Annotated in this window: 47 protein-coding genes (1 of these 47 running past the window's edge); 24 read left to right on the top strand and 23 right to left on the bottom strand. The window is 61.5% G+C overall.

From position 1 onward, the window contains the following. A protein-coding gene (locus AB0O97_RS09860) for a sulfatase-like hydrolase/transferase (RefSeq protein WP_363882085.1) crosses the window boundary here: on the top strand, positions 1-1126 show its 3' portion. It extends 464 nt beyond the left edge of the window; 1126 of the gene's 1590 nt are visible here — the last part of the coding sequence; its start codon lies off the left edge, out of view; its stop codon occupies positions 1124-1126. 55 nt (positions 1127-1181) lie between these two features. Here the strand turns inward: AB0O97_RS09860 and AB0O97_RS09855 are convergent, their stop codons facing one another. After that, positions 1182-4358 (bottom strand): chondroitinase family polysaccharide lyase, encoded by a 3177-nt coding sequence (locus AB0O97_RS09855; RefSeq protein WP_363882083.1) that lies wholly within the window; start codon positions 4356-4358, stop codon positions 1182-1184. Between the two features lie 281 nt (positions 4359-4639). Between AB0O97_RS09855 and AB0O97_RS09850 the strand changes: the two genes are divergently transcribed. Then, positions 4640-7012 (top strand): polysaccharide lyase 8 family protein, encoded by a 2373-nt coding sequence (locus AB0O97_RS09850; RefSeq protein ID WP_363882081.1) that lies wholly within the window; start codon positions 4640-4642, stop codon positions 7010-7012. A 77-nt stretch (positions 7013-7089) separates the two neighbouring features. Here the strand turns inward: AB0O97_RS09850 and AB0O97_RS09845 are convergent, their stop codons facing one another. Next, positions 7090-8082: a Gfo/Idh/MocA family oxidoreductase gene (locus tag AB0O97_RS09845; RefSeq protein WP_363882079.1), complete on the bottom strand. Its 993-nt coding sequence runs from the start codon at positions 8080-8082 to the stop codon at positions 7090-7092. Between the two features lie 7 nt (positions 8083-8089). After that, positions 8090-9310, bottom strand: a complete 1221-nt coding sequence (locus AB0O97_RS09840) for a substrate-binding domain-containing protein (protein ID WP_363837598.1) — start codon at positions 9308-9310, stop codon at positions 8090-8092. A 270-nt stretch (positions 9311-9580) separates the two neighbouring features. On the opposite strand from AB0O97_RS09840, the gene AB0O97_RS09835 reads away from it, so the two are divergent. From AB0O97_RS09835 to AB0O97_RS09795, 9 genes are all read left to right on the top strand, one after another. After that, complete coding sequence (locus AB0O97_RS09835; protein ID WP_363882077.1) at positions 9581-10891, top strand: extracellular solute-binding protein; 1311 nt, start codon at positions 9581-9583, stop codon at positions 10889-10891. Then, positions 10891-11847: a sugar ABC transporter permease gene (locus tag AB0O97_RS09830; protein WP_363837604.1), complete on the top strand. Its 957-nt coding sequence runs from the start codon at positions 10891-10893 to the stop codon at positions 11845-11847. The genes AB0O97_RS09835 and AB0O97_RS09830 overlap by 1 nt, the downstream gene beginning before the upstream one ends. 10 nt (positions 11848-11857) lie before the next feature. Beyond that, complete coding sequence (locus AB0O97_RS09825; protein ID WP_363837607.1) at positions 11858-12814, top strand: carbohydrate ABC transporter permease; 957 nt, start codon at positions 11858-11860, stop codon at positions 12812-12814. Further along, on the top strand, positions 12814-14289 hold the full coding sequence (locus AB0O97_RS09820; protein ID WP_363882075.1) for a sulfatase: 1476 nt from the start codon (positions 12814-12816) through the stop codon (positions 14287-14289). The genes AB0O97_RS09825 and AB0O97_RS09820 overlap by 1 nt, the downstream gene beginning before the upstream one ends. Then, entirely contained in the window at positions 14286-15647 is a 1362-nt protein-coding gene (locus tag AB0O97_RS09815) for a sulfatase-like hydrolase/transferase (protein WP_363882073.1), read from the top strand. The genes AB0O97_RS09820 and AB0O97_RS09815 overlap by 4 nt, the downstream gene beginning before the upstream one ends. Before the next feature lie 87 nt (positions 15648-15734). Further along, complete coding sequence (locus tag AB0O97_RS09810; RefSeq protein ID WP_062294031.1) at positions 15735-16445, top strand: response regulator transcription factor; 711 nt, start codon at positions 15735-15737, stop codon at positions 16443-16445. A gap of 24 nt (positions 16446-16469) precedes the next feature. Then, positions 16470-18008, top strand: a complete 1539-nt coding sequence (locus AB0O97_RS09805; RefSeq protein ID WP_363882071.1) for a HAMP domain-containing sensor histidine kinase — start codon at positions 16470-16472, stop codon at positions 18006-18008. Between the two features lie 120 nt (positions 18009-18128). Beyond that, on the top strand, positions 18129-18422 hold the full coding sequence (locus tag AB0O97_RS09800; protein WP_363837619.1) for a WXG100 family type VII secretion target: 294 nt from the start codon (positions 18129-18131) through the stop codon (positions 18420-18422). 273 nt (positions 18423-18695) lie between these two features. Next, on the top strand, positions 18696-20294 hold the full coding sequence (locus AB0O97_RS09795; RefSeq protein WP_363882069.1) for a DUF222 domain-containing protein: 1599 nt from the start codon (positions 18696-18698) through the stop codon (positions 20292-20294). Between the two features lie 128 nt (positions 20295-20422). Here AB0O97_RS09795 and AB0O97_RS09790 read toward each other — a convergent pair whose 3' ends face one another. The 4 genes from AB0O97_RS09790 to AB0O97_RS09775 all read right to left on the bottom strand — a co-directional run bounded on the left by AB0O97_RS09790 (position 20423) and on the right by AB0O97_RS09775 (position 24595). Then, entirely contained in the window at positions 20423-21490 is a 1068-nt protein-coding gene (locus tag AB0O97_RS09790; RefSeq protein WP_363882067.1) for a ribonuclease HI family protein, read from the bottom strand. 219 nt (positions 21491-21709) lie between these two features. Then, the gene (gene groL / locus AB0O97_RS09785) at positions 21710-23335 is read right to left on the bottom strand and encodes a chaperonin GroEL (protein ID WP_363837626.1); all 1626 of its coding nucleotides are present in this window, start codon (positions 23333-23335) and stop codon (positions 21710-21712) included. 303 nt (positions 23336-23638) lie between these two features. Further along, positions 23639-24241 (bottom strand): LytR C-terminal domain-containing protein, encoded by a 603-nt coding sequence (locus tag AB0O97_RS09780; RefSeq protein ID WP_363837629.1) that lies wholly within the window; start codon positions 24239-24241, stop codon positions 23639-23641. Between the two features lie 87 nt (positions 24242-24328). After that, positions 24329-24595 (bottom strand): DUF3263 domain-containing protein, encoded by a 267-nt coding sequence (locus AB0O97_RS09775; RefSeq protein WP_363882173.1) that lies wholly within the window; start codon positions 24593-24595, stop codon positions 24329-24331. Positions 24596-24963: 368 nt separating this feature from the next. On the opposite strand from AB0O97_RS09775, the gene AB0O97_RS09770 reads away from it, so the two are divergent. Beyond that, a complete protein-coding gene (locus AB0O97_RS09770; protein WP_363882171.1) occupies positions 24964-25617 on the top strand; it encodes a uracil-DNA glycosylase in 654 nt (217 codons plus the stop codon). Positions 25618-25699: 82 nt separating this feature from the next. Then, complete coding sequence (locus AB0O97_RS09765) at positions 25700-26554, top strand: siderophore-interacting protein (protein WP_363882065.1); 855 nt, start codon at positions 25700-25702, stop codon at positions 26552-26554. Between the two features lie 142 nt (positions 26555-26696). Here the strand turns inward: AB0O97_RS09765 and AB0O97_RS09760 are convergent, their stop codons facing one another. The 4 genes from AB0O97_RS09760 to AB0O97_RS09745 form a co-directional block, all read right to left on the bottom strand. Further along, positions 26697-28136, bottom strand: coding sequence for a threonine/serine exporter family protein (locus tag AB0O97_RS09760; RefSeq protein WP_363837635.1), 1440 nt, complete (start codon positions 28134-28136; stop codon positions 26697-26699). Positions 28137-28267: 131 nt separating this feature from the next. Next, positions 28268-29341 (bottom strand): peptidoglycan bridge formation glycyltransferase FemA/FemB family protein, encoded by a 1074-nt coding sequence (locus AB0O97_RS09755; RefSeq protein WP_363882063.1) that lies wholly within the window; start codon positions 29339-29341, stop codon positions 28268-28270. A 283-nt stretch (positions 29342-29624) separates the two neighbouring features. After that, the gene (locus AB0O97_RS09750; protein WP_363837641.1) at positions 29625-31289 is read right to left on the bottom strand and encodes an MDR family MFS transporter; all 1665 of its coding nucleotides are present in this window, start codon (positions 31287-31289) and stop codon (positions 29625-29627) included. Then, positions 31286-31918, bottom strand: coding sequence for a helix-turn-helix domain-containing protein (locus AB0O97_RS09745; protein WP_363882061.1), 633 nt, complete (start codon positions 31916-31918; stop codon positions 31286-31288). The genes AB0O97_RS09750 and AB0O97_RS09745 overlap by 4 nt, the downstream gene beginning before the upstream one ends. Before the next feature lie 209 nt (positions 31919-32127). Here AB0O97_RS09745 and AB0O97_RS09740 point away from each other — a divergent pair, with 209 nt between their 5' ends. Genes AB0O97_RS09740 through AB0O97_RS09725 form a run of 4 tightly spaced genes read left to right on the top strand, consistent with a single transcriptional unit; the run spans position 32128 to position 36201 of the window. Continuing rightward, the gene (locus AB0O97_RS09740) at positions 32128-32919 is read left to right on the top strand and encodes an IclR family transcriptional regulator (protein WP_363882059.1); all 792 of its coding nucleotides are present in this window, start codon (positions 32128-32130) and stop codon (positions 32917-32919) included. Next, the gene (hutG, locus tag AB0O97_RS09735; protein ID WP_363882057.1) at positions 32916-33938 is read left to right on the top strand and encodes a formimidoylglutamase; all 1023 of its coding nucleotides are present in this window, start codon (positions 32916-32918) and stop codon (positions 33936-33938) included. Before AB0O97_RS09740 ends, hutG begins: the two co-directional genes overlap by 4 nt. Then, positions 33935-35470, top strand: coding sequence for an ABC transporter substrate-binding protein/permease (locus AB0O97_RS09730; protein WP_363882055.1), 1536 nt, complete (start codon positions 33935-33937; stop codon positions 35468-35470). Before hutG ends, AB0O97_RS09730 begins: the two co-directional genes overlap by 4 nt. Next, positions 35470-36201, top strand: a complete 732-nt coding sequence (locus tag AB0O97_RS09725; protein WP_363882053.1) for an amino acid ABC transporter ATP-binding protein — start codon at positions 35470-35472, stop codon at positions 36199-36201. Before AB0O97_RS09730 ends, AB0O97_RS09725 begins: the two co-directional genes overlap by 1 nt. 116 nt (positions 36202-36317) lie before the next feature. Here AB0O97_RS09725 and AB0O97_RS09720 read toward each other — a convergent pair whose 3' ends face one another. The 4 genes from AB0O97_RS09720 to AB0O97_RS09705 all read right to left on the bottom strand — a co-directional run bounded on the left by AB0O97_RS09720 (position 36318) and on the right by AB0O97_RS09705 (position 40406). Continuing rightward, positions 36318-37130, bottom strand: coding sequence for an enoyl-CoA hydratase-related protein (locus tag AB0O97_RS09720; RefSeq protein WP_363882051.1), 813 nt, complete (start codon positions 37128-37130; stop codon positions 36318-36320). Then, positions 37123-38385 (bottom strand): CaiB/BaiF CoA-transferase family protein, encoded by a 1263-nt coding sequence (locus AB0O97_RS09715; protein ID WP_363882049.1) that lies wholly within the window; start codon positions 38383-38385, stop codon positions 37123-37125. The genes AB0O97_RS09720 and AB0O97_RS09715 overlap by 8 nt, the downstream gene beginning before the upstream one ends. Then, positions 38378-39952 carry an aldehyde dehydrogenase family protein gene (locus AB0O97_RS09710; protein ID WP_363882047.1) on the bottom strand — a complete coding sequence of 525 codons (1575 nt, stop codon included), beginning with the start codon at positions 39950-39952 and terminating at the stop codon, positions 38378-38380. The genes AB0O97_RS09715 and AB0O97_RS09710 overlap by 8 nt, the downstream gene beginning before the upstream one ends. A 154-nt stretch (positions 39953-40106) precedes the next feature. Next, positions 40107-40406, bottom strand: coding sequence for a hypothetical protein (locus tag AB0O97_RS09705; RefSeq protein WP_363882045.1), 300 nt, complete (start codon positions 40404-40406; stop codon positions 40107-40109). Between AB0O97_RS09705 and AB0O97_RS09700 the strand changes: the two genes are divergently transcribed. Then, the gene (locus tag AB0O97_RS09700) at positions 40405-41715 is read left to right on the top strand and encodes a CAP domain-containing protein (protein WP_363882043.1); all 1311 of its coding nucleotides are present in this window, start codon (positions 40405-40407) and stop codon (positions 41713-41715) included. The genes AB0O97_RS09705 and AB0O97_RS09700 overlap by 2 nt on opposite strands. On the opposite strand, the gene AB0O97_RS09695 is transcribed toward AB0O97_RS09700, so the two are convergent. After that, positions 41712-43454: an FAD-dependent oxidoreductase gene (locus tag AB0O97_RS09695; RefSeq protein WP_363882169.1), complete on the bottom strand. Its 1743-nt coding sequence runs from the start codon at positions 43452-43454 to the stop codon at positions 41712-41714. The two genes, AB0O97_RS09700 and AB0O97_RS09695, sit on opposite strands and share 4 nt — an antisense overlap. Before the next feature lie 306 nt (positions 43455-43760). On the opposite strand from AB0O97_RS09695, the gene AB0O97_RS09690 reads away from it, so the two are divergent. After that, positions 43761-44021 carry a metal-sensitive transcriptional regulator gene (locus tag AB0O97_RS09690; RefSeq protein WP_363882041.1) on the top strand — a complete coding sequence of 87 codons (261 nt, stop codon included), beginning with the start codon at positions 43761-43763 and terminating at the stop codon, positions 44019-44021. 147 nt (positions 44022-44168) lie between these two features. On the opposite strand, the gene AB0O97_RS09685 is transcribed toward AB0O97_RS09690, so the two are convergent. The 3 genes from AB0O97_RS09685 to AB0O97_RS09675 form a co-directional block, all read right to left on the bottom strand. Further along, on the bottom strand, positions 44169-44882 hold the full coding sequence (locus tag AB0O97_RS09685; RefSeq protein WP_363882039.1) for an SRPBCC domain-containing protein: 714 nt from the start codon (positions 44880-44882) through the stop codon (positions 44169-44171). Between the two features lie 229 nt (positions 44883-45111). Continuing rightward, positions 45112-45390 carry an HPr family phosphocarrier protein gene (locus AB0O97_RS09680; RefSeq protein WP_363882037.1) on the bottom strand — a complete coding sequence of 93 codons (279 nt, stop codon included), beginning with the start codon at positions 45388-45390 and terminating at the stop codon, positions 45112-45114. Positions 45391-45424: 34 nt separating this feature from the next. Beyond that, a complete protein-coding gene (locus AB0O97_RS09675; protein WP_363882035.1) occupies positions 45425-47170 on the bottom strand; it encodes a putative PEP-binding protein in 1746 nt (581 codons plus the stop codon). A gap of 285 nt (positions 47171-47455) precedes the next feature. Here AB0O97_RS09675 and AB0O97_RS09670 point away from each other — a divergent pair, with 285 nt between their 5' ends. Together AB0O97_RS09670 and AB0O97_RS09665 are read left to right on the top strand one after the other, a co-directional pair. After that, the gene (locus AB0O97_RS09670) at positions 47456-48310 is read left to right on the top strand and encodes an HAD-IIB family hydrolase (protein ID WP_363882033.1); all 855 of its coding nucleotides are present in this window, start codon (positions 47456-47458) and stop codon (positions 48308-48310) included. A 383-nt stretch (positions 48311-48693) separates the two neighbouring features. Then, a complete protein-coding gene (locus tag AB0O97_RS09665; RefSeq protein ID WP_363882167.1) occupies positions 48694-48921 on the top strand; it encodes a PRD domain-containing protein in 228 nt (75 codons plus the stop codon). Here AB0O97_RS09665 and AB0O97_RS09660 read toward each other — a convergent pair. Beyond that, positions 48899-51175, bottom strand: coding sequence for an MMPL family transporter (locus AB0O97_RS09660; RefSeq protein WP_363882031.1), 2277 nt, complete (start codon positions 51173-51175; stop codon positions 48899-48901). The genes AB0O97_RS09665 and AB0O97_RS09660 overlap by 23 nt on opposite strands. A gap of 108 nt (positions 51176-51283) precedes the next feature. On the opposite strand from AB0O97_RS09660, the gene AB0O97_RS09655 reads away from it, so the two are divergent. Then, on the top strand, positions 51284-51868 hold the full coding sequence (locus AB0O97_RS09655; RefSeq protein WP_363882029.1) for a MarR family transcriptional regulator: 585 nt from the start codon (positions 51284-51286) through the stop codon (positions 51866-51868). Positions 51869-51885: 17 nt separating this feature from the next. Here AB0O97_RS09655 and AB0O97_RS09650 read toward each other — a convergent pair whose 3' ends face one another. Next, positions 51886-53106: a PAS domain S-box protein gene (locus tag AB0O97_RS09650; protein ID WP_363882027.1), complete on the bottom strand. Its 1221-nt coding sequence runs from the start codon at positions 53104-53106 to the stop codon at positions 51886-51888. Between the two features lie 247 nt (positions 53107-53353). On the opposite strand from AB0O97_RS09650, the gene AB0O97_RS09645 reads away from it, so the two are divergent. After that, positions 53354-53767 (top strand): hypothetical protein, encoded by a 414-nt coding sequence (locus AB0O97_RS09645; RefSeq protein ID WP_363882025.1) that lies wholly within the window; start codon positions 53354-53356, stop codon positions 53765-53767. A gap of 18 nt (positions 53768-53785) precedes the next feature. Here the strand turns inward: AB0O97_RS09645 and AB0O97_RS09640 are convergent, their stop codons facing one another. Next, positions 53786-55078, bottom strand: a complete 1293-nt coding sequence (locus AB0O97_RS09640; RefSeq protein ID WP_363882023.1) for a D-arabinono-1,4-lactone oxidase — start codon at positions 55076-55078, stop codon at positions 53786-53788. A gap of 233 nt (positions 55079-55311) precedes the next feature. After that, a complete protein-coding gene (locus AB0O97_RS09635) occupies positions 55312-56754 on the bottom strand; it encodes an MFS transporter (protein WP_363882021.1) in 1443 nt (480 codons plus the stop codon). Between the two features lie 116 nt (positions 56755-56870). Here AB0O97_RS09635 and AB0O97_RS09630 point away from each other — a divergent pair, with 116 nt between their 5' ends. Beyond that, a complete protein-coding gene (locus AB0O97_RS09630) occupies positions 56871-57350 on the top strand; it encodes a MarR family transcriptional regulator (protein WP_363882019.1) in 480 nt (159 codons plus the stop codon). Positions 57351-57671: the final 321 nt, after the last annotated feature.

The following is a 57671-nucleotide window of genomic DNA, read 5'->3' as shown; positions in this document are numbered from 1 at the left end:
CACGGGGGCCACCATGTACCGCAACGGCGAGCGCGAGGAAACCACCACCTACCTGACCGACGCCATCACCGAAGATGCCCACGCCTTCCTGGACAGGGAGTCGGCTCGGCAGGTCTCGGTGTCACAGGCAACCGGGATCGGCTCGGCGACTGGCGCTGCGACGGCGCCGGAGCCGTTCTTTCTGGCCGTCAACTACACCGCTCCGCACAAGCCCTGGAAGGGCCAGCACCCCAAGGAATTCGAGGACCTTTACGCAGACTGCGCCTTTGAGAGCTGCCCACAGGAGGAGCCGCACCCCTGGCAGCCAACCGTTGACGGGGTCGCGATTGGCGGCGAGCCGGACGTACGGGCAGCACTGGTGGGCTACTTTGCGGCTGTCAGCGCCATGGATGCCGCGATCGGGCGCATCATGGAGCAACTTGAACGCCTGGGCCTGCGGGAGAACACGCTGGTCATCTTCAGCAGCGACAACGGCTTCAACGCCGGCCACCACGGCGTGTGGGGCAAGGGCAACGGCACGTTCCCGCAGAACATGTATGACTCCTCCGTCAAGGTCCCCGCCATCTTCCACTGGCCAGGGCGAATCACCGGCGGCCAGGTCCGCCACGAGCTGCTCTCCGCCTACGACATCGCCGCCACCATCCTGGACCTCACCGGCCTGGACCCCGCCCCGTTCGAGACCGGCCCCGGAACCTCCTTTGCCCCGCTGCTGCGCCCGGACGCCACCACAGCTGACGGCGGGGCTGCACAGGAAAGGGCGGGAGGCGCCGTCGTGGTTTATGACGAATACGGGCCCGTCCGCATGATCCGCACGCAGGAGCTCAAATACGTCCACCGGCACCCGCACGGCCCGCACGAACTCTACGACCTGGCGGCGGATCCCGGTGAGCGCATGAATTTGATGCACGACGCCGCCCCGCACCCCGCGTTGCCGGGTCTCCGTGCGCAGCTGGCCGGCTGGTTCGCGCAACACGGCGGGCCGGAATTTGACGGTGCCGCGCTCCCTGTTGCGGGGGCCGGGCAGCACCGGCCGCTGTATGCGGCCGGGCCCGGGCCGTCGGGGGAAACCGGCAGCAGCCCCGACCCGCTGGGAGCGTTTACGGGGCCGAACTGGGACGGTGCGTAGGCGGGGCAACCGGGCGCCCGGAGGCCGGCGCCGCAGCTCCTGCTCCGTCGCCGTTCTAGAGCCGCGTCAGCCGCAATTCATTCGTCAGGCCGTCCGCGCAGGACACCAGGATCTTTGTGGTTCGGCGCCCGGCAAGCACTGAGGCTCCCGGCGTGGTGGAGGCCCACCGTCCTTCCATTTCCACTGTGATCAGGCTTGCTTGGCTGGGCAGTTGACGCCACGGCGCCGCATACGGGGATAGCAGCGGTTCGGACTTGGCCTTGCCATTGTAGAAGCGCAGGTCGGGGTCGGTCACCGAGAGGACCAGCTCCTCACCATCTGGCTGGATTAACACCACTGAGGGGGTGTCAACTGCCTTCACCACACCGTCGCTGAGCTTCTTGGTGGCTTCGAACACGGCGTGCGCAGTGATACCGGTGGCCCGGTCCTGCACCACATGGGCCGTGTCGTCGTGCCGGAGCACCTTGTAGGGCGCCTTGTCCGGCCGGTTCATCTCGTCGGCGAAGGACGTCATGGATTCCGCCGTAGCTCCCACCACCATGGCGTACTCGTATTTCCCGCGCTTCGGTTTGGTCCCGTGATCAAGAACGGCGCTCGCATATGGCAGCGTCCCCTCAGTCTTGCCGCTCTGATCCGGGGCTGTTTGCACTGACCGGGACACCTCCAAGCGCTGGCCCCTAGGCACGTAGTAGCCCACATTTTGGGGGTCAAGGAGCCACGCCGGATCATGCAGCTGTCCGGCAAAGCTGTAGGGAAGTGCAGTGATCGCGCCTTGCCGCGAATCCTGCGTCGGCACGGACGTATCGGCAAGGTGGCATTGGAATAGCGTTGTTTGTGTGCTGTTGGTGCGGTCACGGTTCTCGATCCCGCTACCCAGAGCCACCACCCTGTTATCGAAAAGGAACACTGACTTGCGGGCATAAAACGTACCGTCATAAACAGCACTTTCATGCAGGCTCATCAGGAACGCGCCATTCTTGCCACCAATCACGCCGCCACCGCCCAAACGTTGGTCGGTCAGCAGCATCTCCTCACCCAAGGGGTGGATGTCAGCTGCCAACTGCTCAAAGGGCAGCTGGATCGCGGTGGTCCCTGGGAACCTGTTCCAATTCCAGCCGGGCTGGACAAAGCCCGAGCCGGCATTACTCACCGGGTCCCCACCACTGAGCACCTGCACCTGGCCATAGGTGAGGTAGCGACCGTACTCGTTGGAACCACCATAGATCTCCGTGGACCACAGGTGTCGGTTGTGCCCTCGCACGGAGACCAGCCAGCCATCCCGCCGCTGTGAAACCAGCGCGGCATGGTTCATCACCTGGCACCCACTCGGGGCCGGTTCCGCGACCACACCTGCACCCGCCAGCTGCTCCGCCAATTCACGTTGCGCCGAAGAAGGCTTTACCGGCAGCAGCCGCAGGAACGCCGCACCCATAACCGGGTCTAGCGCCTGCTTGCCATCCGGACTACCGGCCAATGTCATCACCCGGTAGCCCTCCAGACTTAGCGATTCGCTACCCTTGGGATGCCTGTTGGACAGACTGATCGGAAAGTTGTTCTTGTTGGAATAGAAGCGCATCGCCAGCAGGGCCTGGTTCCAGCGCTCGTGCGATTCCGGGGAGATCGCAAAGCTGGTACCCGAGAGCACAGCCAACGCCGGCGCCCCATTACTGAGCCCATCTCGGGCGTATGCCGGATAGTGGCCCATGTGGTGAAAGGTTGCGGAATCGGGCTTAAAGCCGGTTTGGGTCCCCGCCGAAGGACTGATGGCGCGGTTGAGCCACTGCTGCAACAACCCCAGATGCGCCACCTGGGCTGATTCACCGTCGGCCATTAAGGCACCACCCAGCAAGCCCAGCAGCGTGGTGTTGAGGATGTCGAAAATACCGTTGTAGAAAACATCGGCATGCCCGGTCCCCATCCGGAGCCTGCCCATACCCACCATCCAGTGCAGGGTTCCGCGAACATTCTCGAGCCTGTCACGTGAGGCCAGCAGCTCCCGCATCAGCCACACCGAGTCGTAGAACCCCCGGTTCTGGTAGCCGAGGTGGTGAATGGTCCCTTGGACGCTGCCTTCACTCCATCCTTGATCATCGAAGTAGTCGAGCAACCGGATATACAGATCCGCCAGCCTGCCCCTCAGCTCCGAATCCTTCGTCGAGTCGTAGGCCGAGGCCACCTCAAACATGTGGTTGGTGAAGGCCTTCAACCCAATGGTCGGAGCGAGTCGCTTGAGGTCAGCGGCAATGACCGGCGGGTAGATGGCGACCTGATACCCGTTGATTGCACGTCCGCCACCAAGGACACCTGCCTGAGGCACACCCAGCTCGTCGATCTTCGCCACCATGGCATCGACAGAAGCCGCCGTGACTTTCACTTGTTTGCGGACCGTCTGATAGTAGGCTTCCTTGACAGCGTCGAGGTCTGCCAGTTGCCCGGCAGTGGGAGCCGGGGTTGGCAGTGGTTCCCCGGCCAGCTGGGAGAACCAGAGCAGGTCCTGCCAGTGCTGGTTCGCATTCGCGTGGATCTCGGGGTTGACGAACGGCGCCTGCCGGTCAGGGCTCGGGAAGTTCGAGCGCAGCGGCCGGTTGACGATCAACTCGTCGAGATGGACGGTGCCGGCATCGGCTGGGGCAATGAAACGCAGCGTGTCCATGTCTGCCTTGGCCTCCCCCTCCATGTCCTGGTACCGGATCCACGCAGTCCGCCACCCGGTGAAATTCAGGTTCATCTCACACCATGCATCCGTTCGCTGACCGCGTCCGGCCTCAATGCGCAGCTTCCCGGATGACGCCGTCGACTGGTACACCCAGAAGGCCAGCGTGTTGACGTCCAAACCAATATCAACGCCGTTACCTCCCGAGGCAGCCGAGGGAGCGACAATTCCCAAGGGTGCCTGCACAGTGAGTATGGAGTGGGACTCATAGTCCCAGCGCAGGCTGGAATTGCCGGTGTGGTGTACCTCGGAGACAATGCTCAACAGTGATTTGTCGGAGGTGCTGAACTGTGCCGGAACTACGGTTTCCAACAGGAACACCGGTGGCCTAAGTGCCATCGCAGTGGCTTCCAGCTCGGCCAGCGTTGCTGGTGGCACGGCTGCGACTAGAGGGGTTTGGACCGCCGTAGGGGTATCGGCGCTGGCTGGAGACAACGGCACAGCGGCCACTGTGGCCGCACCGGCGGCTGCAACAACAAGCAGGCCGCGACGGCTGATATTCGTGATTGGACCGGGCATTAGGATCGTCCTCCTGAGGAACACTGCGGAAAAACAAATGTGACCCACAGTACATATGCCTCTAGAGCAACGAATCAAGAAGGACTTCACTGCCACACGAACAATGACCTTGGCCGCATCGAAATTCCCAGCATTCTGTGGCTCCTGCGGACTATATGCCTGTCCAAAAAGTCATAAAGCAAAGTAGTCCTTTATTCCTACCCCTCGATCACCCTTGACTGCTTGGTACCGCAGGGTCCCGGCGCCAAGTGCCGGAACCCGTGAAGCAAGGGAATTATGCAATGATGCATGGACTGACTCGCCGGCACATCCTCAAGGGCGCCGGTGCACTGACATTCGCCGGGCTGCTCTCGGCCGGCTTTGCCCCGCTGGCCCAGGCTGCGGAGACCGCCACGGACGCGGACCTTGATGCCTTGCGCGAACGCTGGGCCGACCAGGTCACCGGCCGGAAACTGATTACGGCAGGGGACGCGGACTTCGCAGCCTCCCTGGCCAAGCTCGACGCCGCCGTGAGCAATTCGACGGCCAGGCTGCTGCCGGAGGGAAACCGGGCACAGGTGTTCGCGGATGCCCCGTTCACCTCCGATGTACAGGTGGTCACCACCTACAAGCGGCTGGCCCAAATGGCCGCGGCGTGGACCACGCCCGGCTCCATCCATGAAGGCAGTGCCACCTTGCTGGCCCACATGCTGGCTGCCTTGGATGACGGCAGCCGCCTCATTTACAACAAGGACCAGAAGGAGTTCGGCAACTGGTGGAACTGGGAAATTGGGGTTCCCCGGCCGCTGGGCGAAACCCTGGCCATCCTCGGCAGCCATGTGCCGGCGGAGCTGCGCGGACGGTACATGGCCGCCGTCGACCATTTCATCCCGGACCCCACCATGCAGTTCCCCGCTGAGCGCGGCCCGATCCTCTCCGAGGGTGCGAACCGGGTGGACATCTGCCAGGGCATCATCATCCGGTCAATAATTGGCAATGATCCCGTCCGGCTTGCTGCAGCCATCAATGCCCTGAGCCCCGTGTGGCAGTACGTCACCAGCGGTAACGGCTTCTTCTCCGACGGCTCGTTCGTCCAGCACTCCACCATCGCCTACACGGGAACATACGGGCTCGTGCTGCTCTCGGGCCTGGCCAAGCTGTTCTCCCTGCTCGGCGAGTCGGAACACGCCGTTGCCGACCCCAGCCGCAAGATCCTGTTCAAGACTGTGGAGGATTCCTTTGCACCGTTCCTGCACAACGGCCAGATGATGGATGCCGTGCGCGGCCGCGCCATTTCCCGCGCCAACGAGCGCAGCTACTACAACGGAAACATGGCGATTGAGGCGATCCTGCTGCTGGCCAGGGCGGCGGACCCGGCCACGGCGACACGCTGGCGCGGCCTGTGCCAGGGCTGGATCTCACGGAACAGCTTTGAGAGCCCGATGGCGGGAGCCTCAATCCCTCGCACCGCCTTGTTGAAGGAACTGGCAGCCTCCGGCACCGCACCCATCGCCGAAACACCTGGCCACAGCTTCTTCGCCGGAATGGACCGTTCCGTGTACCGCGGCAACGGCTGGACCATGGCCCTTGGCCTGTGCAGCAACCGCATTGCCTGGTACGAATGCGGCAACGGCGAAAATGACCTCGGTGCCCAGACGGGCTCTGGCATGACCTACTTGTACACGGGCAAGGCCGACCACTTTGACGATGAGTTCTGGCCCACCGCCAACCTCGCCAAGCTACCGGGCACCACCGTGGACACCACGCCCCTGCCGCGCCGCGTCGAAGGGCAATGGGGCGCCATCACCCCCAAGAACGAGTGGACAGGCGGGGCCACCCTGGGCCGGAACGGCGCTGTAGGCATGCACCTGATTGCACCCGGCGGCACCGGCATGCGTGCCCGCAAGTCCTGGTTCCACACCCCCGACATGGTGGTGGCACTGGGTGCGGACATCCACACCGACAGCGGCGCATCCGTGGAAACCATCGTCGAGCACAGGAACCTCGGTGCCGCCGGTGGCCACACCATGACGGTCGACGGCGCAACCCACACCGCGGCCATCGGCACCCCTGCAGTGCACAGCAATGCGACGTGGGCTCATGTGGAAGGGACCGGCGGCTATCTCATGCTTGGCATGGAACCGCTGACGGTGCTCCGGGAACAGCGCGGGGGAAGTTGGAAAAACATCCACACCAGCGGCCCGGCCGCGGCCATCCAGCGCGAATACGCCACGCTGCTCATTGACCACGGAACCAGCCCGGACGCGGCCGGCTACGCATACGCGCTGCTGCCCGGGGCCACACCGAAGGACACGGAAAAAGCTGCCCGCAAGGCGCCCCGGGTGCTGCGCAACGACGCCGTGGCCCAAGGGGTTTCCTTCGGCGTCAAGCAGGAAGCCGCCATTTTCTGGCAGCCCGGGACGGTGGGATCCATCTCCGCCACTGGCCCCGCCTGCGTGCTCTACGAGGGCAACCCGGGCCAGGGGCAGCTGGCCGTGTCCGACCCGACACAGGCTGCCGAGTCGGTTTCAGTGACCATCGCCGGCACAAAGTACCGGCGCATCACCTCCGGCAGCGGGGCCACACTGTCCCTGGACGCCGCCGGCAACACAGTCGTCACGGTGCACACCGCCGGACTCATGGGCGCCACGGTGGCAATCGGGCTGCACCGCTAATCACCCCTCCCGGAGCACCCTGAACCGAAAAGGGGCGGATCGTAAGATCCGCCCCTCACGTTGCCGCCCCAGTTTGCTCAGCGGGCCAGCACCGGGGAAAGCTCCACCGGGGCCCCTCGCTCGGCGGATTCATAGGCTGCCAGAACAAGTTCCACCACATGCTTTGCGTGTTCGCCGCTGACGGCTGGCACTGCCCCGCCCTCCAGCACGGCAAGGAAGTCGGCCAGCTGCGCCGTGAACGCGTCTTGGATGTCGTGCTCCGAGCGGGTGTGCAGCATGGTGCGGACTCCGTCGATCTTCATGAAGGTGCCGCGGCGCGGATCCACCGTGACGGTGCCGCGTTCACACACCACGAGCATTTCATCGATGTGGTCCGGGGTGTCCGAGGCGATCGTGATGCGCAGCTGAACACCGTTGGCCAGCAGCAGCTCCATGGTCCCGTCGGTCTCCACGGGTGCCCCGAAGCGGTTCAGGGTGCTCGAGGAGATCCGCACGGCGGGCGCCCCGCCAATCCACAGGCTCCGGTCCAGGCAGTGCGCACCAATGTTGATGAACGCGCCGCCGCCAGACACCGCCTTGTCAAAGAACCAGTCGGGGCGGGAGCCGGGGCGGTAATCGGTGCTGCGGTAGTCGTGGATCATGAGCACCCGGCCCAGCCCCCCGCTCGCCAACGCGGACTTGAGTGCCAGTTTTTCGGCCATGAAGTGCTGGATCATCCCCACCACCATGACCACCCCGGCCGCCTCGCAGGCTTCCTCCATGATCCTGGCGTCCTCAAGTGTGGTGGCCATGGGCTTTTCCACCAGCACGTGCACGCCGTGCGAGGCGGCAGCCACCACCATTTCCTTGTGCAGGCTGTGCGGGGTGTTGATGACGACGGCGTCCACCACTCCCGCTTCCAGCATCTGCACGTAGTCGGTGAAGACTGCGGCTCCCCAAGGCGCGGCAACCCGCTGCGCTGTCTTGGCATTCAGGTCGCACACCGCTCCCAGTGCAATCCCGGCAAGGTCCGCGGCCCCCTGTGCATGAAGTCCGGCGACAGCCCCTGCCCCAATGATTCCCAAGCGCATGTTTAGCTCATTTCCCTAATGGTTGTTGTAGTTTTCGTGCACCGTCGCCGGCGTTGTTCTTTGCCCCGCAGGAGTCACGGACCACCAACCGCGGCCGCAGCCGGACCTGGTGGACAGGGCAGTCATCGCCCTCCACGAGGCGGCGCAGCAGGATTTCTGCCGCCATCTTTCCCATGCGGTGCTTGGCCGGGGACACCGCTGTCAGCGGCACTTCCGCCAGGTCGGCCAGCTCGTCGTCATAGGAAACCAGTGCCAGGTCCGCGGGAATGTTCACCCCGGCCCGCCGGGCTGCGGCTTCCAGAAGGGCAGCCTCCCTGTCGCCAAACACCAGGGCGGCGCTCGCCCCGGCAGCCAGGACGTCCTGCAGCAGTCGTTCGGCAGCCCCGGCCTCCCACTCGACCTTCAGCGCCCTCAGCACCAGTGGTGCGAAACCAAGATCGGCGGCGGCCCGCTCATACCCGGCCACAATCGCTGGTTCAGTGGGGGTGTTGGATCGTGTGAGGAGGGCGACGTTGCGGTGGCCCAGCCCGCGCAGGTGGGAGACGGCGTCGTACGCGCCACCCTGGTGGTCCGAACACACGTGCTCCGTCCGGTCCCCCGGCCCCAGATCCATGAGGCTGCGTTCCAGCAATACCACCGGAACGTTCAGCGAGGTCAGCTCCCGCACCCGCTGCTGCGGATCGGCGATCCCGGAGAGCGTGGGCACCAGGATCAACCCGTCCACACCGGCATCGATGAGAAACTGGATGCTTGAATCCTCACGCTCCGGGATGTAGTTGTAGGTCGCCAGGCGCAGGCTGACGCCCTGCGCCGAAAGGGTTTCCTCGATGCCCTGCAGCACGCGCGGGTAGTAGAGCTGGGTGTCGGGCAGCAGCACCCCAACAGTGAACCGGGAACGCCGACGGGCAGGCTGGCGCTCAGCCACGAAGCTGCCGGCGCCCTGGCGGCGCACCACCAGCTCAGTCTGCTCCAACTCTTCATAGGCGCGGCGCACCGTGGTCAGGGACAACCCGGTCTCGGCGGCCAACTGTGCCTCGGTGGGCAGCTTGGCGCCCACAGCCCAGGTGCCGGCCAGGATGCCGCGGCGCAATTCCCCGGCCAGGGCCTGGAATTTCAGCTCCCTGGAGTCTGCGTCACGGATCTTCCCCGCCAGCGGCTTTCCCGCCTGTGTTGTTCCCGCTTGCGTTGTTCCTGCCTGCGTCTTTTCCGCCAGTGGTTTCTTCTTCAAGGCTCCCTTTCATGCTGTCGCATGGCTTGAGTGTGCCAAATGACTAAGAGAGGAATCCACAAGGACTTGGAAAATTCATCTTTTAACCTAGGCAGCATTCTGCGCATTCACTCGGACTCAACGGGCTTGAACGCCAGTTATGTTGAGGGTAGCCGAAAGCGCCTCACAAAGATACTCCCAAATACTCCTTGAATCATCTCTTTCCTCGCTGCTTGAGTGTTCTCACTGACCGTGACACACAGCACAACTATTTGAAACTAGGAGTATTCCATGACAACGAAATTCCGTTTGGCCCGGACACTCGCCGTGATGGCCGGTGCAGCATTGGCGCTGTCCGCCTGTGGCGGCGGAACCGGCAACTCTTCAGGCAGCGACACAGAGGGCGGTACGGTGTCGTACTGGTCCATGTGGAAAGAGGGCGAGCAGCAGCAACTTATCATCGCTGGGGCCATCAAGGACTTCGAAGCTGAAACGGGCGCAACTGTCAACGTCCAATGGCAGGGCCGGTCCAACGTCCAAAAGCTCGTCCCGGCACTGAACACCAACAATGTCCCTGACATTGTTGACGGCTCCTATGCCAAGCTGGCCCCCGTTCTGGGCGACACCGGACAGGCCCTTCCCCTGACGGATGCTTACGACACTGAGGTTGAGGGCACCAAAGTTTCGGAACTGATTCCAAAAAAGTACCTGAACGCGAACAACATTCTGGATGCGGACGGAACGCCCTGGATGCTGCCCTACAGCCTCACATCGGATGGCTTCTGGTTTAACGCCACCGCCAACCCCGAGCTGGAAACCGCTCCGCCAGCCTCCTGGGATGACTTCATCGCACTGCTGGACAAGTACAAGGCGGAGGGCAAAGTGCCTCTCGCTGCGGATGGCGACATTGGCGGCTACAACTCCATGTGGTTCACCACCGCACTGGTGCGCACCGACGGAGCAGGCTCCTTCGCGAAGGTGGTCCAGGACAAAACAGGCGCCGCCTGGGATGCCCCGAGCGTCCTTGCAGCCGCAAAGAAGGTTGAGCAGATCGTCCAGGGTGACTACCTGATCAAGGGCTACAACGCCAGCAAGTGGCCTGCCCAGCAGCAGGTTTGGGCGACAGGCGGCGCCGAGCTCATGCTCAACGGTTCCTGGATCCCGACGGAAACAGGAACCTACGCCTCCGAAGACTTCAAGTTCTCCTCCTTTCCGTTCCCTGCCGTCGCTGGACAGCCAGCATCTGTACGCGCAGACTTTGGCGGTTGGGCCATCCCCAAAAAGGCGAAGAACCCGCAGCTGGCACAGGAACTTGCCACCTTCCTGCTGAGGAAGGAGTACCAGGACGCCTACGGTGTTGAGGCCAAGGTGTTGCCCATTCGCCAGGATGCAGCCACTTCCCCGGAGATGGCGTCCGTGAAGAAGTCCATTGACAGCGCCGAGGAGATCTACCTCCAAAATGATGGCGTCACATACCCCGGCTACGTTGAGAAGGTCTTCTGGCCCATCAATGATGAGCTGTTCCTGGGCAAGATCAACGCTGCCGAATTCGTCCAAAAGATGAAAACCTCAACGGTTAAGTACTGGAAGGACAACAGCTGATGTCGGCCACAACAGCCCGTCGTCCCCGCGCCTCGGCAGCAGCCGCCGCGCGGGGGCAGGGCGGCAGCAGCATTGACCGCCAGCGGCGCAAGCTCCTTGTACCCTTCGTCGGCCCCGCCTTTATCGTCTACACGCTTCTGTTCATTATTCCCGCCATCGGTGCGGCCTGGATCAGCTTGCACGAATGGGCCGGCGCAGGTCCCATGAAATTTGTAGGCGTCAAGAACTACATCAGAGTGTTCCAAGACGATCTGTTTATGAAATCTTTCGGCAACACTCTCCTGCTGTTGTTCGTGGTTGGTGCAGCCATCTTCATCCTGGCCTTCGCCATGACCCTGGTGCTGCGCGACATGGCAGGCAAGAAGATTGTCCGCAACGTCATCTTCTTCCCGCACCTGATCAACGCCCTGGTCTTCGGTGTGCTGGCCGGGTTCATCTTCAACCCCGGCGGCATGGTCAACACCCTGCTCAAGCCCTTTGGTGTCACCGAACCACCAGCCTGGCTGGCCCAGGAAAACATCTTCCCGCTGATCATGGCAACACTGGTGGCCACCACCACCGGTTACTTCACCACCATCTTGATGGCCGGCGTCGACCGCATTCCCCCCTACTACTACGAGGACTGCGCCTTGGCCGGTGCCAACGCATGGCAGCGCCTGCGCTACGTGATCCTGCCCCTGACCTGGGACGTGTTCGGCACCTGCGCGGTACTGTGGACCATCTCCTCCGTCAAGATCTTTGAGATCATCTGGGTCTTCGGCGGCAGCAGCGGTGCCGGCATTCCGCCCACACAGAGCTGGACCACCGCCGTATACACCTACGTCACGGCCTTCTCTGGCCAGTCCACACCTGCCTACGGCGCGGCTACCGCCTCCGCCATCATCTCCCTGGCCCTGGTATCCGTCCTCGTGGTGTTCCTGCGCCGCGCCATGCGCCGTGACGCCGTTGAATTCTAAGGATCTGTCCATGTCTATTCTCACCGCCCCCGAAGAGACTTCCGCGGGCACTCCACAGGGCCCCGGCTCCAGCGGCCCCGGCAAGAACAGCACCAAGCGCAGCAAGAACCACCGCGGCGTCAGCCCTGCCCTCCGCGCGGAAAGCAACATCATCCGCAGCATTGGCGTGGTCCTGCTGTGGGCTGTTGTCGCCATCAGCGTCGGCATGCTGTTGTGGATGGTGTTGCAGGCGTTCCGCGACACCCGCTCCATCCTCGCCAGCCCCTGGGGCATGCCGGAAACCCTTGACTTCTCCAACTTTGTCAACGCCTGGACCGTCAGCGACTTTGCCACGGCAACCTGGAACTCGGTCATCACCACGGGCGTTTCATCGTTCCTGACAGTGGCCTTCGCCGCACCAGCTGCGTACTATCTCGCTCGGGTGGAAAGCCGTTTCACCAACGGGCTGAGCCTGTACTTCATCCTGGGCCTGGGCATCCCGGCACAGGTCATCTTGATCCCGTTGTTCGTCATGTTGAACAAGGTGTATTTGACGGACAGCCTTGTCGGTTTGAACCTTGTCTACATTGCCAGTTCCATGCCGTTCACGGTGTTCTTGCTGACCGCGTTCTTCCGCAGCCTGCCCATGGAGATGGAGGAGGCCGCCGCGCTCGACGGCGCCTCCGCCTTGCGCACCTTCGTCCGGATCACACTGCCACTGGCCAAGGGCGGCATCCTGACCGCGTTTGTGCTGCAGGTCGTGGCGCACTGGAACGAGACGCTGCTGGCACTGACCCTGATCCAGTCCACCGAAAAGTACACCCTGCCTGTTGCCTTGATTTCCTTTGTGCAGCAGCAGACCTACTCCGGCGCCGATTGGGGCGGCCTGTTCGCGGGCCTCTGCATCGTGGTCCTGCCCATGCTGATCATCTATATCTGGCTGGGCCGGCGCCTCACCGAGGGCCTGACCCTGGGCATGGGCAAATAGTGTCCTCACCCAACCTGCTTTTCATTGTCGCCGACCAGTTCCGGGCCATGTGCCTGGAGCCGGGCGGCGACCCTGTTTCCACCCCGTTTTTGGATGCCATGAAGCACGACGGCGTATCCCTCACCCACGCGGTCAGCAGCTACCCGGTGTGCAGCCCGCACCGGGCCATGATGATGAGCGGGCAGTATCCGGAGGCCAACGGCGTCACCCACAACGTCAACTCCGAGACTGCCATCTGGGGCGTTGGCCTCCGCCCGGACGCACCGTCCTGGGCTGCTGTGTTGCGCGACGCCGGGTACAACACCGGTTACATTGGCAAGTGGCATTTGGAAGCGCCCGTGCCCGAGGACGCCGTCCACGGCACCGGTCCGCTCGAAGACGGCCGCTACTGGGATGCCTGGTCCCCGCCGGATCGCCGCCATGGCTTTGATTTTTGGTATTCCTACGGCTGTTGCGATGAGCATCTCACCCCGCACTATTGGACGTCCGACGCCGGCCGGCACCAGCGCGTCAACGTCACCGGGTGGTCGGCCGCCCATGAGAGCGACGTGGCGATTGAGTTTCTGCAACGGGCCGCCACGGATCCCCCGGGCGGTGCCACCGGCGTGCCGGGCCCCTCCACCGGGGGCCGCCCGTTTGCGCTGGCCGTGTCATGGAACCCGCCGCACCAGCCCTTCGACCAACTGCCAGCAGACCACGACACCAGCTACACGTCCCGCACACCCGCCGAGCTGCTGAACCGGCCCAATGTGGAGCTGGATTCCCTCATCGGCGGGGAGGCAGCGGCCATCGCACCGCTCTACTACGCCGCCGTCAGCGCCATCGATGCCCAGGTGGGCCGGCTGCTGGGCTCCCTTGACTCGTTGGGACTGTCGGATGACACCCTTGTCATCTTCACCTCGGACCACGGCCAGCAGATGGGCAGCCACGGCCTGCTCTACAAAAACGTCCCCTTTGAGGAATCCATGCGGATCCCTTGGGTCATGCGCTGGCCCGGACGCCTGGAGAGCACCGCCGCAGACCGGGTGGGTATCTCCAGCATCGACATGGCACCGACACTGCTGGGGCTGCTGGGCCACAGCGCCGCGGTGCCGGCAGCCATGCACGGCAAGGACATCTCCGCCGTGCTGCTCGCCCAAGGCGAGGGCGCCGCGGAGGAGGGATGCGCTGGGAGGCTGGGCACGCCGTCGTCCCTGTACTTCTACTACCCTCGCGATGAAAACGACGTTGCTATCCGGGGGCTGCGGACGGCGACCGGAAAAATAATTGCCCGTTTCCATGCGGGGCAAGGGCTCAGCATTTCTGTCTTCAACCTGCTGGATGACCCCTACGAACTAGAGAACATCACCGATCCAGCCGTGGTCCGGCGCTGGGCGGGGGACCTCTCCGACGCGCTGGTGGCGGCGGGCCAGTCCTGGCGCGGACAAGAAGCGTTGGAAGAATTGGCAAACACTACGTTGGGAGCACACCTGTGAACATTCTTCTGATCATGGCCGACCAGTTCGCGGCCCATGCGCTGACCCGGTCCCGCCCCGAAGATGCGCATTTCCATACGCCGAACCTCGACCGTCTGGCAGCCGTCTCCACGGTGTTCACGCAGGCCTATACTCCGTTCCCGTTGTGCGTGCCGGCACGCAGCGCCATGATCACGGGCAGGCACCCGCACCAGTTGGGCATCATGTCCAACAAGCCTGCGGGAGCAGACGGAGCCGGTGGTCCAGCCGAACCGGGCCACGGTCCAGATTCGCTGGGCAACTGGTTCACGGCCGCCGGCTGGGACTGCGCCTACGCCGGGAAGTGGCATGCCCTGCAGGCCAGTGCCACGGAACATGACGGCTTTGCGCCTATCCATCCGTTCGGCGATGAGGGTTTGGTGGAGGCCTGTCACGAGTGGCTGGGCAGGCGCAACGCCGGCTCCAGCAGCACGCCGGGCCAACCCGATGCGGACCGGCCCTTTTTTCTCGTCGCGTCCTTCGACGATCCCCACACCATCTGCGAATACGCCCGATCCCAGCCCATGCCCTATGGTCCGGTCGCGGGCATTCCCACCGCGGACGCCCCGCCCCTGCCGCCCAATTTCCTCAAGGCGCCGTACGCCCCCGAGGCCTTGGCCATGGAACAACATGCGGCGGCCCGCTTGTACGGCACCTCCGGGTTCAGCCCCGACGACTGGCGGGACTACCGCGCCACCTACGCCGCTTTGGTGGCACGCGTTGACCAACGCGTGGGGCAGCTGCTGGACGGGATAGATTTGGCAAGCACCGCCGTCGTATTTGTCAGCGACCATGGCGACGGCGACGCCTCCCACGGCTGGAACCAGAAGACGGCGCTGTACCAGGAATGCATCAAGGTGCCATTTCTGGTTCATGTCCCTGGCCGGGCTGCAGCCGTGGTCGATGACCCCGTGGCGGCCGTATTAGGGCTGCTCCCCACGCTGTGCGAGGTGGCGGGAATTTCGGCTCCGGATGGACTCGCAGCACCATCGGCACTGCAGCGGGACCAGCAGCCGGTGGTAGTGCAAACCTCGTTCCAGGACGCTGCCGCACTACCCGGCGCAGGGACCTCGGGGAGGGCGCTCATCATGGGACAGTGGAAATACTCGGTGTACAGCTGGGGCGCGCACCGCGAGCAGCTGCACGATTTGGACGCGGACCCCGGCGAGCAGCGCAATCTTGCCGTGGAGGGCTCCCATGCGCCGGTGCTTGAACGGATGCGCACGGGATTGCTCCGCTGGGCACTGGCAACCGGAGACTCTGTGTTCTTGAAGAAGCTGGTCCTGCCCTTTGGCGCGGCATCCGGGACCCATGCAGAAATTTTTCGCCGCCCCTACTAGCAGCTGGGAACTCTCTGGGCGTAAGCTGACAGGACATACCCACGGAATATCCAGCGTATTCCCAGCGAATAGTCGGAGACTGAAATGGTGAAAAAGACTGGACCTGAAGCCAAACTGCTTGTTGTAGACGACGAGCCCAATATTCGTGAGCTCCTCTCAACCTCCCTGCGTTTCGCCGGGTTTGAGGTCATTGCCGCCGCCAACGGTCGTGACGCATTGGCCGCCGCCGAGGAGCACAACCCCGATCTTGCTGTCCTGGATGTCATGCTCCCGGACATGGACGGATTCACCGTGACCCGCCGCCTGCGTGCCGCCGGACGGCACTTCCCTGTGCTGTTCCTGACGGCTCGAGATGACACCGAAGACAAGGTCACCGGCCTGACCGTTGGCGGCGATGACTACGTCACCAAGCCGTTCAGCCTCGATGAGGTGGTGGCCCGTATCCGTGCCGTGCTGCGCCGCACTCAGCCCACCGAAGATGACGATGCCGTACTGCGCGTTGCCGATCTAGAGCTCGACGACGACGCCCACGAAGTGCGCCGCGCCGGCAAGACGGTGGAATTGTCCCCCACCGAGTTCAAGCTGCTGCGCTACTTGATGCTCAACCCGAATCGTGTGCTGTCCAAGGCTCAAATCCTTGACCATGTGTGGGAATACGATTTCAACGGGGATGCCTCGATCGTGGAGTCCTACATCTCCTACCTGCGCCGCAAAGTGGACATTGACGCTTCACTGCCTGCCCTCATCCAGACCAAGCGCGGCGTGGGCTACGTGCTGCGGACGGCTGATAAGCGCTAGCGCCGCACCAGTACATTGATTACGTTGTGGAAAAACGCCTCCCTGCGCTCACAGCTGGTGGCCATCATCAGCGCCCTGTTGAGCGTTTCCTTGCTGGCTCTGGGAGCCACAACGTTTCTTTTGCTGCACTCTTTTCTGGAAGATCAGATGGACACGCAGCTCACCACCTTCCAGCGCTCCATTGTGAACATCGGAACGGTGGATTCGCAGAACACCGGGCAAACTCCCTTTGCCTTTGACTACTACGTGGGGTTCCATTTTTCTGATGGTTCGTTAGCGGATCAGAACCGTTCGGGCCAAGACAAACCTGTCTATCCCAACTACTCCATGGATGAAGCACACGCGCTGAATGGCAAGACGTTCACCGTCCCCAGCAGCGACGGTGGCGCCCCTTGGCGAGTGACAATCGTCGCCCCGCAGAAGTTCAGCTTTGGAACGGGTGAACTGAACCCGGGTAGCACTTCCTATGTTGGTTATGTTGTCGTGGGGCTGCCCTATGAAAACCTAAACATGACCATGGAACGCCTTGCTGTGGTCATTGCCGGGGTCGCCATCTTGGCCGTCACCCTGGGCACCATGATTGCCTACTGGACCGTCACCCGCTCCTTCAGACCCTTGAGCCGTGTAGAGAAGACAGCAGCAGCCATTGCCGCCGGCGATCTCTCCCGCCGCGTGGACATTGAGAATCCTGCCACGGAAGTGGGCCGTTTGTCCGGCTCACTGAACGCCATGTTGGCCCATATTGAGCATGCCTTCGCCGCTAGGACGGCTTCTGAAAAGAAGATGCGACGCTTTGTCGCCGACGCCTCTCACGAACTGCGCACCCCGCTGGTGACCATCCGCGGCTTCTCAGAGCTGTACCGCCACGGGGCTCTGCAAACGCCTGAAGATGTGGGCACAGCCATGGGCCGGATCGAGAGCGAAGCCAAGCGCATGGGCGAGCTGGTCGAGGACTTGCTGGTCCTGGCCCGCATCGACGAGCAGCGCCCCTTGCAACTCAAACCCGTGGACCTGCTGATCTTGGGCCACGACGCCGTCCTGGACGCCAGAGCCACCGCCCGGGACCGGTCCTTTGCCGTTATAGGGCTCGACGGCGGACCCGGCACCCCCGCGCCGAGCGTCGGAGACGAGGCGAAACTGCGCCAGGTCGTGGCAAATCTGATGGGCAACGCTCTGCGCTACACCCCCGAGGGATCCCCCATTGAAATCATGGTCGGCACCCGGCACGAGGGCATCTCACTCTACTCCGTGATCAAGATTCGTGACCATGGGCCGGGTATCTCAGCCGAGGAAGCGCCGCGTGTTTTCGAACGGTTCTACCGCGCGGACTCCTCCCGCGATAGGAACACCGGCGGCAGCGGTCTGGGACTCGCTATAGTGTCAGCCATTGTCGCCTCCCACGAAGGAACTGTCAGGCTGGAAGACACCCCCGGCGGCGGGGCAACCATGGTCATAGAGCTGCCTTACAAGGCCGAACAAGCCGAGTCCGATGAACTTGGAGCCGAAGATCTTGGGACCGAAGAACCCGGCGGCGAACCCGGGATTGATTCCTCCACAGACTGACCAGCGAGCCCTGCTTCCCACGGTTCCATCGTCAGGGGTTTCACTGCCTCAGGGCCACTTCTAGGCTGGATTTATCAGTGACATTCACTGGACACCAGCAACGAAGGCAAGGTAATTCCCATGGCACAGTTCAACGTCAACAGTGACGATCTCGCCCTGAAGAGCACAGCCGTCAAGGGATCTGTAGAAAGGATCCGGGCCGAGGTGGACGCCATGAAGCGCAACCTGTTGGATCTGCAATCCTCGTGGACGGGAACCGCGGCCACCAACTTTCAGTCCCTCATGGTGGAGTGGCATTCCACGGAGCTCAAAGTGGAAGCATCTCTGGAGAGCATCAACTCCGCCTTGTCCATGGCCGCAACGCAATACGCACAGGCCGAGGCTGCCAACACCCGCATGTTTACGGCCCGCTAACCGTGGCCATTCCCGGCCGGCTTTGGTGACTGATTCCGGCCGTCGCCCGCTTTTAGTGGCGGCGCTGGCCGGAAAACTGGACTCGCTTTCACGGACAGTCAACTTTCAATTATTCAGATATTTGTTTGAGAAAACACTATTGTTTCTAAGTTTACTAGGATAAAATTGACTATGGGCACGTCGAAGTGGCCCGGATCTTCAGAGGAATCCAACCTTTCCGGACCGTCAGTTTCAGGATCTAATCCCGAGAAACCACTCGAGAGTAACTCGGCTGTGAACTTTGAGGCATCCCAGGAATCTCCAGCCGTCGCTCGTCCACAAAAGCCAAACAAGCTAAGCGCAGATCCTGCGTGGATTCACCGCAATGTCTTGCGCTTTGCCGAACCCCTGACCATGCCCCGGCCAACCATGGAGCCGGTTTACGGTGGGTCCAAGAGAGTTCAACGGCTTTTGCCTCCTATGACGGCCGAGGAACAGGCGAACTACATTGAATGGACACCTCAGCGTGGAACTGCTGCTCTGGCTGAGTTGGACCCTGCAGATCTCACCGATGAGGAACTGCTCAATTTCATTCAAGCCACTGAACGGCAGGCGGCTTGGTCTATGGCCCGGCAAGCAGCCGCGATCAATGAGTTTGCCACACGGCGTCCACCTGTTCTTGGCGAGGAACCCTCAGCCAAACACCCAGACCGCTCACGCTATGCAGCCGCGGAACTCATGGCCATGTTTGCCATTGGCAGCGGAGCCGCAGAACATCTCATCACCGACGCCGAGCTTCTGATCCAACACCTCCCCGATACCTTCGCCCAGTTCAACGATGGTTCCTTGGACATTCGCCGTGTACGGGCAGTGATTCGCGGATGCGAGAACACGCCCCCACAAATTCTGCACGAACTCGAGACCGAGTTCCTCAATTACGCCATGAGTTGCAATCCGAATGCGCTGACACGGAAAGTTCGCGGTATCGCCGAACGGCACAATCCCGAACCCATTGAGCAGCGCCACCGCAGGGCCCGGACCAGCCGCGACGTCTGGATCAGCCCTCTGCCGGACGGCATGGCTTACTTGGGAGCCCGCCTACCAGCAACCGAAGCCGCGCTTCTTTTCAATTCATTGGAAGACTGGGCCAAGGCAGCCAAGAGCAACGGAGATGACAGCCACGGGTTCACGCCCACAGGGCGGCCGTCGCGCTCACTTGGAGAGTATCGTGCCGATGTCCTGATGGATTTGCTCCATCAAGTGCTGCTGCACAACTCATCCGGTTCCCATCCTGAGCAATCCAGTGCAGAGCAATCCGATCAAGCGCACTCCAATCGTGCTCAGCAATGCGGCCCCTACTTCAAGAACCGTATACCGGCAGTTCTGAACATCACCGTTTCGGCTGACAGACTCCTCGGCACATCCGCTGACCCAGCCACACTCGAAGGCTTCGGGCCCATTCCAATCGATGACGAAAAGGAATTGGCCGCCACCGCAAAATTCTGGCGAAGGTTCCTCACCGACCCCGATTCGGGGCGCATTGTGAGCGTTGGTAGAAAAACGCGAAAACCACCCAAGGCGATGGCCCGGGAAGTACGTTTTCGGGACCCTGTCTGTACCGGCATTGGTTGCGACCGACCTGCCAGATCTTGCGAACTAGACCACACCACGCCCTACCACAAGTTTGCCTATACCGACGATGGCGTAATTCTGCCACTGGGCGAGACCAGCATCGAGAACTTACGCCCCCGATGCCCGTACTGCCACCACGTCAAGGATGATCCGCACACCGGCTGGACTGTCGAAAGTGTCAGCCCGGGAGTCACCCGGACCGTGACACCCACCGGCCGGGTCTATCTTCAAACGCAAGGTGACATGGCGCCGCCGTTTTGAGCACGACGAAGCATTCCTGCCGAGTGCGGCTACGCTTCAGCCAGAGTTCGGCTGACGGTGCGGCAAGAGTTCGGCTGACGGTCCGGTTGCTGGAGCTGGGGCCCCAACGCTGACCAACTTTCGTGGTTCTATGCTTCGAGTGTCCCTTGGTGGAAGCGCAGTCGCCATTGGTCGTTGTCGAAGTTCCACAAGGAACTTCGCAGAACGGAACGTCCCGGTGCACTACTCCGATACGTCAGCAAAGCGGTGGAGGTATCAAGCTGAGCGAGCCCCATAACCTCCATATCGACGGTCACTGATTCTTCCTCACTCAGCATCTGAATGGTTTCGGCCCTGGTCCACACTCGACCGCTGCTGCCGATCTCTTCGAAATCAGGGTGCAGCAGCTCTGCAACCCGGAATGGATCGGCGCGGACAGCAGGGTCCAGTAGTTCCCTCTCCTGCTCGATGACTGCATCAATTCCCTTTGTACGGCCCGGGGTAAACGAAGGATCCGGCTCATCGTCCATGACCGAGAAGAGGTCCGGCTGATCTTGATCACCAAAGAGTGCTTGTTCACCAAAAGCTGGGGGTACTAGGTCCCGGAGCGGAGCTGTTGCGCTCTGAAGCGGGCTCGACGGCCCGGCGGCGTTGTTCTTGGAAGCACTATCGGCCTGCACGACGCCAGTAGCGTGAGTGTCCCTAGAGGACGGGGAATCGCCTGAAGTCTGGTTCGCGGCAGCGGTCTGGGCGCCAGGGAATCCGGGACCCGAGTTCGGCTGGCGCTTGGCCTGATAAGCGGTGGCAGCATCGCGGGCGCGGTCGTCGGCGGCTTCGTTGAGATCGTGACCGGCGTGGCCCTTGACCCATTCAAAGGTGCATTTGCGGCCCACAAGCGCCGCATCAATCTCCTTGAGCAGTTCAAGGTTCAGCACAGGCTTGCCATCGGACTTCCGCCAGCCCTTCCGCTTCCAGCCCGGCATCCACTTGGTGACACTGTTGATCACGTACTGGCTGTCGCACAAGATGTGCAGCGGCTCCTCCGGTAGGTGGGCCGTGGACTTGAACAGATCCAGCACGGCCATGAGCTCGCCCATGTTATTGGTGCCGTGTGGCCAACCGCCAGCCCGCCAGCAGCTATCGTCGACGTACCAAGCCCAGCCAGCAGGACCAGGATTTCCCAAAGCCGAACCATCGGCGGCAGCAATAATTGTCATAAGTTACATACTTTCAGACTCCGCTGACACTCACGCACACAAGGGGGCGCCAACAACCAACCGCCAGGGCAAGCAAAAGGCTCCCTTACAGCAATGGCAAGGGAGCCTTTCAATTTTGTAACCAACCCACTCAGGGCGCGAACCCACATATGGGCCCACGCACCCGAGGGGCCCCAATTGAATACGCGCCAGCGGATTCAATTGGGGAGGGGGTGGGGATTAGAAGCCGCCCATGCCGCCCATGTCGTCGCCGCCACCGGCCGGAGCAGCCTTTTCAGGCTTATCGGCGATGACTGCTTCTGTGGTGAGGAACAATGCAGCAATGGAGGCCGCGTTCTGCAGTGCAGAGCGGGTCACCTTTACCGGGTCGTTGACGCCGGCAGCCAGCAGGTCTTCGTACTCGCCGGTTGCAGCGTTCAGGCCGTGGCCGTTGGGCAGTGAGCGGACCTTGTCCACAACAACGCCGGGCTCCATGCCGGCGTTGAGAGCAATCTGCTTCAACGGGGCGTCAATGGCAACACGAACAATGTTGGCGCCTGTTGCTTCGTCGCCGGTCAGGTTCAGGGAATCGAAGGCCTTGACACCGGCCTGGATCAGAGCAACGCCACCGCCGGGGACGATGCCTTCTTCGACAGCAGCCTTGGCATTACGCACTGCATCTTCAATGCGGTGCTTGCGTTCCTTGAGCTCAACTTCGGTTGCCGCACCAGCCTTGATGACTGCAACGCCGCCGGCCAGCTTGGCCAGGCGTTCCTGCAGCTTCTCGCGGTCGTAGTCGGAATCGGAGTTTTCGATTTCGGCACGGATCTGAGCAACGCGACCTGCGATGGCCTCGGCGTCGCCGGCTCCATCAACAATGGTGGTCTCGTCCTTGGTCACAACAACCTTGCGAGCCTTACCCAGCAGGTCAAGTGTGGTGTTTTCCAGCTTGAGGCCTACTTCTTCAGCGATGACCTGGCCACCGGTGAGGATGGCGATGTCGGAGAGCTGAGCCTTGCGGCGGTCGCCGAAGCCCGGTGCCTTGACGGCGACGGACTTGAACAGGCCACGGATCTTGTTCACGATCAGTGTTGCCAGTGCTTCGCCTTCGATGTCTTCGGCGATGATCAGCAGCGGCTTGTTTGAAGCCATGACCTTTTCCAGAACTGCAACAAGGTCCTTGACGCTGGAGATCTTGGAGTTCACGATCAGGATGTACGGGTCTTCGAGGACCGTTTCCTGACGCTCGGTGTCGGTTACGAAGTAAGCGGAGATGTAACCCTTGTCGAAGCGCATGCCTTCGGTGAGTTCAAGCTCCAAGCCGAAGGTGTTGGACTCCTCGACGGTGATGACGCCTTCCTTGCCGACCTTATCCAAGGCTTCAGCAATGAGGGCACCGATCTCGGGATCGCCGGCGGAGATGGACGCGGTAGCGGCGATCTCTTCCTTGGTCTCGATTTCCTTGGCGGAAGCGAGCAGCTGCTCGATGACGGCTGCAACAGCCTTCTCGATGCCGCGCTTGAGGGACAGCGGGTCGGCTCCGGCAGCTACGTTGCGGAGGCCTTCCTTGACCAGAGCCTGAGCCAGAACGGTGGCTGTGGTGGTGCCGTCGCCAGCGATGTCGTCAGTCTTCTTGGCGACTTCCTTGACCAGCTCAGCGCCGATCTTCTCATAGGGATCGTCAAGTTCAATTTCCTTGGCGATGGATACACCATCGTTGGTGATCGTGGGGGCGCCCCACTTCTTTTCGAGAACAACGTTGCGACCGCGCGGGCCCAAGGTTACCTTGACAGCGTCGGCGAGGATGTTCAACCCACGCTCAAGACCGCGGCGTGCCTCTTCATCAAATGCAATGAGCTTGGCCATGGAGGCTTCAGTCCTTTCGGGACAGTCATTTTTACGATTCTTATCTCCTCGCAAGGCGCCCGCGACGGACGGATCAGTCTCTGTTGATCTAGTTACAACAGCGGCAAACCCTCGCCCAGTGAGGAAAGTTCAATACCCTGACAGCGACAAAACAGCTAGAAACTAGCAGTCACCACCTCAGAGTGCTAACTCAATAATTAGCACTCGACACCCCAGAGTGCAAGCGGGAGCGTCACTATGAGCTTGCGGCGAACGTCTAAGCAGCAACTTCGAACCCCACACTGCCAGCACTGCGTGCGACGTTTAGGCGCCCGGACCCAAAATTATGGCGAGGGGCACGCCAAACTCCGGCGCCTCCGCCAGGGCAGGGATGCCCAGCAATGCACTGAGCGCCTCTGCGTTTGCCTTCTGCTCAATGCCGCTATACATGATGACCGAAGCAGCCTGAGCCTGACCATTCCAGTTGGCGGCTGTCGATACCGTCCAACCGTCCACCTGAACCCGCCCTGCATAACTTGCGGCCAGACCCGGTATACCGGTGGCGTTGTAGATAGCCACAGGAATGCTCTTGTCCACGACGGAGTCGGGGCTCGGCGACGGGGAAGGGGTCGGCGTCGGAGTCTCCACAGGAGTCGTGGAGGGTGCTGGCGTCGTGGGAGGAGCTGAGGTGGTGCTCGGCGGCGCGGTAGCGGTCTCACTCACGGTGGCCGGCGGCTGCGTGATGTTGTTATTGAGCATCTTCGGCATGATGAAAAAGGCCAGCAGCCCTACACACAGTGCAACGATGCCCACAACCATCAACGGCATCAGTGAGCGCCGCTGGGGTGCAATCGAAGCACGGTGGACGCCGTGGCGCGCCGAGTTCTCCTCGATAGCGTCGAATTCATCCCGCGGGTAATTACTCATTGTGCAGTGTCATCCTTGTGGGTACGGTCCTGTTGGTACGGCGGTAGTAGGCGCGGCGGCGAATGGCTACGTTGGCGAAACCGTGGATCATTTCCCGAGCCGGCGTGCGGACCGGGCCTGTTGCCGCGACGTACGTAGTCTACGCAACCGCTTGACCAGCATGGGGTCATAGGCCAGCGCGGCTTCCGTGTCGATCAACGCGTTCAAAACTTGGTAATAGTGGGTTGCTGAGAGGTCGAACAGCTCCCGGATGGCTTGTTCCTTGGCGCCGGCATACTTCCACCATTGGCGCTCCAGGTCGAGCATCTGCTGCTCACGCGCACTGAGTCCCGCCAGCGCTTCGGGTACTGCCAGTGCTTCGGGTACTTCCGAATTTTCCGGCGTTGCGGCAGGGTCCACTGGATTGTGCTCCGTTTGGACTGCTTCGGCCACAACAGCCCTCCATTCCTCATCCTCAGCAGGGCAGCAATCATCAGCCCGCATTGTCAATGATAAGGGTGAATCACATCCCTGTCATTTGGGTTTCTGTGAACAAGACACGCATCACACCTACCTGTGGAGGAATCAAGCCACGCCTGGCCCGCTCTCACAACGGCTCAGCATGGCTCACAATGGACACTATGGACAGCTCACCCAGCCTCTTCGACCTCCCGCCACCACCCCCGTGGGACACAACTCAATTGCAGGCCCTTGCCGCCCTGAAATCCGATCCCCTCTCGCACATGGCGCCCGATTGGGCCGCGGCACTAGCCCCGCAGGAATCCGCGCTGCGAAAACTAGGTGCCATGCTTCAAGACGAGTACGACGCCGGCACTCGCTTCCTGCCTCACCCCACCCAGGTGTTGCGCGCCTTGGGCACCCCACTGGCGGATGTCAAGGTCTTGATTGTGGGGCAAGATCCCTACCCCACCCCTGGGCATTCGGTGGGTCTGGCGTTTTCCGTGGATAGAGCTACTCACCCACTCCCCCGCAGCCTGAACAACATTTACAAGGAACTCGCCACTGATTTGGGCATCCCACCAGCAAGCCATGGTGACCTTAGCGCCTGGTCGCGGCAGGGCGTCCTCCTTCTGAACCGGGTGCTCACGGTAGCGCCGGGAGCGGCAGGATCGCACCGGCGTCGTGGGTGGGAAGAGGTCACCGAAGCAGTCATCCGCACCCTAATCACCCGGGAGAAACCACTCGTGAGCGTGTTGTGGGGCAAAGACGCCCAAAACTTGGCCCCAATACTGGAAGCGACGGCCGTGATTGAATCAGCACACCCGAGTCCGTTGTCAGCGTCGCGCGGCTTCTTTGGCTCCAAACCCTTCAGCCGCGTCAATGATCAGCTAGTAGCGCAAGGAGCCTCCCCCATCGATTGGGCACTACCTCAATGACCTAGACTGATTAGGACAAGCTAACTTTGCGTAATTATTTCGCTCACCACGCGGGCCAGTGCCCGGCACCTAGGAGCTCATCGTGACAACAACTCATACCGCTGCCACACGCCCGGCTGGACGAGGCGGAAAGCCCCGCATTCAGCACACCCTGCAGGTGCTGCGCAAGGAAACTCTGAGCCCGCACATGGTGCGCATCGTGGCCGGCGGCCCCGGGATGGCAAAATTTGAGCCCAGTTACGCCACGGATATGTACGTGAAGATCCTGTTCCTGCACCCCGGCGTTGAGTACACCGCGCCCGTGGATGTGGCAGCGCTGCGCGAGTCGCTGCCGCGAGAGCAATGGCCCGTGACACGCACCTACACCGTCCGTTGGGTGGACCTGGCCGCGCAGGAACTTGCCATTGACTTTGTGCTGCACGGCGAATCCGGTCTGGCCGGTCCGTGGGCAGCCGCAGCGGTCCCTGGCGACACGATTATTTTCTCCGGCCCAGGCGGCGCCTACACGCCCAACCCCGACGCCGATTGGCACCTTTTCGCTGGCGACGAAGCCGCCCTGCCGGCCATCGCTGCGGCCATCGAATCGCTGCCGGCCGGAGCTAAGGGGCACGCCTACGTTGAGGTCGATTCGGCCGCTGATATCCAGCCCATCAACAAGCCCGACGGCGTTGAGCTCACCTGGGTGTTCCGCGAAGGAGCCAGCCCGGCCGAGTCCACGGTCCTGCTGGACGCAGTAGCCAACGGCCCCTGGCCCGAAGGCACCGTCCACGCCTTTGTTCACGGAGAACGCGAATACATGAAGGCACTCCGTGACCTCCTCTTCAAGCAGCGCGGTCTGGAACGCTCACAGGTTTCCCTCTCGGGCTACTGGGCCTATGGTCGCACGGAAGATAACTTCCAGGCCGAAAAGCGCGAGCCGATCGGTCAAATTCTGTAGCTGGAAGTGACAGCTGGGCTCGGCGACACAGGCGAGAGTCCCTCGCGAGCAGTAAGATTTTCCCGCTCGTACCTCGCGTGCAAAATCCATCCTCGCTCCGGGACGCCCGCCTGTGTCGCTGGGCCTCCCCGCTAACCGCCAGTTACCGGCGACGGTTGCGGCGGCGGTCTTTTTGGCCGTTGCTGCGAGTGAAGGGTCGGGCGGCGTTATCGCCGAGCACCACACCCGCGGCTACTGCCAGGATGACAATCAAGGCGTTGAAGATTCCCACGGCGCCGGAGACTGAATCATCCGGTGTGAGTGTCATGACGAACATGGCTCGGAAGATGGAGAGTCCCACGAGCAAGAAGATGATCGAGGGGACGGCCACGACCAGCTGCGGGGCCCCGAGCCGCAGCGAGATGATGCGGGCCAGCATGCCGATCACCACGGCAGCGACTGCTGGGGCAAACCGTCCGCCCAGCCCCAACTCCATGCCGGCGTAGTAGACCAGATAACCAATCAAGGCCACCACCACCGTGGGTAGTAGCAGCCGTATGGCAGTCTGTTCAGCGATACAAATGGCCACAGTAGCCACCGCGACCAAGGCCAGCACCCAAAACAGGGGCAGGGAACCGGTGATGGTTTCGGCCACATTGAGCCGTTCTGCCCCAAACACGGCACCTGTCACCAGAGCCACTGAAATACCAGCCACTATGGCACCAAAGGTCAAGAACGCTGAAAGAAAACGGCCAGCGGCCGTCACAGGGAAGCCATTGATAGCATCTTGAACGGCCGAGACCAAGCGCCCCGAGGGCAGCATCAATAGAATTCCGCCAGCCACCACTACGGATGGACTCAACGGCACCTCCGCCATGAAGCACAGTACGGCGACGATGGTGACGAGGAAGGAGCTGATGGCGGTGACAAAGAAGTCTGGGACCCGCCACTTACTCAACACACGGGCGGTCTGGCTCGCCACCAAGATGGTGAGAAAGGCAACGCCCATGCCAAAGCCAGTGCCACCGATGACGCCCACCACAGCGGCCGCAAAAACGGCTTCCGCAAAAGAGACCATCCACCGAGGGAAGGGCTTGGGCTTCTTGATGATGACATCCAGACGCCGGTAGGCCTCATCCCTGCTGACTCCCCCGCCAGCAATGTCGGTGACGAGTTCGTGTACTTCCACGAGGCCGGCGTAGTTATTGGTCCAGGAACGTACCACGCGCAGCAGCGTGATCGGTACAGCATCGCGCGGGGCATAGTTGATGATGACTGACTGGTTGGTGATGTCGACTTCGATGTTGCGCAGTCCTAGGGCAGCGGTGACAGCGATGATGCTGGTCTCCACTTCAAGGGCACCGGCGCCGTAGCGGAACATGGTTTCGGCCAGTCGTAGCGCGAAGTCAATGGTTTTCCGTGCCGATTCCTCAGCCTTGCCGACCTGAATGGTGAAGTTGGCGTAGGGGCTCCCGGCCAGCCTGTCAACGATCTGCATGGGCGCCGTGGGCGGAGTCTCCCCTTGCACCAGTCTGCGCAGCATGCGTTTGGCAGAGGCGTTGGCCCGTGCCTGCGCCGGGGTCACCACCTCGTTTTTTGGCATGTCCCTCGAGACCGGACTCCGGCGCTCAACTCCCACAAGTCACCTTTCCAACATGTTGATTCTTGCTATAACGGTTGCGATGGCGATAGCCGCGATGGCGACCATCGCGCTGCCGTCGAAGCTAGTAATTCCTAGTAAAACTTTTGTCCCGTGCGGCGCACGTACAGCTGGCGGGCTACCCGCTCACCCACCGTGGTCCAGATCTTGTACTTCAAGGGCGAGAAGGGCAGGTCCCAACAGCCGATGAAATCCGTCACCGTCTTCGTGAAGCTGGTTTTGAACAGTCCCAGGCCATGGTGCGGGTGGGTGGGGTCTTTGAGCCGGTCCGCCGGCGGTGTGCCACAGAAATCGTATTCCACCGCGCCTAGCCCCTTCATATCCAAAATGGCTTCCCACTGGATCAGGTGCGAATCGCCATACTGGGAACGCTTCTGCAGTGAGCCACCATCCTTATACGTGGCCTTGGCTCCATAGTTGATGACAAAGGCGCCGACCGAGGGCACGTCGTTTTCGTAGACAAAGAAGAACTGTCCCTGCCCGCGGTTGCAGAACTCCGTCCAGAACTGCTGGAAGTAGGCAAACTCACGTGCCTTGCCAGCATTTTTCGCTTCGAAGGTCCCTTCCATGAGCCCGTACAGGGTCCTCATGGTCTCCTCGGTGGGTTCGGCTCGTTTGACTTCGACCCCTTCACGGGTGGCACGGCGCACAGCGTTCCGGCCCCGAGAATGGAGTTTGCGCAGCAGTTCGTTGGGCTCAGGAGTGATGTCCAAAATGGCTGTGTGGTCATTGGGCTGCAGGTCATCCACCTTGAGCAGACCAGCGGCGTTGAACACGGCACGGACTTCTTCCGAGTCGATGATGTCCGGCTCAATTTTCGCGGCGAAGACGTTCAGTCTGGCCCTTTTCACAAAGGCTCGTAGAGCCTCCAACATGGCCGGAACATGGGCAGCATCAGCTGTATCGGGGCCCTTCATGAGGTACCAGAGCTTGCCCAACACCGGGAAGGATTTCTCCAAAACTAGGTTGTAGCTGGTGTATCCGGCACCTTCGAACGCCAAAAATTGGGTATCCCAGCCATAGTTTTTCTTCACCGCGGCAAAGGCAGCAGACTGCAATAGATTGCCGCCATTGGGGTTGGCTGTGACGTGCGCATCCCAGTCGGCGATCTCGGCGGCGGTGGCAAATCGGGCAGTAAATTCTGGCAAGAGACCCTCAATTACGTCGGCATTTATTCACTACATGCAGTCTACCGGCCCGGTTTCTCACAGCCCATTCAGCATGTTTTGCAATGCAGTGCGCCCAGCCCCGCGGTGGTGGTTCTGGCGGTGACCAGCTGATTTTCCTCCTAACCAAACGGAGGAACCAAACGGAGGAACCAAACCGAGTAACCAAACCGAGTAACCAAACGGAGAAGCCAACGGCACGAAATCTTGTGAATTCATGCCCTTGGCTTCTCAACGGTGGCTTCTGCGGTTGGCGTGGCGTCCCTTACTTGGGAGAGCTGGAAGCCGCCGTCTCAAACTCGTCGTCGCGTCCGGCGTCGTGAGTCATGGGGCCACCTTTCGCATCGGCTTCGATGACATCCGCCTCGAACTCGGCCATTTCAGAGGTGAGTTCCACGGGGGCTTCGCGGTCCAGCTTGGTGGACAGCGGCACCTCCTTGACGAAGCAAAGGATGATCGCGGCAATGACGGCTAGGGGCACCATGAAGAGGAACAACGGGATCAGGGCCTCATTGTAGGACTCGATCACAAGCTTCTTGATGGGATCCGGCAGGGCGTTGACCAGGTGCGGGGTGAAGGAGCTGGCACCGCCGCCGCCTGTGCCTCCGGGGATCTTCTCGGCGACGAGCTCATGCAGGCGGGTGGCGAACATGGCACCCACAACGGCGGAACCAAGCGTGGCACCGACCTGGCGGAAGTAGTTCTGCCCGGCGGTGGCCGTGCCAACAAACTTCAACGGGAAGGAGTTTTGCGCCACCAGCGTCATGATTTGCATGCTGGCCCCGAGCCCAATGCCCATGATGCCCATGTAGACGCAGATGAGGTAGACGGGCGAATCGGCATGGAGTGTGGCCATCAGAGCCAATGACACAGCCAAAATAAAGGAGCCAACGATCGGGGCAACCTTGTACCGGCCCGTGGTTGAGACGCGACGGCCCACAACAACCGAGACGATCAGCATGCAGCCCATCATGGGAATCATGAGCAGGCCCGCCTGAGCTGCCGAGAAGCCTGTGGCCATCTGAATGTACGTTGGCATGTAGCCAAGCACGCCGAACATGGCGATGCCCGTGAGCAGGCCGGCAATGGTTGTCAGGTTGAAGTTACGGCTCTTGAACAGCATCATGGGCATGACCGGTTCGCTGGCACGCAGCTCCACGAAGACGAACAGCACACCAAAGACGATGGCGGCGGCAGCGAGACCCAGAATTTCAGGCGAATTCCAGTCATACTGTGAACCGCCCCAGGTGCCCACCAGAACCAGTGCGGTGGTGGCGAGGGCAATGAGCATCATGCCCAAGTAGTCGATCTTGGGTCGTGTTGCGTGCACAATCTTCGGCACATGCAGCAAGAAGATGGTGGCGAAGATGGCTAGAACTGCCAGCGGCACGTTCATCCAGAACGCCCAGCGCCAGCCCGGCCCCTCAGTCAACCCGCCGCCAATCAGCGGACCTGCCACCGACGAGAAGGCGAAGACGCCGCCCATGATACCCATGTACTTGCCGCGTTCGCGGGCAGGAACGACGTCGGCAATGGTTGCCTGGGAAAGAATCATCAAGCCACCACCACCAAGACCCTGAATGACGCGGGCCACGATCAGTGTGCTCATGTCCGGAGCCAGCGCACCAATGACGGAACCAATGGTAAAGATGGAGATGGCGAACAGCAGCATGGGCTTGCGGCCCAAGAGGTCACCCAGCTTGCCGTAAACCGGCATCATGATGGTGGACGCCAGAATGAACGCGGTGATGGCCCACGCCATATGCTCGACGCCGTTCAACTCGCCCACCATGGTGGGCAGCGCTGTCGAGAGGACAGTCTGGTTCAGAGACGCCAGCAACATGGTGACCATGAGGCCTGCGAACAAGAGAACTATTTTACGTTTCTCGCCGGGATCGACCAGCGTTTCAACTTTGGTTTGAGCACTCATAAAGTTGCTTTGATTGCCTCTCGGAAAATTCTAATTGATTCATCCACAGTCTTGGATGCCCCTGTTGATACGGCTGCCGGGTCACGGCTAAAGACGAAGCGCACGGCGGTTCCGGCCAGCATCAGCAACGCCTTTGCCCCCTCTTGACCTCCCGGGATACTGGCACGATCCATGACCACATCGGCGTCGTTGTAGCGATCCTCCAGGATCGATTCGACCAAGAGTTCCGAGGCGTTGACGTGTTGCAGAACGGTGCGGCCCAGTTCGGGATACTTGGCCTTGAGCGCCTTGCGGCGAGCCTGCTGGGAAGCCTCCGGGAACATGGTTCGGATCACCGTGATCATCAGACGGACGGTGCGACCAAAGAGGTCGTCCTCTCCGTCTGCACGAAAGGCAGCCACGGCTTCATCGGAGAGCGTGGGTGGCTGGGTCCCCATAATGGCGTCTTCCTTCGTTGCGAAGTAGTTGAAGAACGTCCGTTTGGAGATGCCGGCAGCATCGGCGATGGCTTCCACTGTGGTCTTGGTCAGGCCCTCTTCAAGAGCCAAAGCCGACGCCTTGTCATGAATGAGCGCCCACGTATCTAGACGGTTCCGCTCACGCAGCGGCACGGTGGTGGTTTTTTGCATGACTACAGTTTATGCCCTGGTGCAAAGATTGCACAAGTGCAAAGTTTGCTGTGGGGCGTGCTTCACGTCACTGCAACTACTTTCACACTAAGGCCCCACCTCTACGAACACCCCTAGAGGAACGCAAAACCCACTCACCGGCAATGAACTTCCCATAAAATGGGAACTTGATCTACGAATCTGTGATTCGGGACACTAACGTAGCCATCATGCTTGCTAAACAACCCACCGCAGCAGCGGAAACTCCGGGAGCACCAATTACTGGTGGGCCCCCGGCGGAGGCACGCTCACGGGTTCTAGAAATCTTGTTGCAGTTTGCCCAAGCTCAGATCCTGACCGCTGCCCAAATCTCAACACGCACCGGAATCCCCGCCAGCGCTGTTTACCGTCATCTGTCCTCGCTAGTCAGCGCAGGGCTCGTCGCCCCGGCGAACCACCGAGGACAATTTTCGGCTGGCCCGGCAACACTGCGGCTCGCAGCCAACTTTCGTCATGAGTCCATCATCTCCAGCCACATCAGCGCCAAGGTGCAGCAGTTGTCCGATGAAACCCAGGAACTGGCGGCCTACCTCGTGGTGAGCGGTGGCCAGGCCTTGTGTGTGGAAGCAGTTGAAGGCCCTCAAATGCTTCGCTGCAGCTACTCCGCTGGGCGCGCCCAGCCACTTCACTTAGGCGCAAGCGCTGTGTCCTTGCTGGCTCATCTTCCCGAAATCGAACAAACCGAAGCAATTGCCTCTCTCGGACTGGACGCCGCGGCAGAAACAGCACTCCGCCGCGAGCTCGAAATCACCACCTCACGCGGATTTGCCCTGAGCCAAGGCGCCGTCGATTCAGGAGTTTGGGGCGTCAGCGTGCCGATCTTTAATCCCACGGGGGCCTTGTCAGGAACCCTGAGCACCATGGCTCCGTCAGTTCGAGCCATCCGCAATGAAAAGCGGCTCATCTCCGCAACCAGAGCAGCAGCACTCATTCTCAACGCAACAGAAAACGGAATGTCATGACCATCGATGTAGCACCCACACCATGGACTGGCCGTGATGACGGACCCGGAGTTGAACGCCGGCGCTGGCACCATGCCATCAATAAACCAACGAACACAACGGTAGCGTCGGACGCCTCAATGTCTGGCGGCGTTGCCATCATCGGATTCCAAAGCGATGAAGGCGTTCGACGCAATAAGGGACGGACCGGGGCAGCCAATGCACCTGCAGCCATCCGCGCCATGTTGGTCTCGTTGTCGGCACCAGCCGAACTCTGCGCACAAGATCTCGGAGATGTCCGCGTCAATGAGCACGCCATGGAAGCCGGCCAAGAGCGACTCGGTCACGCTGTTGCTGGTGCGCTGCAGACAAGTCTCCTGCCGATCGTCCTCGGCGGCGGGCACGAAACCGCATTCGGCAGCTACCTTGGCCTAGCAGAATCCGGCGCCGTCAACGGTCGTCGTCTGGGCATCATCAACTTAGATGCGCACTTTGATTTACGATCCGACCCAATTTCTTCCTCAGGCACTCCGTTCCGCCAAATCGCGGAGCTGCACGCTGCTACCGGAGAAGATTTCACTTATCGGGTTTTGGGGATCAGTGAAGCCAACAACACCCTCGACCTTTTTCATACGGCCTCGCAGCTGGGCGTGAAACACATGATCGATGAGGACTGTGGCATCACCAACCTGCCCGCCGTCACTGATTTTGTAAGTGGCTTCCTCAACGAGGTCGACGCCGTCTACCTCACCATTGATCTGGACGTCCTACCGGCACATGTTGCCCCCGGAGTCAGCGCTCCCGCTGCCTTGGGTGTTCCCTTTGAAGTCATTCTGGCTGTCTGCCGCCAGCTAGCTAGATCTCCCAAGTTACTCCACGTGGACGTCGTAGAACTGAATCCTCTCTTTGATATTGACAACAGGACGGCCCGCGCTGCGGCCCGCCTAGTCCACGCCATCGCTACCGAACACACGGCACTCCTCCGGGAGACCCCAACCGCCCCGGCATCATCGCCCCAAACTGGAATTGAGCTCCTGTGAAACGACTATTTCACCGCTACCGCTTTTGGGCGGTCCTGCTTGCCGCACTGATCAGTTTCACCGGCATCGCTGCTCAGGCTGCCACAGCCGCCCCAGCCCCGGACCCGTCCGCCCCGGCAGCCCCGTCAGCAAGTGCAGATTCGTTCGCCAAGCTCACCGACTTGCAGTCCGGAAAGCTGACACTCCGGGTGGGCACCGACGCTACTTTCCCGCCGTTTGAGTTCACCGACGCTAACGGCAAAAAGATGGGCTTCGATATTGATCTGATCAACGCCTTGGCCAAAGAATCAGGCATCAAGAACGTTGAATTCATCCAGATGCCGTTCGGCAACATCGTCCCGGCGCTGCAAGCCAATCAAATCGATGTGGGTGCCTCGGCCATTTACATCAGTGCAGAGCGTGCCAAGGCCATCGACTTCTCCGATGTGTACTACCCCGGTGGGCTAGGAATCTTTGTTGCCGAAGACAACACCACAGTGAACTCTCTGGCCGATTTGGCCGGCATGAAGATCGCCGTTCAGGTGGGAACAAAGTCTGTTGAATGGTTGGAGCAGAACCAGCCTGAAGCTCAACTAGTCCAGGTCCAGACCAATGACCAGATGTTTTCCTCTGTGAAACTGGGTCAGGCCGATGCCGTCGTGACAGGACAGCCCGGTGGCCGCTACTTCATCGCCCAACAGGGCGGACTGAAACAGGTGGGCGAACGACTCACCAATGAAAACTACGGTTACGCATTCCAAAAATCTGACCCCGCGTTCAGGGATGCCTTCAATGCTTCGCTAGTTTCCCTGAAAGAAAACGGCGGTTACGACAAACTGGCCGCCACATGGTTTGGCGACGAGTCGCTGCCTGTCACCGGTCCCGCCAAAGCGCACAGCCTCATCAACATCTCCTCCATCACCAATTCCGCAGGCCCGCTGTGGGACGGCTTTGTCACCACCATGTCCATTATTGGCATGTCCTTGTTACTCAGCCTGGCCTTTGGCATGTTGGGTGGGTTCGCCAAGTTGTCCAAGATCGCACCAATCCGCTGGATAGGCACCGTTTATGTCTCCGTCATCCGAGGCACGCCCTTCATTGTGCAGCTGTTTTTGATCTACTTTGGACTCCCCCAACTTGGCCTGCAGTTGCAACCCATGGTGGCCGGTGTGTTTGCCCTCGGCTTGTACAGCGGTTCCTATGTGACCGAAATTGTGCGCGGTGCCATCCAGTCCGTAGACAAGGGGCAGATGGAGGCGGCACGTTCCTGCGGTATGAGCGCCGGGTCCGCGCTCCGACACATCATCGTCCCGCAGGCCTTCTTGCGCATGCTCCCGCCGTTGGGCAACGAGTTCGTCTCTTTGACCAAAAACTCCGCACTCGTATCATTTGTCACCATCAGTGAAATGTTCCTCGTGGGTCAGTCCATCATTGCCCGCACCTTTGATGCGTTGACCGTGTACCTCTTCATCGGTTTGGTCTACTACATCATCACCAACATCATCGGCTTCATCGCCAACACCCTCGAGAAGAAATTGGCGGTTTACATCTAATGGCACTTCTTTCGACTAAATCCATTACCAAGACCTTCGGTCAGCTGGAGGTCCTCAAGGGCATCGACTTCTCCATTGAACCCGGGGAGGTCGTGGCGGTGATCGGGCCCAGTGGCGGCGGCAAGTCAACGTTCCTACGGTGCCTAAACCTGTTGGAGACTCCTACATCCGGTCAGGTGTTGTTCGACGGGGAGGACCTCTTGGCCCCCAACGTGGACCTTGACCGGTTGCGCTCACGCATGGGCATGGTGTTCCAGCAGTTCAACCTGTTCCACAATCTAACCGCGCTGCGCAACGTCATGCTGCCCCAGATGAACGTCCTGAAAAAGTCCAAGGCTGCGGCTGAGGCTCATGCCATGGAACTGCTGGAAAAGGTGGGCATGACGCACCGCGCCCATGCCTACCCTAGCCAGCTCTCGGGCGGACAGAAGCAGCGCATTGCGATTGCCCGGGCCGTCGCCATGACCCCGAAGCTCATGTTGTTCGACGAGCCAACCAGCGCCCTGGATCCGGAAGTTGTCAACGACGTTTTGGACGTCATGACCGATTTGGCAAAGCAGGGCATGACCATGATCGTGGTGACGCACGAGATGGGCTTCGCACGGAAAGTTGCCGATCGAGTGGTCTTCATTGATGGAGGCATCATCTCCGCCGATCAGCCACCGGAGGAGTTCTTCGCCGAAGGTAATAGCAACCCTCGTGTCCGAGACTTCCTTAATAAGGTCCTCTAAAAAACACACCACAAATAACTGCGCCCCGGAACCACAATGAGATTGGTTCCGGGGTGCAGCTGTTGCTGGGGTACCGAGGTGGCCAACCCGCCTGCATCACTCCCGAGCCGTGCGAATCAGTCCTCGCGCGGGCGCAGCCACGTGAATTCCGGGGTTTGTTTGGCCAGGAACGCAGCCACCCCGATCGCTGCGTCGTCGCTAATGGCCATCTGCCCTTGCCAATAAGCGCTGAGCCGTTCCACCTCGGCCTCGCTGGCCCCTGAACTCAGCGCATTGATGAGCGCTTTGTGTCCCTGGGCCGAGAACTGCGAGCGCGCTGCCAGATGCAGAGCGTAGGAATACACCTCATCCCACAGGGTGTCCACGGCCAACACTTTGGTGGCCATCCCCAGCCGCAACGCTTCCTCGGCATCCAACAAGTCGCCGCTGAGCAGCAAGTATTTGGCGGCGGCGGGGCCTGCAAGTTCCACGAGCCGCTTGATGCCGGAGAGCGGATACACAATGCCGATCTTGCCCGGGGTGATGCCGTAGTGGGCGCCGCTGGAGGCGAGCCGGATGTCGCAGGCGCCGGCGATCTGCCACCCGCCACCCACGCAATAACCGTCGATCGCGGCTATGACGGGTTTCCGAAATGCCGCCAGCGCATTCTCGGCGGCGCTGACGTCTCCGCCGTCGCGGTGGCCCGTGGCGGGATTGTGCAAGATCTTTTGTACGGAGGCAATGTCGGCCCCGGCGGAAAAGTGGTCGCCGGCCCCGCGCACCACCACAACTTTCACGGAATCGTCGGACTCCAAAGCCGCCAGCAGCGGCGGAAACTGTTGCCACATTTCCGCAGTGATGGCGTTGCGCATACTCGGGTTGTCCATGATGAGCCACGCCACGGGGCCGGACCGTTCAACCCGGAGTGTTCCTTTCCCCCGCTCAGCCACGGCGTATCTCGCCGGTGGACGCGGAGGAGGGTGCGCCGTCGTACACCACACCAGCCTCCATCAACCCGGTGATTTGCTCCGCGGACAAACCCAGCCCCTCCAAAATGGCGAGCGTGTCCTGCCCGAGCGCCGGCGGCGCCTTCGCCACAACGGGCGCGCGGCCATTGACCGAGACCGGCCCGCGTAGCAGGGGCAGGGCCGTCCCGTCGCTGCGCTGCACCGTTTGCACCATCTGCAAATGCTGCACCTGGGGATCGGCGAATGCCTGCTCGTAGTTGTAGATAGGCCCGGCGGGGATGCCCTCGGCCCGCAGATCGGCCAGCCATTGTGCCGCGGTCTGGCGCGCCAGCAGGCCATCGATCAGCTCGCGCAGCGCCTCCCGATGCACGGTGCGCAGCCGGCTCGTGTGGTAATCGGGGTGCTCCGCCAGCTCCGGCGCACCCAGCAGCGAGCACAATTGCACCCACTGTTTCTCGCTACCCACCGCGATAATCAGCGGAATATCGGCGCTCTTGAACACCCCATACGGCGAGAGCACCGGGTGGCTGTTCCCGCGCGGCACCGGTACCTCCCCCGTGCTCAGAAACTGCTGGCCCTGAAAGGCGGACAGCGAGAGCCCCGTTTCCAACAACGACGCCGAAACAGCACTCCCAGCCCCGCCCTCCTTGCGCCCGGCCAACGCTGAGGCCACCCCGAAGGCCGTGTAGATGCCGGTGACGAGGTCCACGATCGGCACACCCACGCGGTACATGTGCTCGGCGTCCAGACCCGTGACCGACATGAGCCCGCTCATCCCCTGCGCCACCTGATCCAGGCCGGCCGTTTGGCTCAGCGGGCCGGTGGGTCCGAATCCCGTGACCGAAGCGATGATCAGCGATGGGTTTGCTGCGCGGAGCAAATCCGGGTCCAGCCCGGTGGAACCCAGCACCCCGGGGCGGAAGTTCTCAATCAGGACATCGCTGGCAACTGCTAGGTCCCAGAGGATCTTCTTACCGGCAGGCGTGTAAAAGTCCACGGCGATGGAACTCTTGCCGCGATTGGCGGAGTCAAAGTAGAGGGAGTGATCGCCGTCGAACGGCGCCCAGCTGCGGGCCGAATCCCCTCCCTTAATGCTTTCCACTTTGATGATGGTGGCACCCATATCGGACAACAATGACGCCGCATAGGGTCCTGCAAGCGCACGGGAGAGATCCATGACTTTAATGCCGGTAAGCGGCAGGTCCCTCAGTGGCCCGTCGCCCAGCACCTCAGGCACCTGTGCCCCGCAGCTTCACGTTGATCTGCTTGGTTTGGGTGAAGCCAGCGAGCATTCCTTCGAGCGAGACTTCCCGGCCAATGCCGCTTTGCTTGTAGCCACCGTACGACTGTCCCGGCACCTGCCCTCCACCCTGGTTGATCTGCACCCATCCGGCTTCGAGGCGGTGCGCGGTGTTGAGGGCATCGTCGAGGTTGTGACTCCAGATATAGGCGGCCAAACCATAGTTGGTGTCGTTCGCCATTTCCACCACCTCATCCACGGTGCGCCACGGAATGGCGACCAGGACGGGGCCGAAGATTTCCTCGCGAGCAATCCGGAAGTCATTCCGAGCCCCAGTAAACAAGGTAGGCAGGTGATAGTAACCCTCGGTCAGCGGGCCCTCGGTGGGTTCCGAACCACCAATCACGGCCTTCATGCCGGGCGTGCTGCGGCCCTCGTCGAGGAAGGTGCTGATGGCGCTGTGTTGTTTGGCGTTAATGACGGCACCCATATCCGTGGCCTCATCCAGCGGGTCCCCCACCGTCAAGGCGTCGAGCCGTGAACTCAGGGTCCCCACCACCTCGTCGAAAATGTTTTCATGCACGTAGAGTCGCGAACCGGCCGTGCAGCTTTGCCCCTGGCGAGTGAAGCGCGAGGCGAGCAACAAGCCTGAGTAGAGTTCGTCGTCGTCTGTGGCAGTGGAGGTGGCAGTGGAGGTGGCGGTGGCGGAGGCGGTGGCGGAGGAAACAGAACCAGACAGCGCGTCCGGGAACACGATGGAGGGGTTCTTCCCACCCAGTTCCAGCGATTGGTGCGCCAGTCGGGCGCCAGCGTGGCCGCCCACGCGCCGGCCCACCTCGGTGGAACCGGTGAAGGAGACCTTGTCCACGCCGGGGTGCAGGGCCAGGGCCTCGCCGATGACCGAACCGCTGCCGGTCAAGGCGTTGAGCACCCCGGCGGGCAGGTGTTTATTGCAGACCTCGGCCAGCAACAAGATGGCCAGCGGGGCGTCCTCGGCGGCCTTGAGGATCACGGTGTTGCCGGCTGCGAGCGCGGCGGGGACCTTGAACGCGGCGATCATGAGCGGGGAGTTCCACGGCAGGATCGCCGCGACCACGCCGAGGGGTTCCAGCCGGGTGTACTGCAATTGGTTATCGCCCGCGGGGAGGGTGTGGCCTTTGACTTCCCCGGCCACGCCGGCGAAATAGCGAAACATGGCCACGAGGTTGGTGGCCTCGGGCCGGGCCTGGGTACGCAAGGCGTTGCCGGTATCCAGGGCGGTCAGCTTGGCGAATTCTTCGATGCGGGATTCGAGCTCGTCGGCGATGGCCAACAGGGCTTGGGCGCGGTCGGTGAAATGTAGTGCGCGCCAGGCCGGGAAGGCTCTGCGGGCCGCGGCGACTGCCCGCTCCACATCCTCCACGGTGCCCGCCGGGACGCGCGCAATCACTGACTCGCGGCGCGCCGGGTTGTGCACCTGGTGCCATTCCTCCCCCAACGAGGTGACGGGTTCGCCGCCCACCCACATGGGATGATCTTCCACGCCGCGCTCGGGTGAGGACGTGGTGGGTGTATGCGTTGTCATGACGAAAGCCCCTTTGCTTTATCAAGTGCCGCGGCCATGGGTGTGGGCCGCCAAGTCCACGCTCACACACGCACGCCCCGCTTGCAACTTCCGACGCCGCGGTGACGCCTGATTGGATCACAGATCTTGACGCCACCGATAGTATGAAAACGCATCATTGTCTCGAGGATGCGTTCAATCCATCGCCGTCCCTGGGGGATATCTTGCGAAAAATTGCTTCTCTGCTGTGCGCCGTGGCGGCGTCGGCCGTCCTGGCTGTCTCGGGGTTGTCCCCCGCCCTGGCAGAATCCCCGACGGCCCCGCCGAGCCCAACACCGGCCGCTTCCGCCGCACCCTCTTCATCCCCACCTACGACGCCGGATCCCTCGCCTGCCGCTTCTGCCGCGCCGGCGCCGCTGGTTACCAGTCCGGGTGGCGGAACGGCGGCGGCCGTTGCCTCGTCGTCGCCCATCATGACGGCCGACCCCGCAGCTACGGCACCTGCCAAGAGCCCCCTCGCTCGGGCGCTGTCCGGCATTTACGTCCCCGATGCCAAAGACACATTTGTTGCAAAGGTCGTGGCGAGGGCCAATATGTACCGGGCCCAAAACGGCGCAGCCCCGTTAGTTTTGAACACGGCCATTAGCGCCGGCTCGCAAGAATGGGTCCTGAAGCTGAACGGGCAGATCAACGCTGACACCTTGGATATGAACAAGCTGCACCGTCCGGACTACGGCGCCTCCATCCTCCCGGGCGGCTTTGACACGTACTCGGAAATTATCGGCATCAACAACACGGCCGAACAGATTGTTGACTGGTGGATGAACTCCCCCGGCCACCGCGCAGCTCTCATGGATAAACGATTCACTGACCTTGGGCTGGGCTACGTCAAAACCACCAAGGCCGGCTGGAGTGGCATGACCGTGGTCGCGGGCAATTTGACTAGGTACCCGGCCAAAACAACGCCTACCCCGTCTCCAACAACTCCGGCGCCCGCCCCGACACCTACACCCACCCCGACGCCGACGAAGCCGGCACCAAGCCCCGTTCCTGTCTTTGCAGCAGGCGACATCGCAGCCGTCAACTCCGCCGGCAGCCTGTACGTCTACCCCTCAGCCAAGGGCGGTGATTTGTGGAAGAGCAAGTTCATCTCCGCAGGTTGGTCAGGAGTTCAACAGTTGACAGTGGTGGACTACAACAACGATGGCATCCAAGACCTCGTTGCAATCTGGACCGATGGCCGGCTCACTGTCAGCTTCGGCCAGGCAAACGGCACCTTGAAGGCTGCCCAAAAGATCGGTTCAGGATGGGGACCTTTTGACGTGGTCATCACGAAGTGGAAATCGGGCTCGGTATACCCATCGATCGTCGCGAAAAGCCGTACAAGCGGACAGCTCTTCCTCTACCCAAATCTTGACGGCGTTCGTTTCGGCGCACGTCAGCAGATCGGCAATGGTTGGGGTTCCTTGACCATCATTGCCGCCGATTTTGATGGCGATAAAAAGCAGGATTTACTGGCTCGCACCTCGGCTGGACAGTTGCTGCTCTACCGCGGCAATGGCTCCGGTGGATTCATGAGTGAAAGCCGCCGCGTAGTGGGAACCGGGTGGGGCTCCATGACCCACCTTTCCGGCATTGCCGGTCACACAGGCGCGGGCAGTTACGGCGTTCTTGCCCGCTCGTCGAGCGGGAATCTCTTGTACTACCCGATCCTGCGCAACTCTTGGGGTTCTAGGTTGCAGATCGGTACCGGTGGCTGGTCGGCACTGAAGCTGGGTAGCTAGGAGCCCAGGGTCGCTTGCAGTGCCGGGGACTCGGCGTCTGTAGAATCCGCATCTGCAGCTCCGGCCGCAGCCCCGAAGACCGCCCCGCCCATCGAGAGCTGGGCCCGCATCCCCCTGTGCCAGGTGATAAATCCGCCGTCGAGATTGCTGACGGTGAAGCCCAGCTGCGCCAGAATCCGCGCCGCCGTATTGCCGCGCTGGCCCACGGCGCAGTGGACCACCAACGGTCCAGCAAGCAGCTCGCCGTATCGTTCACGCAGCTCGTCCACCGGAATATTGACCGCGCCAGCAATGGCTCCGGCGGCGAATTCACCGGCGGTGCGCACGTCAATGAGGTGCGCACCGGCCGCCACTGCGTGGGAAAGTTCGTGCCATTGCACGGTGTTCACTACGCCCGCGGCAAGGTTGTCGGCAATCATCCCGAGCATGTTCACGGGGTCCTTGGCCGAGCCAAATTGCGGCGCATAAGCCAGCTCCAGGTCGGCAAGTTCGCTGGCGGTCATGCCTGCGCGCATTGCTGTCGCGATGACGTCGATCCGCTTATCCACACCGTCCCCGCCCACGCCCTGTACGCCAAGAATGGCGTCCGTGACCGGATCCACTAGCAGTTTCAGCGACATTTGGCTGGCGCCCGGGTAGTAGCCAGCATGGTTTGCCGGGTGCGAATGAATAGCCCGGTACGGACGCCCAGCAGCCCGCAGCCGCTTCTCATTCCAGCCGCTCATGGCTGCGGTCAGGCCAAAGACACCGACGACGGCGGTGCCCAGGACCGCGGCCGAACGCACAGCCCGGCCCGTGATGACGTCCGCCACGAGGCGCCCGTGCCAGTTCGCCGTTTGTGCCAGACGCACCAGCGTTGGCTCTCCGGATACGGCGTCGCGCTTTTCTGCCGCGTCACCCACCGCGTAAATGAACGGGTCACTGGTCCGCTGCGACTCGTCCACAACCACTCCCCCGTGGGTTCCCACCGCCAAGCCGGCAGCCTTCGCCAACCAGCTTTCAGGACGCACGCCAACGGCCGTGATCACTAGATCCGCGGCGATGCGCGTTCCGTCGGTGAGGATGATGTCGTACTTCTCCACGGTCGCCGTGTGCGCATTGGTGCGGACCTTCACGCCGTTGGCCATGAGCCGCTCCACCAGGGGCACCACCATTTCGGGATCCAGCGGGGCCAGGATCTGCGGTCCTGATTGCAACAGGATCACTTCCACACCTCTCAGGGCAAGGTTTTCAGCCAACTCCAGACCAATGAAACCGCCGCCGAGAATCGCTGCATGCAAGGGCACGCTGGAACCGGCCTCCATAGCCGTAAGTTCAGCCATGATGGCATCCACATCGGCTACGTCGCGCAGGGTATGGGCACGCTCAATTCCGGGCAAATCGGGCAGCACTGGCTTGGCGCCGGTGGACAAGACGAGGGCATCGTAGGCCTGCTCAAAACTCTCGCCGGTAAGGAGGTTGCGGACGGTCACGGTCTTTTGGGCCGCATTCACGGCGGTGACCTCATGGCGAGTATGCACATCGATATTGAAACGGGACTTCAGCGATTGCGGGCTTTGCAGCAGCAAAGCCTCACGCTCCACAATGACTCCGCCCACGTGATAGGGCAGTCCGCAGTTGGCGAAGGAGACATGTTCGCCGCGTTCAAAAACCGTGATGTGGGCATTTTCGTCATTTCGGCGCAGGCGGGTGGCGGCAGACATGCCACCGGCAACACCTCCGACGATGACAACGCGCAATTGATTCGAGGTCACGGCGTTGCTACTTTCCGCCGAAGAGCTTGGCGAACCAGCCGGGATTTTCACTGGCCGCTTTGGGCGCATTCGGATCGCAGGAGCAGCGCTCCGGCTTCGGAATATGGCGCATCACATCATCCACGTGACTGCCACAGCCCGCCCAAGTGGTCTTGTTACAGGAACGGCATTTCACGGCACGGCACATAGTTATTCTCCTCATCTTGGATACCCCCATGGGTATCTGATGTTTCCAGAATACATACCCCCTGGGGTATGCTGTCAAAACGACATCAAAGCGCAAGGAGCATCATGCAACTGTCTGAGGAAGCGTCAAAGCCAATCATCAATCGGCTCCGCCGAGCCAATGGCCAATTGGCCGGCATCATTCGCATGCTTGAAGAGGGCCGCGATTGCGAAGACATCGTCACGCAGATGGCCGCGGTCGGAAAAGCACTTGACCGTGCTGGATTTGGTTTAGTTGCCAGCAGCTTGAAGGAGTGCCTGACATCGGGGCAAAGTGAAGAACTAGACAGCGGAAAGCTGGAAAAGTTGTTCTTGTCTCTGGCCTAGCGGATCAGGGGTTGCGAGCTTAGCGTCACTGACCCCAGCAAACTGGCGTTCGAAGATTTGGACGCGACACTCGAGCGAGCCTCCTCGCCCTCCTCCCGAGTGGCTCGCCGGTCATCGCCAGTGGTTATGAGTCGTAATTGACCACTGTTAGGCGTACAGCCCGTTCAGCCAAGCACCCCACGCAGCACCGGCAGGTTCCGCCTCCGCGCCTTCAGCGAAGAGGTGCACGGTCAGCCCCACCACGGCGCCAAAGGCGTTGCGGCCAAAGAAGCGAATCATGGCATCCTCGGTGCGCAACCCCACGAAGTTCTGGTCCAAATAATCCACCTCCGCGTCCACTAAGCCGAGGCCCGCACTGGTGAGGGAAACGTGTCCGCCAGCTCCGGCGTCGTGAATTCCTAGGGCGGCTTTGACGGTTTCCAGGGCATCCGGCGCAGACGATGCCGCCGGTCCCTGAACGTCCGCGAACGCGGCCTGGCGCCCGGCAAAATACTGCACGTACTGGCCCAATGTATGCAGGTAGAACGCGGTGTGCTGGGACGCGCCGTCGTACTGATTGTCCCAATCCTCGAAGAACACGCCGCTGTGAACATAGCGCAGCCAGGATTTGCCATCGGGAAGTTCGGAGATGTCGTAGTCCAGCTGGTTGAAGAAACCGCCCTCGCCATCCATGCGGTTGGAGAAGCGGTGCGGCGGATCCCACACGGTCACGGTGCTGCCGAAGGGGCCCGCGCCGCCAAGTTTCGGCTCGATCTCCATGGGCCACATCCAGCCCGAGGTGCCCTGCGTCGCCGCGTCAAAAACCTCCGCCGGCGTGCCCTCAATCTCGGACTCGTGCACAATCTTGAATTCCTTGGCCATGCTGTTCTCCTCAATGCGACTGGGCGCGCTGGCACTGGATGGGACCACCGTCGGGGACGGACAGACCAGCGGCTTCCTGGCCCGGCGTCCCCACTGTTTAGCGCTCTTTCACCTTACGTCCACTAACGGCAAACGCCCCAGTATTTAGCGGTCAACACTGAATACTGTAGGCGTTTGGGGTTGCGCACTTCGGGGACGGTTTGCGCAGACGTTTTCCTGGCCGGATGGCTCAAGCTGCGTCGTGATCCGTTTCCAAGATGGTGGCAAGAGTTTCCAGTGCCTCGTCCGCGCCGGGACCTTCGGCGCGGAGAACCACGCGGTCACCATGTGCGGCACCCAGGCTCATGAGCGAGAGGATGCTGGCGGCGTCCATGGCGTCCTCGGCGGGCTCGCCTTCCATGGCGATCGTGACCTCCACGTCCAACTCCGCGGCGGCTTCGGCGAAGATCGCGGCGGGGCGGGCGTGCAGGCCGACGCTGCTGGCAACGGTGGCAATACGTTCAGACATGGGGGCTCCTACAGTAGATTTCTTGCGTGAATAGTTAGAGGCCGAGCTCGGCCAGGATGGGCAATTCTGCGCGCACATCGGCCTGGGCAGCGGTGGCGTTCGGCGCGGTCAGCGCCAGCCCGGCCAGCTGCTGCGCCCGCTCCATCGTGACGGTTTTTAGCACGGCGGATACGGCGGCCAGCGCGCGGGCACTCATGGACAGGCTCGTCACGCCAAGTCCGGTAAGCACGACGGCGAGGGCCGGGTCCGCGGCAGCTTCACCGCACACACCCACTGGCTTGGGCGCGCCCGTGGCAGCACTGGCGAGGGAGGCGCCGTCGGCCGTCATTTTGACCAGCGCTAGGACGGCTGGCTGCCAAGGATCGTTGAGCGTGGCGAGGGGGCCGAGCTGGCGGTCGGCAGCCATGGCGTACTGGGTGAGGTCATTGGTGCCGAGTGAGGCGAAGGCAACCTCGCGCAACACCGTGGCGGAGGTCAGCGCGGCGGAAGGCACTTCCACCATGACGCCGGGAGTTTTCAGGCCCGCCACGGCACACATCGACGCAAACTGCGCAGCCTCATCCGCGGTGGAAATCATGGGTGCCATGACCCAAACCTCGGCCGCGTTGGCAGCCTCAGCGGCGGCGATGGCCTCCAGCTGACGGGCCAAAACGCCCGGAGATGTGAGGTCGGTACGGTATCCGCGCACACCCAGGGCGGGGTTGGGCTCGTCCGCGTTGGTGAGGAACGGCAGCGGCTTGTCGGCGCCTGCATCGAGGGTTCGCACCACCACTTTCTTGCCTGGGAACGCCGCAAACACGGCACCATAAGCCTGAATCTGCTCCTCCACCGTGGGCTCTTCGACGCGGTCCAGGAAGCAGAATTCGGTGCGCAGCAGGCCTACACCTTCGGCTCCGGCGGCTGCTGCCTTGATGGCGTCCGCCCCGGTGCCGACGTTGGCCAGCAAGGGGAGGTGAACGCCGTCGGCCAGCGTGTTGTTGCCCGTGAAGGCGGACAGCGCGGAGGCCTGCACGGACCACGCCGCCGCGGCCACACGCTGCTCCCCGCTGGGCTCGGCAGTGATGGATCCGGCGGCGCCGTCCACATACACTTCGGTGCCATCGGCCAGTGCGTCAACGCCAGAGGCCGCCACCACAGCAGGCAGGCCCAGTGCTCGGGCCAAGATGGCCGTGTGCGATTGCGGGCCGCCGCTGGAGGTGATCAGCGCGATGACTTTGGCCGGGTCCAAGGTTGCGGTGTCCGCGGGTGCAAGGTCCTCTGCGGCAAGAATGAACGGAGCCTCCGCGACGGGGATGCCGGGTGCGGGGAGACCGCGCAGTTCCGCCACGATGCGGCCCCGGACATCCAGGACGTCGGTGGCGCGCTCGGCCATGTAGCCGCCCAATGCGGTGAGGGTTTCGGCAACCTTGGCGCCGGACTCCCAGACGGCACGCTCTGCAGTACGTGCCCCGCCGGGAGCCTCTGCCGACAGCAATTTGATGGCGCCCTTGATGAGCATGGGGTCGGAGGCCATCAGGGCTGTGGCTTCGAGGACTTCACGGCCTTCGCCGGTCACGGCTGCGGCACGCGCCTGCAATTCTGCCCGGACGGCCTTGCCTGCATCCTTGATGCGTTGGGCCTGCTCTTCGATTGATGACCCTGCCGGGGCCACTTCGCCAGCGTCTGGTTCGGCAATGGCTTTGGGCATTTGCCGAACCAGGCCCAGAACACGGCCCGGGGCTACGCCCACTCCGGAAAATTGTTGCGGCAGGGTAGCTGCTGCTGAGACGCCATTGTTCATTTCTGCTCCTTGAGTCCGCCGAACCGTGCACAGTGGAAAATAAAAAAGGACCCGAATACCGAGCCAAGAGTGGCTCAACCATTCGGATCCTGCCCAGTTGCCCGGTTACATGTCCGTCTCCAGTGTGCGCAATGAACGTGAAGCACGTCAAATCCGTGGTTGGCGAGCAGGTTGACGGGCGGGTTGGCGGGCGGCGCCCATCACCTGGCCCACACGGGCGTCGAACACTGGCGAGCACCGCCGTCGAACATATCATTCCTGTCCCCGGCGGTAGACTCCCTGATCATGAACGCTGAGCCAAACGCCCCCACCAAAACCTTCCACGCCATCTTCCTAGACGTTGACGGCACCTACGCGGATTATGGAGTGGTCCCGGAGGCCCATGTGCAGGCCGTCCGGGATGCCCGCGCCGCCGGGCACAAGGTGCTGATCTGCACCGGCCGGCCCATGGCGATGCTGCCGCAAAGCATCCTCGGCGCAGGATTCGACGGCATCGTTGCCAGCGCCGGCGCGTACCTGGAAATCAACGGCGAGATCCTCGTCAACAACGGTTTCCCGACCGACCTGGCCACCCGCGCCCTCGCCGCCCTCGACGAGCACGACGCCGTTTACATCCTCGAATCCCCCGACGCCGTGTATGTTCGCCCCGCCGCCGAAGCCCGCTTGCGCGCCCACGTCGCAGCTCACTACGAGAATGCTCCAGAGGGAGCCGCAGCCGGTTCCTCCTCGATCATCGGCCACCTCAAATCGTTGGATCAGGGCAGCACCGCAGCTTTCGCGAAAATCTCGGTCTTTGAATCCCCCATCCCCATGGCGGAGTTGGTGGCCCAGATTGGCAGCGACATCGACGTCGTGGCGAATTCCATTGCCGCCGAAGGCCCGCACGCTGGCGAGCTGTTCCAGCGCGGTATTTCCAAGGCCGACGGCGTTGCTGCCGCCCTCGCCCACTTCGGGATCGACCGCGCGGATTCCATCGCCTTTGGCGACGGGCAAAACGATCTTGAAATGCTCGCCTACGCCGGGCTCGGCGTAGCAATTGAGGGTTCCTCCGCCGAACTTTTGGCCATCGCCGACCGTACAGCCTTGCCTCCCAGCCGGAACGGGATCGCGGCCGCGTTTGCCGAACTTGGCTTGCTGTAGCGCGGCTTGCTCTAGACCTTCAGCTAAGCGGCGAGCTCACTGCTCCGACCCACCACTGTGACTTATGCGCGTCCCCACCGACCGCGGGGTGCGCATAATTAAGCCACCCTGCCAAGTCTTTAGTTATGCGCAACCGCACGCGCTGCAGCTGCCATACTTTCAAAGAATCGCGTCCCCACCTACCGCGGGGTGCGCATAGCTAAAGCCACCCTCCCCAAAGTCGCAACGACCGACCCCCGCCCAACACCGCCAGACCCAAAAACCACCAAAACCCACCCAAGTTGCCCTGACAGCTATCACGTGTAACGTACACCGTGCAGGCAATGTTGCCTGTAAGGATTGTTACTCGGAAACGAGGCAAGACCTGAGACTCGCGAAAGCGCATCACGCACCTGCGCTATTTCTTTGTGCGGGCCGCCTCCGGGAAACAGCTGGAGGAAGGCGCCGGCAAGCTGGGCTCCGCCATCCGCGATTCCTATCCGGAGGCCTACGCCATTGCGATCAAGCTGCAAAGCGTCCTCGAACTCAGATTAGGCGAAGCCCTGTCCGAGGACGAGGCCACCTACCTGACACTCCACGTGGCTCGACTCATGGATGAGAACCGGGCGTAAACGCCTTCGCCGCACCCGCATCATCGGCAAGATCGGAAGCGGCCTCAGCCTCGGCAACTTGCGCGTCCGTCATGCGTGAGAGCTTCGAGGGCCACCAGATCTTCTGACCAATATCGTAGGTCAGCGCCGGCACCAGAATCGAGCGCACCACGAAGGTATCGAGCAGCACGCCGAACGCCACGATGAAGGCAATCTGCGCCAGGAACAGGATCGGAATCACGGCCAATGCGGAGAAGGTGGCTGCGAGCACCAGACCGGCCGAGGTGATGACACCACCGGTGATCACCAGCCCACGGATGATCCCGTCACGAGTGCCGTGTTTGAGGGATTCCTCCCGGACACGAGTCATCAAGAAGATGTTGTAATCAATGCCCAGGGCCACGAGGAAGATGAACCCAAAGAGTGGCACCGCGGGATCAGCTCCGGGGAACTTGAAGATGCCGTCGAAGACCAGCGCAGCAACACCCAAGGCCGTACCGAAGGACAGCACCGTCGTCAAAATCAGAAGGACCGGAGCCAGCACGGAACGTAGCAGCAGCATCAGAATGAGTAAGATGACCGCTAGGACAACGGGGATGATCAAGTTGCGGTCATGAATGGAGGCAACGTTGGTGTCAATGGCTGTAGCGGTAACGCCACCCACCAGAGCATCCGGTACAACCGGATCCAGCGCTTCACGCAAATTCAGCACTACATCTGCCGCAGCATCAGAATCGGCAGCTGCACTCAAGGTTCCTTGCAGCATGACCTTGCCGTCAACCACTGTGGGTGCAGGGGCAGGTGTACCGGGAGGGCCAAAGGCCGTGATGCCGCTGGCGGTGACCGTAGCTGAACCACTTGGAGAGTCGGCTGCGAGCACGGTGACGCCGTCAACTCCGTCCAGACCCAGCAGCACATCAGCTGTCTTCTGCAGTTCGGCTTGCGGAACAACTACTTGGGCCGGGCTACCGGTACCGCCGGGGAAATGCTGGCCCAGCACAGCTTGACCGTCGCGGGCCTCGGAGGCACCCAGCACTAGGTCAGACTGCGGAACACCGCTGGCGTTGAGTTGAGTGGCACCCATGGCTCCCACCAGCAGGATCAGTGCGGTGACAACCCAGATGATCCGAGGGCGGCGCTTAATGACGCGGGCCAATTTAACCCACAGGCCCGTGGACGGTTGACCGTGCTCGGCAGCAACAACTTCCGGCTCGTACTTGGGACGGCGAGGCCAGAAGGCGGAGCGACCAAAGGCAAAGAGTAGTGCCGGCAAGAGGGTCAGAGCCGAGAGCATGGCGAAGACAATACCGATGGCGGCAACGGGTCCCAGGGTGCTGTTGGACTTCAGGTCGCTGAGCAGCAAGCACAAAAGCCCTGCAATCACCGTGCCACCGGAGGCGGCAATGGGCTCGATGGAGCGCTTGACGGCTGACACGGTGGCAACCCACTTATCACGAGTGGTACGCAGCTCTTCACGGTAACGAGCAACGTAGAGCAGCGAATAGTCCGTTGCCGCACCAATCACTAAAATGAACAGAATCCCCTGAGTTTGCCCACTCAGAGTGAACACATCAGCCTTAGCTAGCCACCAGACACTCAACAACGCCACGCACAAGGCAAACATGCTGGTGGCCAACACGGCCACAGGCAGGAGCAGAGATCGGTAGACAAGAATCAGGATCACCAGCACGGCCAGTAGCGCCACACCGAGCAAAATGCCGTCGATACCGGCAAAACCGTTGGACAGATCCGCAGTGAATCCGGCAGGTCCGGTGACGTGAACGCTAACGCCGTCGGGCGCAGTGGCCCGCAGAGTGTCACCAATCTCAGAGACCACATCAGCTATTTCGGAGTCTCCCTGGATGGGCACGAACGCCTGCAGCGCAACGCCGTCAGCTGAGGGGATTGCCGGGGAAATATCCGCGGAAACCCCTTCAATCTCCGTCAGAGATTTAACATCCGCCGAAATTTCCTGAATCTGGCCCTCTGTGAGCTTTTCCGTTCCAGAGAAGACCACGATTGCAGGGATCTCATCCGAATCGCGGAATTCCGTGAGGATTTTCTGAACCTGGGTGGCATCCGAGGATGTGGGTAGAAACGCTGTGGGGTCATTGGAGGACACTTCACCAATGCGGCCAAAGTACGGACCACCTACGGCAGCCCCCGCGAGCCACACAATGATCAGTAGCGACGGCAGAAGAATGCGTAGCCACCTCGCCACGGTGGGTAGCGGCTTGTGCACGCTTCTCGTTGCTTTCTTGTGTCCTGAACTCATGTCCCTATTCTCCGTGATCGCGTCATAAATTAATCTAGTTTAGCTAGCAAATATCCTAACATGTAAAAAGCTGAAGCGGATATACCTCAAGCAGGATAGAATCTTTCTATGGAAAGTACCGAGGCAACACATACACCGTTGCCGCCGAGCATCTACGACGTCGACTCCAGCGACCCTGCGGGCAAGCTCGTGGATCGCAGCACTATGGACCCTGCAGAGGTGCGTCAAGTGGGTGCCGTGATGGCGGCACTGGGACGGTTGCGTGAAGCAGAACAACAGCTTTCCGATGCATCTCTGAAGTACATGAAGTTGAATCAGACGGACATGCGAGCCCTGCATTACCTCATTGTTTCAGCCAACACCGGGACCATAGCAACCCCCGGAGCCATTGCCGCGCACCTGAAAATTTCGACGGCGTCCACCACTAAATTGTTGGACAGATTGGAACGCGCACAGCACATCACCCGGTCACCGCACCCCAGTGACCGACGAGCTTTGGCCATCGCCATTACCAGCAAAACGCACGACGCCGCCATGGACACCGTGGGCCGCCAGCAGTCAAAACGGTTTTATTCGGCCGCGCGGCTCACCCCTGAAGAGCGCGAGGTGGTGATCCGGTTCCTCGACGACATGACGGAACAGATCTCCATCACTGACCAGCCTTGGGCACAGCCCGGTGCCACTGCGGACTGAAGCCATAAAACGGCCTCTTAACTCCGAAGCACCTGGTGCACAAACTGCACGGCGACCGAGCCCTCCCCCACCGCGGAAGCGACGCGTTTGAGCGAACCGGCCCGCACATCCCCTACGGCAAAGACTCCTGCGGCGCTGGTTTCGTATAGGAACGGATCGCGGTCGCCATCGGCGGTTTGGTGGTGTTGATCGCCCAAGGCGGGACCCGTGAGGATGAAGCCGCGGGAATCGCGCAGGACCTGCGGCGGCAGCCAATCGGTGCGCGGGGATGCCCCGATGAATACAAACAACGCCGAGGCGGGCAGCAACTCCGGGGCACCAGAACCCGCCGCACCCGAACCCTCACCACCGCGAATCAGCACACCCTCCAGCCGGTCCGTGCCTTCCAGCGAATCAATGGAGACGCCGCAGCGGACGTTGATGTTGGAGCGTTCGGCCACCTCGTCCTCTAGCTGGTGCTGGTAGGCGGCTGTCAGCGCTTGGGCCTGTTTGCGGTCACTGACATCGCGGAAGAAGGTGTGAGTGGCAACGTACTCTCCCTCGCGGAACCGCCCAGTGGCATTCCCCTCAACAGGGAAGGTGTGCCCGTCCTTGGCCACAAAGGTGACCTCCACACTGTCAAAGGACATTCCGCTCATGAGCTGCCCAATCAACAGTGTGCAGTGATCGTGATCCACCTTGTCCACAATGTCGAACAGAGTCAGCCCCGGAAGTTCTTCAGTCGTGTACCCGAGCAGTTCATGCCATGCCCGATTGACGAATTGGAAGTGCCCGTCGGGCAGAATGCTCTGAACAATATCGTGCGCTGATTCAATGAGGTCCTGATAGCGCCGCTCACTTTCCAGCACCAGCGCTTCGGCGTCGTGCCCGGGGGTCACATCACAGGCCACCGCCCGGTACGCCTGCTCTACCGGTATCGCGGTCACGGTCCACAACAGCCAGCGGAGGGTTCCGTCCTTAGCCCGGACTCGGTTTTGGAAGCGGACCGCTGCCGAACCTGCGCGAATACTCTCCAGGTCCGCAAAAGTCGCGACAGCATCGGCGTCGTACATGAGATCGGTGAGGGATAGCGAGAGCATCTCGGTGGGGGTCCAGCCGAGCAGGCCTTCCCAGTCCCCGGCAGCCTCACGGAAGTGCCCATCGAAACCGATGACGCAGGAAAGATCAACGCTTAAATCCAGTAGGCGGGCCGCCACATTCTGGGGCCAGGAATCGATGCCGAGCTGCTTCGGCGACATGGACCGCCCCTTCGCGGAGGTTCCGTCCGCACGTGGGCGGGCGCTTGATTCGCAATATACACCCGTTTGAAAATACCCGCCCGTGCGGTGCCTGGCACAGTGGTGGAATCGAGGGAAGGCGAGCGTGCGTGGTGGATTGTGGCGCGGTTGAGAACGGAGCAGGATTCAAGAAGCAAGGACGACGGCGGCCACCTAGTGTTGGGTGCATAGAGCGAACCACGCAACCCAAAGATAAGGACAGGCTCCCATGGTCAACACCACCTTTAACAAAGAAGAAAAGACAGCGATGCGAGCCGCTGCTGCCGAGGCCAAGGCCGCAAAGGCTGGTGCGGACCTCGAGGCCGCGTGTTTGACTGCCATCGCGGACATGACCGGCACGGATCAGGAACTGGCACAGACTCTACACAGCCTGGTTCAGGAACACACCTCCTTGGGCGCGAAGACTTGGTACGGGATGCCTGCTTACACAAATGCCGACGGCAAGGTAGTGGTGTTCTTCCAGGCCGCGGCCAAGTTCAAGGTCAGGTACGCCACCATTGGCTTCCAGCCCGATGCGCAACTGGACGACGGCAACCTCTGGCCCAACGCCTACGCCGTGACGAAGCTGAAGGCCGCCGACCAGAAGAAGCTCGTGGCATTACTGACAAAGGCGGTTGGGTGACGGGGCCCGCTCCGCCAGCTACGCCCCGAACACCGCCCGCTGCAGGAACTCGTTGCGGAACTTCCCTTCGGGATCCAGTCGCCGCGCCAGCGCCTTGAAGTCGTCAAAGCGCGGGTAGAGCGGCGCCAGCGAGGAGGCATCGGCGTCGAACACCTTGCCCCAGTGCGGGCGGGCAGCGAAGGGAGCCAGCGCTTCCTCCACCACCTTCACCACAGCTTCGACGGCGGCCTGATCGCGGAACCAGGTGAAGTGGAAGGCCACACTATCGCGGCCTTGGGCGGCGCTGAGCCAGAGGTCGTCGGCCGCGATGGAGCGAATCTCGCCCACCTGCAGCAGCGGCGTAATCACGGCGCTGAGGGCGCGTAGAGCTTTGATCGCTGGAACGGCATGGCTCCTATCAATGAGGTATTCACTCTGGATCTCCTCGCCGGCGCTGGGCATGAACTCCATTCGAAAATGCGAGAGGCGGTCCTGCCACGGCCCTGCTACTCCCAGCTGCTGAGTGCTGTGCACGGCTGAGACTCCCGGCACCGGGTGCATACCCTCAGTCGCCGCTGTCCCACCCAGCAATTCTGTGGGGTAATCGCCGGTTCGGCCGTCGCCAATTTTTTGTTTGAACCAGGCCAGCCCCACGGTGTCGCCGCTCCAGTCCGTGAACAGGCTGACCGAGTACGCCCGGGAGGTGACGGCATCGTAATCCGCCAGCAGCGCGTCCCAATCGAGGCCAAGGTAGACGTGCTGGGCCACCGAGTACGTGGGCACAATGCTCAGCGTCACCTCGGTCACGATGCCCAGCGCACCCAGACCCACCACGTATCCGGGAAAATCCGGCGTCTCGGCACGACTCACGGAGTGAATCTCGCCGGTGCCGTCCACCAAGCGCAGAGCTACGACGTCGGCCGCCAAGTTTGCGTTGTTATCTCCTGAACCATGGGTGGCCGTGGCGATGGCGCCGGCCACCGAAATGTGCGGCAAGGAGGCTAGGTTTGTCAGTCCGAATCCGTGAGCTGCCAGCTCCACAGCCAAAGCCCCGTAGCTGCTACCGCCACCAACCGTGACGGTCATGGCTGCTTCGTCGATGCGGACGGCAACGGGCATCTTATCCAAGCAGATCTGGATACCGGCGCTGTCGGCAATGGCGTTGAAGGAGTGCCTGGAGCCCAGCGCCTGAACCGAGCTGGCGCCGCGCACCAGGGCTTGCACTTCGGCTTCCGATTCTGGATGGTGAATCTCCGTGGCGCGGTAGTGGTGGTTGCCTGCCCAGTTGCTTTCTTGGGCGCTTTCCTCGAGGGTGTCTGGTGTCTGCTGCATGGTCATTCCACGGGTCCTAGCTCGAAAGAAAACAATTTGATGTGACTCACAACATATCAAATATTGCGGTCCTTGCCTATGCTGCGAGTTCCTCGGAAAGTGCGCGGCCACCACGGCCCGTGCGTCACGTACCGCCAATTTTCGGGCGCGAAAAGGGTCAGCCCACCAAGGTGAGCCGGCCCGCCGTCGAACATTGAAAAAATATGCTCAGAAAAATCCCACGAAAAGCAGAACTACTTCCCTGCGGACACGAGCTCCTTCTCCAGCGCCGGCTCGGCAAGCTTCGCCTTGGCGGCCGGGATGAACGCGGCGATGATGGCCGCCAACACCGAGACACCGGCGCCGATCAGCAGAGCGGTCCGGAATCCAGCTTCGGAGGGGACATCCACCCCGCCCAGCGGTATGGTCATCTGAGCCAGAACCAGACCAATAACGGCGGCTCCGATGGTGGTACCGAGTGAGCGCATGAGCGTATTGAAGCCGTTGGCGGATGCGGTCTCACTGCGCGGCACCGCACTCAGGATGATGGACGGCATGGCCCCGTAGGCCAGAGCCACGCCGCTGTTGATGACCAAACCTGTTGCCAGAATCCCCCACGTGGTACCCATTCCGACCACACCGACAACGTACCCGAGCGCGAGAATCGAGACACCCAGCACCAAGGTGAACTTCGGGCCGCGCTTGTTGCTCAATCGTCCACCAACGGGTGAAAGGAACATCATCATCAGCCCAGGAGGGGCCAGCCACAGGCCGGCGGCGAGGATGGATTGGCCAAGACCGTACCCAGTGGAGCCTGGCAATTGCAGAATTTGGGGCATGACGAGCATGCTCGCGTACATGCCAAAACCTACGAAGATGGAGGCGATATTGGTCAACAACACGCGCGGACGGACCGTGGTGCGCAGATCCACGAGTGGATCTTTGGTGCGCGTCTCCCAGAAGCCCCACAGCACGAAGGAAACGGCCGCCAAAGCAAACAGGCCAAGCGTGGTGGTTGAGGTCCAGCCCCAGCCGGAGCCCTTCGATACTGCGAGAATCAGTGAGATCAGAGCGATCGCCAGGCCCAGGGCACCCAGACCGTCGAAGCGTTGACCGGCGGCACCGGCCGGGGTGGATGGAATGAAGTAAAAGATCGCGATAGCGACCAGCAGTGTGGCGGCCGCACTGGCCCAGAACAGCACGCGCCAATCGGCAAACTCAATGACGGCGGCTGAAACCGGCAGACCGATCGCACCGCCAACACCCAAGGTGGCGCTGACCGTGGCGATCGCCGAGGACAGCTTTTCCTTCGGGACCAGATCCCGCAGCATGGCGATGCCCAGCGGCACGATCCCTGCTCCAATCCCCTGCAGCGCTCGCCCGGCGATCATGATCTCCACCGTTGGCGCCACGGCACAGACCATGCCGCCAAGAATCAACGGAAGCGTCAGCAGGAGCATCATCTTCTTTTTTCCGAACAGGTCGCCCATGCGGCCTGCGATCGGCACCGACACCGCACCGGCTAGTAGCGTTGCCGTGATGATCCACGCCGTATTGGCTGGGGAGGCGTCAAAGATGCCGGGCAGCTGGGAGATAAGGGGCGCCACCATGGTCTGGGTGAACGAGGACGCAATGCCCGCGGTCGCCAGCACCCCGGTCAAAAAGCCTGGGCGGCGGAGAGAAACTGAACTGGACAAAAGAACCCTTCAACGATCAATGTGCATCCTGCACTAGATGTGTACTATACACATGCAGTGTCAAATATGCTTGATGCACATTTGGGTTAGAGTTGCCGTAGTCGAGGAGGAAATCTATGCAACGCCGCATCGCAGATATCGAATATGAACAGCTGATGCTCAGCCGCTACACGGCCGCCCAGTACCGCAGTCAAGAGGGAATCGACCGCAGCGTCTATTTGCTGCTCAGCCGAATCGACGCAAGCGGTCCCATGTCAATTGGCGAACTCAGTGAAGTCTTCCGCCTGGATGCTTCCACTTTGCAACGTCAAACCACTGCCGCAGTACGTGCAGGATTCCTGGAACGGATTCTCGATCACGACGGCGGCGTCGCCCGCAAATTTTCCCTAACCACTCTGGGTAAAGGGCAACTTGTGGCCGGTCGAGAACGCTCCATCAGTGCACTCACCAAAGTCCTCGCCGACTGGCCAGCAGCCGACGTCAACCAATTCGCGGATCTCTTGCGCCGCTTCAATACCTCGATCGAGGACTACAGCAGAGCACAAGACCACAGCAGAGCACAAGCACCCGGCGCCAATTCCCAACCCTCACCGTAGTTTCCCTATGAAGTACGACGGCGGGAGCCCACCTTCGCACTCAAGGTAAGCTCCCGCCGTCGTGCTTCATGAGCGGACTTCTCGTTCATCAACGAATGTGCTGGCAGTAGCGATGGGACTCTCCAGCTAGACCCACCAATCGTTGATTCACATAAAGTGAAGATCCATTCTCTCTATGTGAGATGGCTATCCATTTAGTGGACCCGGGGTGATGAGCTGTGGCCCGCCTCATCATGTGGGCACCGAAATAGTGGGGTAGCTCCACATCGGACGGCGCTTGCGGGAAAAGACGGCCGTCTAATGCCGTCTTTTCCCGCAAGC

This window comes from Specibacter sp. NPDC078692 (assembly GCF_040686835.1).
GTDB lineage: Bacteria > Actinomycetota > Actinomycetes > Actinomycetales > Micrococcaceae > Specibacter.
Note: the sequence above shows the minus strand (reverse complement) of the source record. Positions and strands in the feature narration are given on the sequence as shown.

Coding starts and splice junctions, on each gene's coding strand:
- AB0O97_RS09855 (WP_363882083.1), bottom strand. CDS start 4,358: ATGCCCGGTCCAATCACGAATATCAGCCGTCGCGGCCTGCTTGTTGTT.
- AB0O97_RS09850 (WP_363882081.1), top strand. CDS start 4,640: ATGATGCATGGACTGACTCGCCGGCACATCCTCAAGGGCGCCGGTGCA.
- AB0O97_RS09845 (WP_363882079.1), bottom strand. CDS start 8,082: ATGCGCTTGGGAATCATTGGGGCAGGGGCTGTCGCCGGACTTCATGCA.
- AB0O97_RS09835 (WP_363882077.1), top strand. CDS start 9,581: ATGACAACGAAATTCCGTTTGGCCCGGACACTCGCCGTGATGGCCGGT.
- AB0O97_RS09830 (WP_363837604.1), top strand. CDS start 10,891: ATGTCGGCCACAACAGCCCGTCGTCCCCGCGCCTCGGCAGCAGCCGCC.
- AB0O97_RS09825 (WP_363837607.1), top strand. CDS start 11,858: ATGTCTATTCTCACCGCCCCCGAAGAGACTTCCGCGGGCACTCCACAG.
- AB0O97_RS09800 (WP_363837619.1), top strand. CDS start 18,129: ATGGCACAGTTCAACGTCAACAGTGACGATCTCGCCCTGAAGAGCACA.
- AB0O97_RS09790 (WP_363882067.1), bottom strand. CDS start 21,490: ATGACAATTATTGCTGCCGCCGATGGTTCGGCTTTGGGAAATCCTGGT.
- groL (WP_363837626.1), bottom strand. CDS start 23,335: ATGGCCAAGCTCATTGCATTTGATGAAGAGGCACGCCGCGGTCTTGAG.
- AB0O97_RS09780 (WP_363837629.1), bottom strand. CDS start 24,241: ATGAGTAATTACCCGCGGGATGAATTCGACGCTATCGAGGAGAACTCG.
- AB0O97_RS09770 (WP_363882171.1), top strand. CDS start 24,964: ATGGCGCCCGATTGGGCCGCGGCACTAGCCCCGCAGGAATCCGCGCTG.
- AB0O97_RS09760 (WP_363837635.1), bottom strand. CDS start 28,136: ATGCCAAAAAACGAGGTGGTGACCCCGGCGCAGGCACGGGCCAACGCC.
- AB0O97_RS09750 (WP_363837641.1), bottom strand. CDS start 31,289: ATGAGTGCTCAAACCAAAGTTGAAACGCTGGTCGATCCCGGCGAGAAA.
- AB0O97_RS09745 (WP_363882061.1), bottom strand. CDS start 31,918: ATGCAAAAAACCACCACCGTGCCGCTGCGTGAGCGGAACCGTCTAGAT.
- AB0O97_RS09740 (WP_363882059.1), top strand. CDS start 32,128: ATGCTTGCTAAACAACCCACCGCAGCAGCGGAAACTCCGGGAGCACCA.
- hutG (WP_363882057.1), top strand. CDS start 32,916: ATGACCATCGATGTAGCACCCACACCATGGACTGGCCGTGATGACGGA.
- AB0O97_RS09725 (WP_363882053.1), top strand. CDS start 35,470: ATGGCACTTCTTTCGACTAAATCCATTACCAAGACCTTCGGTCAGCTG.
- AB0O97_RS09710 (WP_363882047.1), bottom strand. CDS start 39,952: ATGACAACGCATACACCCACCACGTCCTCACCCGAGCGCGGCGTGGAA.
- AB0O97_RS09700 (WP_363882043.1), top strand. CDS start 40,405: ATGACGGCCGACCCCGCAGCTACGGCACCTGCCAAGAGCCCCCTCGCT.
- AB0O97_RS09705 (WP_363882045.1), bottom strand. CDS start 40,406: ATGATGGGCGACGACGAGGCAACGGCCGCCGCCGTTCCGCCACCCGGA.
- AB0O97_RS09690 (WP_363882041.1), top strand. CDS start 43,761: ATGCAACTGTCTGAGGAAGCGTCAAAGCCAATCATCAATCGGCTCCGC.
- AB0O97_RS09685 (WP_363882039.1), bottom strand. CDS start 44,882: ATGGCCAAGGAATTCAAGATTGTGCACGAGTCCGAGATTGAGGGCACG.
- AB0O97_RS09680 (WP_363882037.1), bottom strand. CDS start 45,390: ATGTCTGAACGTATTGCCACCGTTGCCAGCAGCGTCGGCCTGCACGCC.
- AB0O97_RS09675 (WP_363882035.1), bottom strand. CDS start 47,170: ATGAACAATGGCGTCTCAGCAGCAGCTACCCTGCCGCAACAATTTTCC.
- AB0O97_RS09670 (WP_363882033.1), top strand. CDS start 47,456: ATGAACGCTGAGCCAAACGCCCCCACCAAAACCTTCCACGCCATCTTC.
- AB0O97_RS09660 (WP_363882031.1), bottom strand. CDS start 51,175: ATGAGTTCAGGACACAAGAAAGCAACGAGAAGCGTGCACAAGCCGCTA.
- AB0O97_RS09655 (WP_363882029.1), top strand. CDS start 51,284: ATGGAAAGTACCGAGGCAACACATACACCGTTGCCGCCGAGCATCTAC.
- AB0O97_RS09650 (WP_363882027.1), bottom strand. CDS start 53,106: ATGTCGCCGAAGCAGCTCGGCATCGATTCCTGGCCCCAGAATGTGGCG.
- AB0O97_RS09645 (WP_363882025.1), top strand. CDS start 53,354: ATGGTCAACACCACCTTTAACAAAGAAGAAAAGACAGCGATGCGAGCC.
- AB0O97_RS09640 (WP_363882023.1), bottom strand. CDS start 55,078: ATGCAGCAGACACCAGACACCCTCGAGGAAAGCGCCCAAGAAAGCAAC.
- AB0O97_RS09630 (WP_363882019.1), top strand. CDS start 56,871: ATGCAACGCCGCATCGCAGATATCGAATATGAACAGCTGATGCTCAGC.